Source organism: Streptomyces sp. CC53 (assembly GCF_001865245.1).
Classification (GTDB): domain Bacteria; phylum Actinomycetota; class Actinomycetes; order Streptomycetales; family Streptomycetaceae; genus Streptomyces.
The window spans coordinates 1-47,681 of sequence record NZ_MKXB01000142.1 but is presented as its reverse complement, the minus strand read 5'-3'; the positions used below and the strand labels follow the sequence as shown (position 1 = coordinate 47,681).

The following is a 47,681-nucleotide window of genomic DNA, read 5'->3' as shown; positions in this document are numbered from 1 at the left end:
CGCGATCTCCACGCCGTGGCGGCGCAGCAGCGTGACGATGCCGGCGGGCGTGCAGGGCCGCGGCGCGGGGACGCCGAGCACCAGGCGGCCGAGGTTCGTGGGGTGCAGTCCGTCCCCGTCCTTGGGGGGGTCCATCAGTTCCAGCACGCGGTTCGTGTCGATGCCCTTGGGCAGCGGGAGCTGCACGATGTAGCCGGTGCACGCCGGGTCCTCGTTGAGCTCGCGGACGACGGCCTCGATCTCTTCCTGCGTCGCCGTCGCGGGCAGCTCGCGCTGGATCGACGCGATGCCGACCTGCGCGCAGTCGCGGTGCTTGCCCGCCACGTACTTCTGGCTGCCGACGTCCTCGCCGACGAGCAGGGTCCCCAGCCCCGGTGTGATGCCCCTGGCCTTCAGATCGGCCACGCGGGCGGTGAGATCGGACTTGATCGCGGCTGCGGTGGCCTTGCCGTCGAGAATCTGGGCGCTCATGCGCCCCATCTTCCCGGATGGACGCCGTGCTCCACCAATTCCCCGGTGCGGCCGCGGAGATCCGTACGGATGTGTACAGGTCCGTGTACGTGGCGTGTGCGGGCGGCGGCGGAATGACGCGTGTCCGGTGCGTCCGGCAGAAGACCGCGGGACGGCCGCCGTGCCGCAACATTCCATGTGCACAACAATCCAGCGTCCGATCATCTATACGACTGGACAAAGGGACGTTCGAAATAACACGATGATCCGCGCAATGCCGCGGGCAGTGCCGGGGGGACTGGCGGCCGCGATACGCAGATTTCCGTTTGCGTATACGCCGAAGTGCCGTTCCTCCGCGCGGGCCGCGCGTCCCCGCACGACCCACGGAGGAAGTCCGCCATGAGCTTCGGCGACCCCAACAACCCCTACGGCAACCAGCAGCCGCAGCCCGGCTACGGCTACCCCCAGGCCCCGGGCCAGTTCGGCGGCCCCGGCGGCTACCCGGCCGCCCCCCTGCAGATGCCCGGTGGCGTCAAGGCCGCCCAGGTCATGATGTGGGTCATCGCCGGCCTGCAGCTCCTCGGCGTCGCGCTCCTCGGCTTCGGCGTGGCCGCGATCAACTCCGTCAAGGACGACCCCGAGGCCCAGCAGATCGAGGGCTTCAACGAGCTCATGGACATGGGCACCGGCGTGGTCTACGCCCTGATCGTCGTCGCCGTCCTCTACATGGCGGCGTCCGTCGCGATGGCCCTGCAGTGCGGCAAGGGCGGCAACGGCGCCCGCATCGGCATCATCGTGTACGCGTCGATCGGCCTGGTGCTCAGCATCTACCCGTTCTTCCCGCTGAGCCTGGTGCACCTGGTGCTGCTGATCCTGGTCATCGTCTTCGTGGCGAAGCGGGACGGCGCCGCCTGGTTCCAGCGCCCGCGCCACTGAGGCCGCCGAGCCGACGAGCGGCTCACCGGGGCCCGGTCCGCGACCCTCACCGAACCGATCGGTGACCTCGCGGCCCGGGCCCTGCCCATGAGGCCGGCGGGGTCCGCAACCGCCCGCCCAGCGGCGGATGCCGCAGCCGTGGGCACGCCCGCGCTCGCACCTGTACGGGGACGCCCCCGCCCTGGCCTTCAGACCCGTCCCGCCGTCCTTCGGCAGCCCCCGCACCAGGGGCGGGCACGGCGACGGCGACCGGCCCCGAGAGCACCGCTGCGCCACCCCCGCGGTGAACGGGTACGCACAGCCTGCCGACCGGCCGCTCCAGGGATCAACGGCTGCGAGGGGTCCGTCAGGGTGGAGGGCGTCGCGGCCTCCCCGGTGACAGCCCGTGCGTCACGCCGGGGAAGGGCGCCGATCCCCACCGCTGCCGGACCAAGGCACCGGGCCACCACGAGAAGACGGTCACGTGCCGCCCCTCCGCCGAGGTGAGACGCGACGGCGCCGGACGCCTCACGGGGAGGCGTCCGGCGCCGCACGGTCACATCGACCGGGAAGGCGTCAGTGGAAGAAGTGGCGGGTGCCGGTGAAGTACATCGTCACGCCCGCCTTCCTGGCTGCCTCGACGACCTGCTCGTCGCGGACCGAACCACCCGGCTGCACGACGGCCTTCACGCCCGCCGCCGTCAGGATCTCCAGGCCGTCGGGGAAGGGGAAGAACGCGTCCGACGCGGCGTACGCCCCGCGGGCCCGCTCCTCGCCGGCGCGCTCGACGGCCAGCTTGGCGGAGTCGACGCGGTTGACCTGCCCCATGCCGACGCCGACGCTGGCACCGTCCTTGGCGAGCAGGATGGCGTTGGACTTGACGGCCCGGCAGGCCCGCCACGCGAACGCCAGCTCGGCCAGCCCGGCCCCGGACAGGGCCTCGCCCGCGGCGAGGGTCCAGGTGGCCGGGTCGTCGCCGTCGGCCTGCAGACGGTCGGTGACCTGGAGCAGCGCACCGCCGTCGATGGGCTTGAACTCGACGGGCGCGGACGGGGCGTCGGGGCAGCGCAGCACGCGGATGTTCTTCTTCCGGGCCAGGACCTCGACGGCGCCGTCCTCGTAGTCGGGCGCGACGATGACCTCGGTGAAGATGTCGGCGACCTGCTCGGCCATGGCGACGGACACCGGGCGGTTGACGGCGATCACGCCGCCGAACGCGGAGAGCGGGTCGCAGGCGTGCGCCTTGCGGTGGGCCTCGGCGACGTCGGCGCCGACGGCGATACCGCAGGGGTTGGCGTGCTTGATGATCGCCACGCACGGCTCGGTGTGGTCGTACGCGGCGCGGCGCGCGGCCTCCGTGTCCGTGTAGTTGTTGAAGGACATCTCCTTGCCGTGCAGCTGCTCCGCCTCGGCGAGGCCGCCCTTGCCGTCGACGTACAGCGCGGCGTCCTGGTGCGGGTTCTCGCCGTAGCGCAGGACGTTCTTGCGGGTGTACGTGCCGCCCACGAAGTCCGGGAAGCGCCTGGCGGCGGAACCGCTGTCGGCCGCCGTGTCGGCGGGGGCGTACGAGGAGGCGAACCAGGACGCCACGGCCACGTCGTAGGCGGCGGTGTGCTGGAACGCCTCCGCGGCCAGCCGCTTGCGGGCCGCCAGGTCGAAGCCGCCGCCCGCGACGGCGGCGAGGACGTCGCCGTACCGGGCCGGGGACGTCACCACGGCGACGGACGGGTGGTTCTTGGCGGCGGCGCGGACCATGGACGGGCCGCCGATGTCGATCTGCTCCACGCACTCGTCGGGGCCCGCGCCGGACGCGACGGTCGCCTCGAAGGGGTAGAGGTTCACGACGACCAGATCGAAGGGCTCCACACCGAGTTCGGCGAGCTGCTCGCGGTGCGCGTCCAGGCGCAGGTCCGCGAGGATGCCGGCGTGGACGCGCGGGTGCAGGGTCTTGACGCGGCCGTCCAGGCACTCCGGGAAGCCCGTCAGCTCCTCGACCTTGGTGACCGGCACGCCGGCCGCGGCGATCCGCGCGGCCGTGGAGCCCGTGGAGACCAGCTCGACGCCCGCCTCGTGCAGCCCGCGGGCCAGCTCCTCCAGACCCGTCTTGTCGTAGACGCTGATCAACGCGCGACGGATGGGCTTATTCACCGACATGAACCTTTCGTCCCTCAATACGGTAGCCGTGCCGGGCCAGACGCCCCACGACCTCGACGAGCAGCCTGCGCTCGACTTCCTTGATGCGCTCATGGAGAGCGGCTTCGTCGTCCGTGTCCCGCACCTCGACCACGCCCTGGGCGATGATCGGGCCGGTGTCGACGCCGTCGTCGACGAAGTGGACGGTGCATCCGGTGACCTTCGCGCCGTACGCGAGTGCGTCCCGCACCCCGTGGGCACCGGGAAAACCGGGCAGGAGGGCGGGGTGCGTGTTGATCGTCCGCCCGCCGAAGCGCGCCAGGAACTCCTTCCCGACGATCTTCATGAAGCCGGCGGAGACGACGAGGTCGGGCGCGTACGCGGCGGTCGCCTCGGCGAGGGCCCTGTCCCACGCGTCACGGCTGTCGTGGTCCTTCACCCGGCACACGAACGTCGGCAGCCCGGCGCGCTCGGCCCGCTCCAGACCGGCGATGCCGGTGCGGTCCGCGCCCACGGCGACGATCTCGACGGCGGAACCGAATCCTGCGGGGTCGGCGGCGACGGCGTCGAGCAGAGCCTGCAGGTTCGTCCCCGATCCGGAGACCAGGACGACGACACGGGCGGGGGCGGCGGCAGCCACGGGGGGACTCTTTTCGCTGTTCCGTTCGGCTTTGTGTGGTCGTACAAACGCGTCGCACCCTCGGATACGGGGAACTCTACGAAGGAGCCGACCGTCAGCAACGATACCGGCACGGCGTCCCTCCCCCACGGGACGGGGGCGGACCAGGGCGGTAGCGTCTGGGGCGGGAGCCGTCCGGACGTACGGACGGACACGACAACACAAGATCCGCGGGCGCCCGTTGCCCCGGGTCTGAGGGGAAGACGTTCACCACATGCCGGACCGACGCCGCCGCACGGCCACCCACCTCCTGCCGCGGGAACGCCAGTCCACCGACGACAGCAACCCGTTCGCGCCGCCGCCGGAGGGCAGGCCCGACCAGCCCTGGCAGCCGCGGCACCGGTCCGGTGAGGGCGACGGGGACGACGGCGGCCAGGACGAGGGCGGCTCCAAGGAGCCCGGGGGCCGGTGGAGCGCGCACCAGCCGGGGCGGTCGTCCGGCGGCTTCGGCGGGAACGGCGGTCAGGGCGGTCAGGGCGGCGACGGACCGGGGGGCAACGGCCCCTGGGGCGGCGGCCAGGGCCCCGGACGCCCGGAGGGCCCGCAACTGCGCTGGGACCCGACGGACCCGGCCCAGCGGCGCGCCCGCTACGCCCTGCTCAGCGGCATGTGGGGGTTCTTCTTCGCCGTTTTCCGCTTCCAGGAGCTCGCGCTGCTGCTGGCGGCGCTGGCCCTGTACTGGGGGCTGAGCTCGCTGCGCGCCCGCAGCAAGGCGCCGTCGCCGGGCGGCCCGGCCGGCCGGGACACGGCGGGCGCGGGGGCCACGGCGGCGTCCGGCGCCGCGGGGCCCGCGGCGGCGGCCCGCTCGCAGACCACCGCGGCGGTGAGCGGCATCATCACGGCGTCACTGGCCCTGGTGATCATCGCGTCGACGCTCACGCTGCAACTGGTCTACCGGGACTACTACGCGTGCGTGGACGACGCGCTGACGAAGGACGGCCGCGTCGCCTGCAACGAACTCCTGCCGGAGCCGCTGCGCGACTACATGGGCGTCCCTGAGGAGTAGCCCGCCGCCACGCCCACGGCGTGCGCGGGGCGGCCGCCCGGTCACCCTGGCGGCGCACCCTCCCCAGGCACGTCGTGGGCCCGCCCGGGCGAGGTGTTGCGGGGCGATGTGCGGGGCAGGTGCCGCTTGCTGCGGGGCGTTGCGGGGCGATGTACCGGACGGTGCGGGGCAGGCGCGGCTTGCGGCGCGGGCCCGGCGGCCGACCGGGGCCGTGGGCGACCAGTGACCCGGCCGTCGCGGCAGGGGCCCCGACCGCCCCCGAGTCGTCTACCGCTGGTCGCGGGCCGGGGCCCAGTCGAGGCCCAGCGGGTCGTCCCACGCGTGGTCCCGGGCCGGTTCCGGCTGCGGGGCCTCCTCCGGCGGTGCGGGGTCCAGCAGGCCCCCGCCGGCTTCCTTGAGCGCCGCCCACCTGGCCCGCCGGGCGTCGGGGTCCTCCCATGCGGCGGGCAGCGCCCCGTACGCGTCCGACTCCTCCTCCGGCAGGGCCTCGCGGGCGGCCGGCCGTACCGCCGGTTCCCCGCGTTCGTCGCGCCCGTGCGGCACCTCCTCCTCCCGGACCTCAGCGCCGCCCTGCGCGTGCCGGCCCTGCTGGGGGCCGGGCGGGGTGACGGGCGCGTGCGCCGCAGCCGCGGCCGGTTCCGGAGCCGCACCCGGGAAGCCGCCGCCCCCGGACCGGTCCCGTACCCGCCAAGCGCGCAGCGCCAGCGCCACCGGGACGCCGATCACCGCCGTCCATGCCAGGGCCGCCGCGCCCGCCTGCCACCACACCGGGCCGAACGCGGCCAGCCGCCCCCGGCCGAGGGGACCGCCCGCGGCCGCCGCCAGCGCCGCGGTGACACCACCGCACAGGACCGCGGCCAGCAGGACGGTGGCTGCCGTTCCGCGAAGGCCCCAGGCCTCGTCGCCGCGGGCCCGCGGGGGCGCCGCAGCACCTGCCGTGCGCCACGCCGCGACCAGGCCCGCGGCCACCGGCACCACCGCGACCGACCACGTCAGCCAGCCGCCGCGGGCCGCTCCCTCCGGCACCGCGGCGAGCAGCGGGAAGTCCGGTACGGCCACGTCACCGCTCACCGCCAGCGGGGTCACCGCCGCGCCCGTGCCCAGCAGGAAGCCGGGGCCCAGGCCGTACGCCGCTCCCCACACCGCCGCGTTCGGCAGCAGCGCCACGACCAGCGCCAGGACGGCCGCCCGTCCGCCCCACTCGCCGGACAGGCCCGTCAGCGACGCCCGCGCCGCCCCCGCGTGCCAGCCCACCGCGACGGCGGCCACGAGCGCCCCGCCCACCAGCAGGACCGCGAGGGCGCCGCCCGCAGCCCGTACCGCCACCAGGGAACGCGACCGTGCGGGGGCGCACCGCACCCACTGCGGCAGCCACGGGGGCAGCGGCCCCAGGGGGCGCCCCCGGGCGGTCCACGCGCCGGCGGCCGCCGCGAGCAGCACCACCCACGGCACGTGCAGCGCCGCGCTCGCCGCGGCGGCGGTCGGCGCCCCGTCCCGGGTGTACGCCACCGCCCCGACGGCGACCAGCAGGTAGCCCGCGGTGACGGCGGCCACGACGCCGGGCGAGGAGGGACGGGCCCGCGCGTCCCCCGGGTCCAGCGCGTCCCTCGACGTCCGGTAGACCAGCCACACGGGCAGCGCCGCGAGCAGCAGCGGCACCACACCGACCGGCGCCGGGGCCCCGGCCAGGGTGTCGGGCCGCACCAGTTCCGTCCCGTGCGCCAGCAGCCACAGCGCCGCCGCCACGCGCAGGGCGCCTCCGGGGCCGCTGTCCGGGTACGGGGAGCTGATCCACGCCACGATCACCAGCACGGCCAGCCCGCCCAGCCCGAGGCCCGCGGCGATCACCCCGCGCACCAGGCACACGGCTGCCGCGGCGGAAGCACTCCCCCCGTACACCACGGACGACGCCGGGGACGCAGACGGAGCCGGTGCAGCCTGCGGGGTCGGGGACGGGCGGAACGCGGGCGGGGCCGGCTGCGGAGGCGTGCCGGACGAAGCGGCCGGCCGGGACACGGGCGCCGGAGCGGACGGCCGGGGAGGCGGCGAGGACGGCGCGGGCTGCGGCGGTGACGCCGACGCGGAAGGCGGCGACGCGGCGGCAGCGGGCTCGGGGGCGGCCGGCGCCGCGGGACTCGGCGGCGGGGTCGGGGCGGACGGGTCGCGCGTCAACTCGGTCACGGAAGCATGCTGCCAACGACACGCGCTGTAGCCATGTAACGGGCGTACGCCCGTTGTGTCGCTCAAGATACGGTTATGTACTTTTCCGCCCAGCTTGTACGGTCCGCGCCTTCCGCGGTGTCCGGGGCGTCCGCGACCCCCGCAGCGCGCCCCTCGCCCGTCGAGGCCTTCGACGCGCTGTACGCGCATGTCGCCCCCTCCCTCGCCCGGCAGGCGTACCTGCTGACCGGCCGGCGGCAGCTGGCGCGCGAGGCCGTGGAACGGGCCTTCCACCAGGCATGGGAGCGGTGGCCCGAGGTCGCGGTGGACCGTGATCCCGCGGGCTGGGTACGGGCGGCGGCACACGACCACGCCCTGTCGCCCTGGCACAGGCTGCGCCTCGGCCACACCCGGGCCGCGGAACCGCAGGACCAGGGGGACGACCGGCAGCTCCGCACGGCCCTGCTCGCCCTGCCCGCCCCGTACCGCCGCTCCCTGCTGCTCTTCGACGGGCTGCGCCTCGGCCTCCCGGAGACCGCGGCCGAGACGGAGGCCAGCACCCCCGCCGCGGCCCACCGGCTGCTGCACGCCCGCGAGGCCGTCGCGGGGCTGCTGCCCGAGCTCGCCTCGGCCGGGCGACTGCGGGAGCGGCTCGCCGCCCTGCTGGCCGACGGTCCGGCGCCGCCCCTGGCCCCGCCCGCCGCCGTCCGCTCGGGCGGCGAGCGGCGGGTGCGGCTGTGGGTGCGCGGCACGGCGGCGATGACCGCCCTGATCGCGGCGGCGACCGCCTTCACCCTGGCGACCGCGCCGACCCGGTACGAACCGGTGATCGCACCCGGCGAGGCGGTGGCGGGGGTGCCACCGGCCCTGGGCGGCCCGCCGCAGCTGACCACCGCGGACCGGAAGCTGCGCGAGCGGCTCGACAAGGAGTCCGTGACCGGGCCGCCCCGTCTCGTACCCGACGCCCGGTGACCGGACGGCCGCCCGTTCCGCACGCGGACGGACCCGGCGGTCTATCCGGCCCCGCGACCGGCGTGACGCGGCCACGGCGGGAGGGGCGGACAGGGCGCGGCCGGTCCCTCCGCGGCGTCGGTGGGGCGGCCTCGGCGCAGCCGGGACGCCGGCGGCCCCCGACGAGCGGTCGGCTGGACGGCATCCGGGGCCGTTCCGGTGGACAGCCCCGCAGGCGGTCCGTTGGCCGGCCCGGCGGGCAGCCGGCTGGACGGCGCCCGGGCCGATCACGCACGGCGTGCGGCGCGGGCCGCACGCTCGTGGCCGGTGCGTCCGCGATCCGGGCGTCCGCCGGGTGGGAGATCCTGCGGGCGCCGTCGGGGACGGGGGACCGCCCGCCGTGCCGCGGACGACCACTGCCCGGCACACCTCGCTCGACGGACCGCTGCCAGCCCCCGGCCTCACCGTGTACGCACGCCCCCGGACGCGTACCGCCCCCGCATGCGAGCGGGCCCGCCCCCGGTCGTCACCGGGAACGGGCCCACGCGTCGTACGGTCCCTGCGGTCCGCACGGAAAGCGGCTCAGGCGGAGCCTCAGGCGCGACCCTCAAGGATCTCGCGCGCCAGCTTGGCCGTCTCGGTCGGCGTCTTGCCGACCTTGACGCCCGCGGCCTCCAGGGCCTCCTTCTTCGCCTGCGCGGTGCCGGAGGAGCCGGAGACGATGGCGCCGGCGTGGCCCATGGTCTTGCCCTCGGGCGCGGTGAAGCCCGCGACGTAGCCGACGACCGGCTTGGTGACGTGGGCCTTGATGAAGTCGGCCGCACGCTCCTCGGCGTCGCCGCCGATCTCACCGATCATGACGATCAGCTCGGTCTCCGGGTCGGCCTCGAAGGCCTCCAGGGCGTCGATGTGGGTGGTGCCGATGACCGGGTCGCCACCGATGCCGACGCAGGACGAGAAGCCGATGTCACGCAGCTCGTACATCATCTGGTAGGTCAGCGTGCCGGACTTCGAGACCAGGCCGATCTTGCCCGGCTTGGTGATGTCGCCCGGGATGATGCCGGCGTTCGACGCGCCCGGCGTGATGAGGCCGGGGCAGTTCGGGCCGATGATGCGGGTCTTGTTGCCCTTCGACTTCGCGTACGCCCAGAAGGCCGCGGAGTCGTGGACGGCGATGCCCTCGGTGATGACGACCGCGAGCGGGATCTCGGCGTCAATGGCCTCGACGACGGCCGCCTTGGCGAAGGCCGGGGGCACGAAGAGGACGGAGACGTTGGCGCCGGTCTTCTCCATCGCCTCGGCGACGGAGCCGAAGACGGGAACCTCGGTGCCGTCGAAGTCGACGGACGTGCCGGCCTTGCGCGGGTTGACGCCACCAACGATGTTGGTGCCGTCACCCAGCATGAGCTTGGTGTGCTTCATGCCCGTGGCGCCGGTCATGCCCTGGACGATGACCTTGCTGTCCTTGTTGAGGAAGATAGCCATGGTGTGTCTGTGACCTCGTCCCTATTACTTCGCAGCCGCGAGCTCGGCGGCCTTGTCGGCCGCGCCGTCCATGGTGTCCACGCGCTGCACGAGCGGGTGGTTCGCGTCCGACAGGATCTTGCGACCCAGCTCCGCGTTGTTGCCGTCGAGGCGCACGACCAGGGGCTTCGTGACGTCCTCGCCCTTGGACTTGAGCAGCTCCAGGGCCTGGACGATGCCGTTGGCGACCTCGTCGCAGGCGGTGATGCCGCCGAAGACGTTGACGAAGACGGACTTGACGTCCGGGTCGCCGAGGATGATCTCCAGGCCGTTGGCCATGACCTCGGCCGAGGCGCCGCCGCCGATGTCCAGGAAGTTGGCGGGCTTCACGCCGCCGTGCGCCTCACCGGCGTAGGCGACGACGTCCAGGGTCGACATGACCAGGCCGGCGCCGTTGCCGATGATGCCGACCTCGCCGTCCAGCTTGACGTAGTTGAGGTTCTTGGCCTTGGCCGCGGCCTCCAGCGGGTTGGCCGCCGCCTTGTCGACGAGCGCCTCGTGCTCGGGCTGGCGGAAGTCCGCGTTCTCGTCCAGGGACACCTTGCCGTCGAGGGCGATGACGTCCCCGGAGGCGACCTTGGCGAGCGGGTTGACCTCGACGAGGAGGGCGTCCTCGGCGACGAAGGTCTTCCACAGGGTGACCATGACCTCGGCCACCTTCTCGGCGACCTCGGCCGGGAACTGCGCCTGCGCGACGATCTCGCGGGCCTTCTCGATGCTGACGCCCTCGTTGGCGTCGACCGGGACCTTGGCGAGCTTCTCGGGGGTCGTGGCGGCGACCTCCTCGATGTCCATGCCGCCCGCGACCGAGGCCATGGCCAGGAAGGTGCGGTTCGTCCGGTCGAGGAGGTACGAGACGTAGTACTCCTCAAGGATCTCCGGAGCGGTCTCGGCGATCATCACCTTGTGGACCGTGTGGCCCTTGATGTCCATGCCGAGAATGTCCGTCGCCCGCGCGACGGCCTCGTCCGGAGTGGCCGCCAGCTTCACGCCGCCGGCCTTGCCGCGGCCGCCGACCTTCACCTGCGCCTTGACGACCGACTTGCCGCCCAGACGCTCGGTGGCCTCGCGCGCCGCCTCAGGCGTGTCGATGACTTCACCGGCCAGCACCGGTACACCGTGCTTGGCGAAGAGGTCCCTCGCCTGGTACTCGAACAGGTCCACGCGCGTCCGTCCCTTTTCTGGTGATCGCGGTTCGTTTTCATGCGTGGGCGTGCCGCGCGCCCGGGGTGCGGGCGGAGGGCAACGTGACTGCTCTGTCACTGAGGGAGGGCGTACACGGTGTCCGTGTGACGCGGCATGTCCGTCCCGCAGGTTATCCCCGGACGCCGTGGGTCCCTAAATCACAGATCACACCGGTGTGGTGATACCTGTCACAGCAGGGAATCGCACAGTCACCTCAAACGGGCGGTCCCACCTGGTGTGAGGCCGCCCGCCGCTGCGGATTTCGTACCAGATCCGGCGGTCGGCCGAGGCGCTCCGGCGTGACGGCTCTCACGACGCACCGACCTCCGGCGACGCCCGGGACCGCTGGCCCGGCGAGGGCGCCGACGGGTGACGCGGCAGGCACGGACGGGTGATCGGGCATGCCCCGAAGGCGGCGGGCGGTCCGGCCACCGCGACACCGCGGAGCGGGCGGGTCCGGCCACAGCAGACGGCACCGGCCGCCCCGGCAGCCACCGGGCGAGTCCGGGTACCGGCACCAGCACCGCCGGCAGCGGCGGGGGCCGTACGCGGGCGAGGGCGGCCGAGCGCGGCCCGGCCTGCGGGCGGTGCCCGGCACGGCTCCGCACGCCGGGGTGTCACGCGCCTTCGGGAACCGGTATCGGGCGCCGCTCCAACGCCGCGGCCATCACCTCCGGGAACCGGTCGGGGGTGCAGGCGAAGGCCGGCACGCCCAGCGCGGCCAGCGCGGCGGCGTGCTCGCGGTCGTACGAGGGGGCACCGTCGTCGGAGAGGGCGAGCAGCGCCACCACCTGGACCCCGGAGGCCGTCATCTCCGCCGCCCGTTTCAGCATCCCGTCCCGGATGCCGCCCTCGTACAGGTCGCTGATGAGCACCACGACCGTGTCGGTGGGGCGGGTGATGCGCGACTGGCAGTAGGCGAGCGCCCGGTCGATGTCGGTGCCACCGCCCAGCCGGGTGCCGAAGAGCACGTCGACCGGGTCGTGCAGCCGGTCCGTCAGGTCGGCGACGGAGGTGTCGAAGACGACCAGCCGGGTCGACAACGACCGCACGGACGCGAGCACGGCCCCGAACACGGCGGCGTACACGAGGGACGCCGCCATCGAGCCCGACTGGTCGACGCACAGCACCACCTCCTTCCTCACGGTCCGCGAGGCCCGCCCGTGGCCGACCAGCCGCTCGGGGACGACGGTGCGGTGCTCCGGCAGGTAGTGCGCGAGGTTGGCACGGATCGTCCGGTGCCAGTCGATGTCCTGGTGGCGCGGTCGGGCGGTGCGGGCGCTGCGGTCGAGGGCGCCCGTGAGGGTGACGCGCGTACGCGCCGAAAGCCGCTTCTCCAGGTCCTCCACGACGGTGCGGACGACGGCCCGCGCGGTCTCCCGCGTCGTCTCGGGCATGACGTGGGCGAGGGAGAGCAGGGTGCCCACCAGGTGGATGTCCGGCTCCACGGCCTCCAGCACGTCCGGCTCGGTCAGCAGCGCCGCCAGGCCGAGCCGGTCGATCGCGTCGCGCTGCATCACCTGGACGACGGAGCGCGGGAAGTAGGTGCGGATGTCCCCGAGCCAGCGGGCGGCGGACGGCGCCGAGCCACCGAGCCCCGCCGAGCGCGGCCCGCGCCCCGGCCGCTCGCCGCCCCTGCCCGCGTCCTCGCCGTACAGGGCGGTCAACGCGCCGTCCACGGCGGCGTCCGTGCCGGCAAGTGCACGTTCCGTTCCGTCGGCTGCGCCGCCGCCGAGGACCAGGCGCCAGCGGCGCAGCCGCTCCTCGTCCTCGCTCCGCTCGTTCGTCGTGGTCACCGGCCCACCCCGATCGCTTCCCCCCGGCCGGGCGCGCCGCCGAGCAGCAGCCGCAGCACGGGCAGCACCCCGTCGGCACGGGCCTCGTCCAGCCCCGCCCCGAACCCCGGGGCGCCGTCCTCGGTGAGTGCGGGACGCGCGCCCCCGGCTGCCGGCCCGCGCCGCACCCGCTCGCCCAGGCTGCGCCGTACGCCGGTGTCGTACGTCGAGAACGTGCGGCGCAGCAACGGCAGCACGTCGGTGAACGCGTCCGCGGGCACGCCCGTCAGCCACCCGTCGACGAGCCCGAGCAGCCGCTCGTCGTGGAGCAGGAGGAGACCTCCGGACCGGTCCTGCCGCGCTGTCTGGCCGTTGGCCGCGCCGAGGAAGCCTTCGATCCACGCGGCCGCGTCGGCGGGTCGCGTTCCCGGTGACAGCGCGAGGGCCATGAGTCGGGCGGCGTCGTCCTCGGGGAGCCGTCCGGCGTCGAGACGGAGGCGGGCGGCACGCCCCCGCAGGGACCCGGGGACGCGGTCCAGCCCGGTGAGTCCGCGCAGGGCGGCGTCCCAGCGGGCACGGACGCCGCGGGCGTCCGGGAGGAGCCTGATCGCGGTGTGTACGGCGTCGAGGTGGCCGCGCATCTCCGCGGCCCCGTCCGCGTCGAGGCCCGTGCAGGCGTGCGGCAGGCCGACGCAGACGCGCAGGGCGAGTCCGGTGGCGACCTCGGCGAGTGCCGCGGTGTCCGTCGAGCGGACGTCCCCGTACCGCAGCGCGCGGGCGAGTGCGGGCAGGGCCCTGGCGAGGCGGCCGACGTCGGCGTCGAGCGCGGCCAGGTCGGCGAGCGACCGCATCACGCGGGGCAGGGCCTCGGGCAGGTCGGCCAGCAGGCAGTGTTCGGCGAGCGCGGTGCCGTCGGTGAGGGACCGTGCGGAGGCGGCCTGCGCCCGGGCCTTCGCGGTGGCGGCGGCGAGCACGGTCGTGCCCCAGAGGCCCGCTTCCGCGACCCGCACGTGCAGTTCCGGTTCCCAGCGCAGCCGCCAGCCCTCCCGGAAGGTGCCGGTGCCGCCGCGGTCGGCGGCGGGGACGCCCCAGTCGACACCGAGGAGGCGCAGCCGGTGCAGCAGGCGGCTGCGTGCGGCGTCGGTGTCCTTGCGCAGGTCCAGGTCGAGTTCGCGTTCCTGGGCGGCGGGCTTGAGCCGCAGGCTGCGCTGGAGCCGGGCCAGGTCGCGTTGCAGCGGTACGGCGGGGGCGGTGCCCGGCACCTCGCCCAGTGCGTCCCCGACGACGAGCCGGTCGCGGACGAGGGCGAGGGGGGCGTCGGAGCCGTCGCACATCACGGCCCGTACGGCGTCGGTCGTCTCGGCCGGTCCGGCGGCGGGGCGCCCCCGCACGGCCGCGAGGGTGCGGGCGAGCCGTACGGCCTCGATGACGTGGGCGGAGGACACGGGGCGGTCCTCCGCGCGGAGCAGGTGGGCGACCTTCGTCATCCAGCGTTCGAGGGGCCGGTCGGGGGCGTGGTAGAGGTGCGCGTACCAGCCGGGCGAGGTGATCCCGGCGCCGTAGCCGGAACGGCGGGCGAGCCTGCGGTGGCTCCAGGGGACCCACGTGGTCTCGGTCCTCACCTTCGGGAGTCCCTTGAGGAGGGCCCGGTCGGCGGTCGCGGTGGTGGCGCGGGTGTCCAGCGCAGGCACGTGCCAGGCCCCGCAGACCACGGCGACGCCGTTCCCGTACTCCTTGCGGGCGGCCCGGATCCGCAGCCGCATGTGGGCCTCGCGGAGCGCGTCGCGGCCCGAGGCCCCGGCGGGCCCGTCGGACGTCTCGCGGAGTGCGCCCAGGGCCTCGGCGACGGCCGCGAACGGCGCGAGGGGGTCGGCGGCCTCGTGGCCCGCGGCGGGTCCGGTGGCAGGGCAGCCGTCCGGCAGGGGTGGGGACGGCGTCCTCCCGTACGGGCCGCGGTGTTCGACGACGTCCTCCCACCACTGCTCGGGGTCGTCGTGCCCGGCGGCCCGGGCGAGGGTGGCCAGGGGGTCGCCGCGCGGGTCGGACCGGCGGGCGGCGGCGTCGCCACCGTCGCCCGCTTCCGCGTCCTCGTCGTCCTCCTCGTCCCAGGTCGGGTCGCCCATCAGGGCGAGGGTGTGGGCGGCGGGCAGGTCGACGAAGCGGACGGCGGCCCCGTGGTCGAGGGCCCAGCGGAGGGCGACCCACTCGGGGGAGAAGGAGGCGAAGGGCCAGAAGGCGGCCTTGCCCGGGTCGTCCGCGGCGTGGGCCAGCAGGGCGACGGGCGGGCGCATGGCCTCGTCGGAGGCGAGCGCCACGAGGGCGTCTCCCTCGGGCGGCCCCTCGATGAGCACGGCCCGCGGCCTCGCCGCGTCCAGTGCCGCCCGCACGGCGCGGGCGGATCCGGGTCCGTGGTGCCGCACCCCGAGCAGCAGCGGCCGGCCCCCCACGGCGTCGTGTGTCGTCGCCGGGGTCATGCGGACACCTCCCGGCAGGCGCGGTAGAAGTCCTTCCAGCCGTCCCTCTCCCGCACGATCGTCTCCAGGTACTCCTGCCAGACGACACGGTCGGCGGCCGGATCGCGGACGACGGCTCCGAGGACGCCGGCGGCCATGTCCCCCGGGCGCAGGACGCCGTCCCCGAAGTGGCTCGCCAGGGCGAGCCCGCCGGTGATCACGGAAATGGCCTCGGCGGTGGACAGCGTGCCCGACGGCGACTTGAGTCGGGTGCGGCCGTCGGCGGTGACGCCGTCGCGGAGTTCGCGGAACACGGTGACGACGCGCCGGATCTCGTCGCTCGCGTCGGGGGTGGCGGGCAGGTCGAGGGAGTGCCCCAGCTGCTCGACGCGCCGCGTGACGATCTCCACCTCGGCCTCAGCCGTCTCGGGCAGCGGGAGCACGACGGTGTTGAAGCGGCGGCGCAGCGCGCTCGACAGGTCGTTGACGCCCCGGTCGCGGTCGTTGGCGGTGGCGATGAGGTTGAAACCGCGCACCGCCTGCACCTCCTCGCCGAGCTCCGGGATGGGCAGCGTCTTCTCGGACAGGACGGTGATCAGGGAGTCCTGGACGTCGGTGGGGATGCGGGTGAGTTCCTCGACACGGGCGGTCATGCCGTGGGCCATGGCGCGCAGGACGGGGCTGGGCACGAGGGCGTCGCGGCTCGGGCCGTGGGCGAGGAGGCGGGCGTAGTCCCACCCGTAGCGGATGGCTTCCTCCGGTGTTCCTGCGGTCCCCTGGACGAGGAGGGTGGAGTCGCCGCTCACGGCGGCCGCCAGGTGCTCGGAGACCCAGGTCTTGGCGGTGCCGGGCACGCCGAGGAGGAGCAGTGCCCGGTCGGTGGCGAGGGTGGCGACCGCGACTTCGACGATGCGGCGCGGGCCGACGTACTTGGGTGTGATCACGGTGCCGTCCGGCAGGGTGCCGCCGAGCAGGTACGTGGCGACGGCCCAGGGCGACAGGCGCCAGCGCTCCGGCCGGGGCCGGTCGTCCGCGGCGGCCAGTGCGGCGAGCTCATGGGCGAACGCGTCCTCGGCGTGCGGCCTCAGCGCCGTGCCGCCGGGCGGGACCTCGCCCTCGGTCCGCGGGGCGGGCCTCTCGGCGTTTCCGGGCATGGTCATGGATTCCCCCTCCAGATCGTTCGCGTGCGTCGACCGGTCTGCGATCCACCGTGCACCACTCCACTGACAATCGGCTGTTGTCGCACGTCACCCGCCATGTGACCCGCGTGCGGCACCGGCTCGGCGGCCTGATTGTCAGTGGCGGGTCCTACGGTCGGAGACATGAATCAGCAGGGGGTGCGCTGGACGGCGGATCAGGCGCTGGCACTGGCTCCTGACGCCGCGACAGGCAGGGCGGGCAGCAGACTGGACGTGGCGGGTGCGTGGTCGGGGGCGGGGTGCAGTGACGCGGGGGTCGTCTGGGGCTTGTGCGAGGACGGCGGCGGCGTGCCGCACCGGACGGTGGTCGACACGGCCGGCCCCGTGTACCGGTGCAGTTGCCCGCACCGCGGGTCGGCGTGCCGGCACGTGCTGGGGCTGTTGCTGCGGTGGGCGGCAGGACCGTCGGCGGTGCCGTCCGGCGCGGCGTCCCCGGAGTGGGCGGAGCGGTGGCGCGAGGAGCTGTGCGCGGGGCCGGGTGCGGCGGGGGGTGCCGTAGCGGCCGGTGCGGTGGGGCCGGCCGGTGCCGGCGTGCGCGGGCCGTCGGACGTACGGGCGGCGCAGCGGCGGGCGGCGGCCCGGGCGGCCCGTGTCACGGCGGGGGCGGAGGAGTTGGAGCGGCGGTTGTCCGATCTGCTGCGGGAGGGCCTGGCATCGGCGGGGCATGCGGAGTCGGGGGTGTGGGAGGAGACGGCACGCCGGATGGTCGACGCGCAGGCCCCCGGTCTGGCGGGCCGCGCGCGGGACTTGGCCGCGATACCGGATTCAGGGCCGGGGTGGCCGGTCCGGATGCTGGAGGAAAGCGCGTTGACGCACCTCCTGGGCCGGGCGTGGCTGTCCGTGGACCGGTTGCCCGACCCGCTGGCCGCGACGGTACGCACCCGCGTGGGCCTCCCGGCGACGGCCGAGGGCCCGGCTGTCCGTGACCGGTGGCTGGTTCTCTGCCAGTACGACACCCCGGACGGTCGGCTGACGACCCGCCGCATATGGCTGTACGGGGAGGGGTCGGGGCGCACGGCTCTGCTGCTGTCCTTCGGGGCGGCGGGCAGAGCACCGGAGCTGGCACTTCCGGTCGGTGCGGTCCTGGACGCGGAAGTCACGTCGTATCCGGGGGCGGGCCGGCTGCGGGCGGAACTGGGACGGCAGTTCGCGGCCCCCGCCCCGGGGGAAGCGCCCCCGCCGGGGGGAACAGCCGGAGACGCGTTGCACGCGTACGGCCTGGCCCTGCGTCAGGACCCGTGGCTCGACTCCTGGCCGGTGACCCTGCGGGACTCCGTACCCGCCCCGACGGGTGGTGGCGGCTGGCAGTTGGCGGACGCGGACGGCACCGCGGCCCTGCCCCTGAGCCGCGCCGCGGTCTCCGGGCAGGGGCTGTGGCGACTGGCGGCCCTGTCGGGAGGAGCACCGGTCACGGTGTTCGGCGAGTGCGGCCACCGCGGGTTCACGCCCCTGGCCGCCTGGGGCCCGGATGCTTCCGGTCCGGTCTCCCTCACCTGACGCCGCCGGTCCGGTCCCTTCGGGAGCGGCCCGGCACGAGTCGGCGCGCCACCGGGGCGGACACACCCGCCACCTTCGTTCCGGCAGGGCGCGTCGGGAGGTGGCGCCCCGACCGCCACGTGCAACCACGGAGACGACAAGAGAGAAGAAAAGGGGATACGGCAACCCGGCAGACACCCCGCAACCGCCCCCGGAAACACCACTGCCGCACGGACACCACACACGACCACGCAAACACCACCGGCTCACGGACACCCCACATGGTCACGGAACGCCACGCCTCACGGACACCCCACACAACCCGGGAACACGACCGTCTCACCGATGCGCCTCCACGGACCTCCTGTGGCCGGCCGGGCCCGCCCCTGCCGTCTCCCTCGTGCGCCGCACGCCCCCCGGACGCCCCGGGCTCACCCCCTTCGCACTCGGCGCAGGCACGACGACCCCGCCGCCACCGCGGGCGCCACAAGCCCGCCTTCACCGCTTCCCCGCCCCCTGACCCCCGGGAGTAGAGATGACCGCGACCGCGTGGGAAGACCTCGTGACGTCGGCGCTGCTCGGCACCGAGCGCCGCCCGCCGGGGCCCGGCGTCGCCGCCGACGGGCAGGAGGCGCCGGAGGCCCTGCTCGACGCGGCCGCGCTGGCGACGGTGCGGCGGCGGGCCGGGCTGCGTCCCGCGGCAGCGGTACCGCTGCCGGAGCCCGCACCGGGCGACGGCCGGCCGTCGCTGCCCGACGCGGCGCGCCGGCGGCTCGCGCAGTTGCTCGCCGACCGGACCGGCGGGGGCCACGGTGGTGGCCGGCGGGGTGCGGCCCCGGATCTCACGGAGTTGTTGCCGCAGTGGCTGGCCGCCGCCAACCGGCACGGCTACCGGGCGCCCGCCGCCCTGCTGCCCGCCCTGCTGGACGCGGCCCGGGCCCGCACGGACCTGCGGCCGCAGGTGTTGGCGTTCGCCGGGCCGCGGGGCCTGTGGCTGGCCCGGCTCAACGAGGAGTGGCGGTTCGCGCTGCGGGGCTCGCACGGCGGGTTCCCGCTGCCGGACGCGGCCGATGCCGGACAGGTCCGGCGGCTGTGGCAGGAGGGGCTCTTCGCGGAGCGGGTGGCGCTGCTGGAGACCGTCCGGGCCCGCGACGCGGCGGCGGCCCGCGACCTCCTGGACTCCACGTGGGGCGAGGACGGGGCCGACGACCGGCTGATGTTCCTGGACGTGCTGAGGAAGGGGCTGTCACCCCGGGACGAGCCGTTCCTGGAGCGCGCCCTGGCCGACCGCAGCCGCACCGTACGGGCCACGGCAGCGGAACTGCTCTCGGCGCTCCCCGGGTCGGCGCTGGCCGGCCGCATGGCCCGGCGTGCCGCGACCTGCGTCGGCCTGGACCACACCGGTGACGGGGCGGCGATCGCCGTGGAGGCGCCGCACGAATGCGACGCGGCCATGCGGCGCGACGGTGTCGAGGCGAACCCGCCCGCGGGGCGGGGCCGCCGCTCGTGGTGGCTGGGTCAACTGGTACAGGCGGCCCCGCTGGCGGTGTGGACGGACCGTTTCGGGGGGCGCACCGCCGAGGAGATCGTCGCCCTTCCCGTCGCCGACGACTGGCGCGAGGAACTGCACGCCGCGTGGTGCCGGGCGGCGGTCCGGCAGCGGAACGCCGAGTGGTCCCGCGCCCTGCTGGGGCCCGCGCCGGCACCGCTCGCCCCGACCGGGGCGCGGCCGTCGCTGCTGTCGACGCTGCCGGACGCGGAACGGGCCCTGTGGGTGTCGCGCTTCATCGCCGTGCACGGCCTGTCGGAGGCGTTCCAGACGCTCGGTGCGTGCTCGGTGCCGTGGTCGGGCCCCCTGGCGCGTGCGGTCGTCGACGCGCTCGACAGCGCACGGGACGCGGGCAGCTACCCGTGGAGCTTCAGCGGGGTGATGGGCCTCGCGGAACGATGCCTGGACCCTGCGGAGGCGGACCGGCTCGCACCACTCACGGTGGTGCCCGACGAACCGGAGGGTGCCTCGCCGGGCGCCGGCGGCTACTGGTCGGAGGCGTTCCGCCGCCTCGTCGCGACGCTGCGCCTCAGAGGGGCCATGCACGCGGAGCTGGCGCAGCCGTCGGAGCCGCCTTCTCGGCCGCCGGGCTCCGAGCCGCACCACGAGGGCCGCGACCACGCGGAGCCGTGAATCCGGGGAGTCTCCGCTGCCGGAACCGAGCGCCCCGAGGGGGTCCCTGCACGGAGGTGCCCGCTACGGACACCCCCTCGCAGGAGCCCGTCACTGGGCGGCGGGGGGCGCCGCGGGACCGTGTCCGCTGCGGACGGTCGGCTCGGCGCCGTACAGGGGGCGCCGCCCGCGCGGCAGGGCCGGCACCGCACGGCGGGCCCACGACCGCTGTGCGAGGGGCATACCGCCGTGTGCGGGACATGCGCGCGGAACGGTCGCACGCGGTGCAGTGCCCCGGGACCGCGACGGACCGCCGTACCGGGCCGGCCGGGGAAACCGATGGTGCCTGGCGCCTGTCGGGTACCGCTCTCGCATCTCGTACGGCGGCGCCACGAGGACCCCGAGGCCGCGCCGTACCGCGGCGGCGAGCCGCCCGGGCTCCACGGGGTGGCTTCCGGGTCGTCCCCCCGGTGTTGTCCGCAGAGCCTCGGGGGGGCGCTGTGGACCCGGCGGTGCCCGTACGGGTCAGGCGGCGTCGGCGGGGTGCCGGACGTGCGCGTTCACCCAGTCGACGATCGACGCGGTCGTCGCCCCGGGGGTGAAGATCTCCGCCACGCCCTTCTCCTTCAGCGGCGGGATGTCCGCCTCGGGGATGATGCCCCCGCCGAAGACCAGGATGTCCTCCGCATCCCGCTCCTTCAGCAGCTCGATGACCTTCGCGAACAGCGTGTTGTGCGCACCCGACAGGATCGACAGACCGATCGCGTCCGCGTCCTCCTGGATAGCGGTGTCGACGATCTGCTCCGGCGTCTGGTGCAGCCCGGTGTAGATGACCTCCATACCGGCGTCCCGCAGCGCACGCGCGATCACCTTCGCGCCGCGATCGTGGCCGTCGAGACCCGGCTTGGCAACCACCACGCGGATCGGACCGGTCACACCCATCACTGCCTCCAGATGCGTCCCCCGTACCTGTATGCCGGGGAGGTGAACGAACGTTATCTACAGCATCCCGCACCCGACAGTTTCACGGCGGGCAGCGAGGGGGAAATCACACGTGGGACACGTTCACTCTGCGTCGTACCCGCGTCAGGCGGACCCTCGGTCACGGCTGGGACGGACGCAACAGGAGCCTCGACGAGGTGTCGTATCCCCGTGCCGACAGCCGCGCGGCACGGCGGTACGACCCATCCCCACCACCTCGCCGACGGCCCCGCCCTGAGGGCATACGGGGGGTCGGAGCCGCCCTCCGTATGCCCCTCCGCTCCGGAGGTCGAGCCCGTGAAAGCCCTGCCCTCATGCGTACCCGTGGCCAAGGCGACCGCCCTGGAGGTGGCCGTCCTGGCGCTGCACCTTCTGCTGTACCCGACCGGAGTAACCCAGGAGCGCCGTGTGCCGTGCCGGGACGGCGGAGCCGGCGGCCTCGTCGCCCATGACGACGGGGCCCAAGGCGACGGGCCGGGGGACGACGGGTCGCGAAGCCCCGAGCCTCCGGACCACCGGCCGCCGGGTCACCAGGCCCCGGGTCACCAGACGGCGGACCACCGGCTGCGGGACGACCGGCCGCCCCGCGGAAGGGTGCGGCACGGGACGGCGCAGCCCGGAGGCTCACCCCACGAAGCCCGGCAGCAGGGGGCGCCGAGCCACGCGCACCCGCCGGCCGACCGCGGAGAACCGCGCCACGAGCACCGGGCGGAGGGCCCCGCCCCGCGAGGGCTCCAGGCGCAGAACCTCGCACCACAGGGGCGCGAAGCACGGGACCGCGCAACGCGAGAACGCACGGCGCAGGACTTCGCGGTGCGAGGGCTCGGAGTGCACGGCCGTGCGGATCGGGACCGCACGGCGCAGGCGGGCCGGGGCCGTGCCGCGCAGCAGGGCGGGGACCGGGAGGCGGACGATCGGCCGCCTGCTCCGGGCACCGGGGGGCCGGGCGGTCGGCCGCCGCAGTGGGCGCCGCCGCCGGTCGTGCTGCTGCACGGCCTCGTCGACAACCGTTCCGTGTTCGTGCTACTGCGCCGGGCGCTCGGCCGCGGGCGGCACGTCGAGGCGCTCAACTACTCGCCCCTGACCTGCGACCTGCGGACCGCCGCCCGGCAGCTGGCCCGGCACGTGGAGGACGTCTGCGCGCGCACCGGCCACCGGCGGGTGGACCTGGTGGGGCACAGCCTCGGGGGGCTGGTGGCCCGCTACTACGTCCAGCGGCTGGGCGGCGACGAGCGCATCCGCACGGTGGTCACGCTCGGCACACCGCACTCCGGGACGGTCGCCGTGCCGCTCGCCGGGCTCCATCCGCTGGTGCGGCAGATGCGGCCGGACTCCCCCGTCCTGCGCGAGCTCGCCGGGCCCGCCCCCGGTTGCCGCACCCGCTTCGTCAGCTTCTGGAGCGGGCTCGACCACTGGATGGCCCCGGCCGAGTCCGCCCGGCTGCACCATCCGGACCTCACGGCGACCAACGTGGAGGTGATCGGAATAGGCCATCTCGCGCTACCGGTTCACCCCGCGGTCTCCGCGCGGGTACGGGAGGAGCTGGACGCCTGGCCGAGCACGGCAGCGAGCGGAGGTTCCGCTTCCGTGTCTGTGGCGTGAAGACGCCACCTTTTCTCGAACACTTCTCGAACGTACCGCCAAGGCTCGGTGTGCGCTCCGCCGAAAGGCGGCCGAATGCCCGTTTCCGCCGGGCGTAAAACCGGTGGAAGATTGTCGCTCGCGCATACCGCCGGGTACAGTCGCGCCCACTGCTTCCCCTCTGGGCGTCCTCCGGGGGCCGTACCCAGACCTTGTCCTGCTGCCGAGGCGAGAGAGAAGTTGGTGAACGACCAGCACCCCCACGCCGACTGTCCCAGCCGCGGCGCTTACCCCACGGGCAGCCACGAGACGGGCGGGTACGACGCCGGAACGTACGGCACCGGCACCTACGACACCGGGGCGTACGCCACCGGCACCTATGACAGCGGGACTTACGGCACCACGGCGTACGACACCGGCGCCTACGCCACCTCCTACGACTCCGCTTCCCAGGGCGGCTACGACGCCGGGCACAGCGGCTCGTACGACACCGGCCAGTACGGCACCGGCACATGGGTCGGGGCCGCCTCGGCGACCACCCAGCACTGGGACGCCGGCGGCTACACCGGGCAGTGGGACGCGGGCGCGTGGAACCAGGCGCACGAGGCCCAACAGGCGGATGCCGCGCAGCAGTTCGCCCCCACCTCGGCCTACGACACCACCGGGCAGTGGTACGCCGGCGGACTGGACACGGGCTCCTACGACGCCACGGCCTGGGCCGACGCGCCGGCTGGCGCCGGGGCCGCGGACACCCCGGGCCTGGCCGACGGCCGGGCCGAGCACACCCCCGAAACGTTCGTGCCGGAGCAGTACGACTACGCGACGGCCGACCAGGCCGGACGGGCGGACACCACTTCGTCCGGGCGCGCCGCCGACGCCCCCGCCGGATCCGCGGGCGAGCACCCCGCTGACGGAAACGAGCAGGAAGCGCACTCCGACACGGCGCGTACGTCCGACTTCGGTGCGGAATACGCCGGTTACGGCGACGGCCACCCCTACGACTCCTCCGGCTACGGCTCCTCAGAGAGCTACGACGGCTACGAGGGTTACGGCGAGGGCACCGACCACGCGGACGCGGGCGCCGAAGAGACCGATCCCGAGCCCGTCGTGACCGCAGGATCCGCCGCGGCTGCCGCCGCCCGTCCCGTGCGCCGCGCCGGCGGCAGCCGCGGCCGGCGACGGCCCACCGCCAAGCGGTCGGCCCTGCTCACCGTGGCCGTCCCGTCGGCGTGCGTGATGGGTGTCGCCGGTATCGCCGCCGCGTCCGTGAGCGGCCTGACCACCGCGGACGGCAAGGAGGAGGCGGCATCGGTGGCCTCGGACGTGCCCCCGGTGAAGCCGGCCGTCGCCAACCAGGCCCTGGACACGCAGCTCGCCGCCCTCGACACCGGGGCCCGCGACTTCGGCGACCGCGCCAGCCGCACGCAGGAGCGGATCGACCTCAAGGAACGCCAGGAGGCCGAGCGCAAGAGGAAGGCGGAGGAGGCCGCGCGGCGCGAGGCCATGCGCCCCAAGTTCGCCCTCCCCGTGGAACTGCACCAGCTCAGCGCCCGCTACGGCCAGGCAGGCGTCAACTGGATGTCCCTGCACACCGGCATCGACTTCCCCGTCCAGTACGGCACGCCGGTGATGGCGGCCACGGACGGCACCGTGCGCACGCAGTGGAACAGCGCGTACGGGAACATGGTGATCGTCACCGCCAAGGACGGCACCGAGACGTGGTACTGCCACCTCAGCACCGCCAAGATCCGCTCCGGCCCGGTCAAGGCCGGTGACGTCATCGCGTACTCGGGCAACTCCGGCAACTCCACGGGCCCGCACCTCCACTTCGAGGTGCGCCCCGGCGGTGGCACCGCCGTCGACCCGGAGGCGTGGCTGAGGAGCCACGGCCTGAGCCCCACGGGCTGACCTGCCGCAGGCCGGCCCGCCACACCGGCGGGCCCGGTGGCGAACGGGGCGCCCCCGCCCAGGAGGCGCCCCTTCCCTCGTGAGCGGTGACCGCTCGGCCGCAGCTACAGCTTCTCGACCGGGGCGTACCGCAGCAACAGCCGCTTGGGCTTGCTGTCCCCGAAGTCGATCGTGGCCTGGGCGTCGCCGCCCGTGCCCGTCACCGCCGTCACGGTGCCGAGCCCGAACTGGTCGTGCGTGACCCGGTCGCCGACCGCCAGGGCGATCACCGGCCGGTCCGTCGTCCGCCGCGTCGCGAAGCCCGCCGGGCCGGAGCGGGCGCGCTGGGCCGACAGGGAGGCGGCCACGCCGGACGCGGGGGTGGCCGGGCCGCCCGCCGGGGCGCCGACCCTGCGGCCGGTGCGGCGCCAGTCCATGTGCTGCTCCGGGATCTCCTCCAGGAAGCGGGACGGCGGGTTGTACGCGGGCTGCCCCCAGGCGCTGCGCAGGGTGGAGCGGGTCAGGTAGAGGCGCTCGCGGGCACGGGTGATGCCGACGTAGGCGAGACGGCGCTCCTCCTCCAGTTCCTTGGCCTGGCCGAGGGCCCGCATGTGCGGGAACACCCCGTCCTCCATGCCGGTCAGGAACACCACGGGGAACTCCAGGCCCTTGGCGGTGTGGAGGGTCATCAGCGTGATCACGCCGTCACCCTCCTCGTCGCCGTCCGGGATCTGGTCCGAGTCGGCGACCAGCGCCACCTGCTCCAGGAACTCCGCGAGCGTGCCGGCGCCCTCCTCCTCACCCCGCTCCTGCTCGAACTCCAGGGCGACCGCCGCGAGCTCCTGGAGGTTCTCGATACGGGTCTCGTCCTGCGGGTCCGTGGACGCCTGGAGCTCCGCGAGGTAGCCGGTGCGCTCCAGGACCGCCTCCAGGATGACGGCGGGCCCCGCGCCGGACTCGACGATGGTGCGCAGGTCGTCCATGAGCTGGTTGAAGCGCTTCACCGCGTTCGTGGAGCGCGCGGCCATGCCGTACGCCTCGTCGACCCGCTTCAGCGCCTGCGGGAAGGTGATCCGCTCGCGCAGGGCGAGGGCTTCGACCATCGCTTCCGCGCGCTCGCCGATGCCGCGCTTCGGGACGTTCAGGATGCGGCGCAGCGGGACGGCGTCCTCCGGGTTGGCGAGGACCCGCAGGTAGGCGAGGACGTCCCGGACCTCCTTGCGCTCGTAGAAGCGCACGCCGCCGACGACCTTGTAGGGCAGGCCGACGCGGATGAAGATCTCCTCGAAGACGCGCGACTGGGCGTTGGTCCGGTAGAAGACGGCCACGTCGCCGGCCTTCGCCTCGCCCGCGTCCGTGAGCCGGTCGATCTCGTCGGCGACGAACTGCGCCTCGTCGTGCTCGGTGTCGGCGACGTACCCGGTGATGCGGGAGCCGGCGCCGGCGTTGGTCCACAGGTTCTTGGGGCGGCGGCTCTCGTTGCGCTCGATGACGGCGTTGGCCGCGGAGAGGATGGTCTGCGTGGAGCGGTAGTTCTGCTCCAGCAGGATCGTCGTCGCGTCGGGGTAGTCCTCCTCGAACTGGAGGATGTTGCGGATGGTCGCGCCCCGGAACGCGTAGATCGACTGGTCGGCGTCGCCGACGACGCACAGCTCGGCCGGCTCGGGGTCGCCCTCGCCGCCCGCCGTGCCCACGAGCTCCCGTACGAGCGTGTACTGCGCGTGGTTGGTGTCCTGGTACTCGTCGACGAGGATGTGGCGGAAGCGGCGGCGGTAGTGCTCGGCGACGTCCGGGAACGCCTGGAGCAGGTGGACCGTCGTCATGATGATGTCGTCGAAGTCCAGGGCGTTGGCCTCGCGCAGCCGCGCCTGGTACATCCGGTACGCCTCGGCGAGGGTCTTCTCGAATCCGTCGGCCGCCTGGTCGGCGAAGGTCTCCTCGTCGACGAGCTCGTTCTTGAGGTTGGAGACCTTGGCGCTGAAGGACTTCGGCGGGTACCGCTTCGGGTCGAGGTCCAGGTCGCGGCAGACCAGCGCCATGAGCCGCTTGGAGTCGGCGGCGTCGTAGATCGAGAACGAGGACGTGAAGCCCAGCCTCTTGGACTCGCGGCGCAGGATGCGGACGCACGCGCTGTGGAAGGTCATCACCCACATCGCGTGGGCGCGCGGGCCGACGAGCTGCTCGACGCGTTCCTTCATCTCGCCGGCGGCCTTGTTGGTGAACGTGATGGCGAGTATCTGCCCGGGGTGCACGTCCCGGGTCGCCAGCAGGTGCGCGATGCGGTGGGTGAGCACGCGCGTCTTGCCGGAGCCCGCACCGGCCACGATGAGCAGTGGCGAGCCGGTGTGGACGACGGCGGCGCGCTGCTGCTCGTTCATGCCCTCCAGCAGGGCCGCCGGGTCCACGACGGGGCGCGGGGCGCCGTCCCGGTAGTAGGCGTCCGGATCCGGGGGCAGGTCGAAGCGGCCCCCGAAGAGGTCGTCCGGGACCTCCTCCGCGGGCGGCGCACCGCCGTCGAGGTCCTCGGGCGGCGGGGGCTCCTCCGCGGAGTGGTCGGCGAAGCCCGCCAGGAAGCTGTCGTCAAAGAGGCTGCTGCTCATCGCCTATCGAGTCTAGGCCGCCCCACCGACACTGCGGTCCGGATCCGGACCACAGGACGGGAGAGGTGCCCGGACTCACAGGGCCCGGCCGCCGTCGCCCGTCTCCGTGCCCGCCTCCACGCCCGTCTCCGTGCCCGCAGCGCGCCTGCCCGTCCGCGCCGGGCCCGCACCCCGGCCGGCCGCCGGATCCGCCCCGCACCTGCCGGTCTCACTTCCGCCCGCAGGCCGAGCCTGCCGTGTCCGCGTTCGCCTCTGCACACACCTCCGCGCCCGACTCGTCACGGTGCGCAACGCTCTGGCGTGGCCTTAGTGAAGGAGCGAACGAACATCGAAAAGGTCACGGAAACGTATCGGGCATATCGTGCATCATCCTTCACAGCGCCACCACAGGTTGGCTAGCGTGCTCGCCCAAGCGGCCCGTCCCCCTTTCGGCGATCCCCGCCGACCGCGCCGCTCCGCCGATTCCGGCCTGTCCTGCCTGCCCTTCCACCGGCCGGCGCGGCGGCCCACGGAAGGAGATGCCGACCCTTGGCGTCGCATCGCAAGCAGCGCAGCCCCAGCACCACCCGTGCGATCCGCTCGCACGCCCCCGCCGTCGGCTTCACCACGGCCGCCCTCGCCTCCATGACGCTGCTGTCCTCCCAGAACGCGTCGGCCGCCCCCGGCGACGACAGGCCGACGGTGGAGGAGGTCCAACGCAAGGTCGACGACCTGTACCGCCAGGCCGGCACCGCGACCCAGCGCCCCGGCAGGGCCAGGGAGACCGCCGACCGGCAGCGGGACACCGTCGGCGGCCTGCCCGGCGGGGCGGCCCGCGGCAGCGGGACCCCCGGCGCGACGCAGCCCGGTTCCGGGGCCCGCACGCCGGAGCCGTACGGGACGGCCCCTCTCGGCCGTACGGCGGCGCTGCTGTCCGTGCCGGACGTGCCGGACGCGCCGGCGGACCACGACCGGCGCCCGCTCGGGGGCACTCCCCCGCAGCGGCTCGGGGAACGGGGGCGGACGACTGCCCCGGAGCGCCGGGCGCAGCAGGCGGACGGGGACCGGCAGCAGGCGGACGCGCCACGCGTACGGGAGACGCCCGCGGTCTCGCAGGACGAGCTGCGGTCCGCGAAGCGGACCGTGCAGGCGAAGCTCACACGGGGCCGTGCGCTGCTGGACCGGCTGGCGGCCGAGGAGCGGCAGCGGCCGGCGGCGCAGGAGCGGCGGCGGGAGGCGGAGGGCCGCCACCGTGCGGAGGGGCGCGGGACGGCGGAGCACGCCGCACGGGCGGCGGAGGCGGCCCGCCAGTCCCTGAAGGCCGAGGCGTCCGATCCGGCGCAGTCGGCCCGGGCGCTTCCCCGGGCCCAGGAGGCGCGCCCGCCCTTCACGGCACCGGAGCCGGCGCCGATCATGGCCCACGACGCCCCGGCACTTCCCCACGTGCCCGAATGCCTGGAGCTCCCCCACACCACCGGGGCGCAGGCTCGCCCCCGGGCGGAGGAACCGGCGGCGCACCGCGCACAGGCTCCTGCCCTTGCCCAGGCGACGCAGCCACACCTCCGGGCCCAGCAGGCCCAGGCGTTCCCCTACACCCGGGAAACCCCGGCGCTCTCCCTGATGCACGACATCCGCACGCCCCTCCAGACCGGAGAGCAGACGACGCCCCAGGGCGCACCCGCGCCGCTCCAGGCCCAGGAGCCGTCTCCAGCCCACCAGGCGCAGGCACCGCTCACGGCCCAGGAGCCGCCCCCGGCCCAGGAGCCGCCCCCGGCTCAGGAGGCGGTCGCATTCCACACGGGCCCGGAGCCGGACCAGGTCCAGGAAGGGCACGCGCCCTGCTGGTCACCGGAACGCCTCCCGGTCTGCGAGCAGGTCTGGGGACCGCAGACGGCGACCGCGTGGGCCCCCCTTCCCCGGGAGGCGTCGCCGGTCACCGGGACGGGCGCCGCACCGGAGTCCGGCGGGGACGGCGGCGGCCGGGCGGCCGACGCCGACGCGGGCCACGCCGCCAAGGCGGACAAGGTCCTCGCCTTCGCCCGCGCCCAGATCGGCAAGCCCTGTGTGCGGGGTGCGACGGGTCCGAGCTCCTACGACTGTGCGGGACTGACGCAGGCCGCGTGGAGGGCCGCGGGAGTCGACCTGCCCCGCGGTGCGGGCGCACAGGCGGAGTCGGGCCGGCGGGTCTCCGCCGCCGAGCTGCTCCCCGGTGACCTGGTCTTCTTCTCCGAGGACGGCGGCCGCGTCGGCGTGTACGCGGGCGGCGGAATGGTGATCCACGCGCTGGCGCCCGGTGCCGCGGTCCGCGAGGAGCCCCTGTCCGCCCTGCCCCTCCACGGGGCGGTCCGCCCGGCGTGACCGGCCGCGGGCCTCACCGCCGTCCCGCCCTGCGCGTCACGTCCAGAGCGTGGCGAGGAAGATGTTGACGACGGTGAGGCCGCCGACCGCGGCGAAGACGCCCTTCTCCACGTGCTCGTCGTCGCGCTTCACGTACACGAGGCCGAGGATCACGACCAGGACGGCCAGCTTGACGCCGATCTTGATGTGGTTGAGGTCGGCGCCCTGGGCCTCCCTGAGCCCCACCAGGGCGACGCCGGTCACCAGCATGGTCAGCGCGCCGTGCAGCATGGCCGGGACCATGCGGGCCGTTCCCGCGCCCAGGGCCTTCATCTGGGTCAGGAAGCCACCCAGGAGGGCGCCGATCCCGATGATGTGCAGGGCGACGAAGACATTGATGAGGACGTCCATGGTGGGAGCCTAGTCCCGGCCATATCACCTGCGACCACCGAGGTCGGCCTCTTTCGCGGCAACGGTCGCGGGTGGCACGGAAGATGCGATTCAGCACTGTCCCGTCCGGTCGTGGACGGTGAACGAGCACTCAACTGCGGCCAATAGCGGTCACTTCCCTGCCCTCCCCGAAACCCCGGCCTAGCGTCCTTCCCCAGGTGGCCGGACCTCCCCACCAGCCGGCCACCGCACACCTCCCCCTCCGCACGCCCCATGCCCCTGCACCACAAGCGCCGCACCACAAGCGCCGCACCCGGCCACGCCGTGGCCGGTCCACCAGCGCCGCAACGATTCCCCCACCGCCCCCACCGCCACCGCTCCCCCACCCGTCCGGGCCCGCCCCGCGACGCCGACCCCACGCCCCGTCCCGCACCCCACCCGTACGCAGCGAAGGAAGTGACCGCCCTCGTGGCAGCGCACCGGAAGCCCAAGCAGCCCCCGCTGAGCGGACAGGCCGGTCGCACGGCCGCCACGCTCGCGCTCGCCGGGGCGGCCACCGCCACCGTCTTCGAGGGCTCGGGCCACGCCGAACCGCAGCTCACCGCCGCGCAGGTCAAGGCAAAGGTCGACCGCCTCCACCACGAGGCGGAGATCGCCACCGAGAAGTACAACGGCGCCAAGGAGAAGGCCGACCAGGCCCGCGTCCGGCTGGACGCGCTGCGCGACGAGGCCGCGCGGCGCACCGAGCGCCTCAACTCCGCCCGTGACTCCCTAGGCGCGGCGGCCGCCGCCCAGTACCGGTCCGGGGGCCTGAGTCCCGCGCTGCGGATGGCCCTGTCCGCCGACCCCGAGCGCTATCTGCGCGGCGCCGCCCTCGCCGAGGCCGCCGGGGCGCGGCAGGCCGCCGCCGTCGCGTCACTGCGCGGCCAGCTCGTCGACCTGGACCGGCTGCGGCAGGAGGCCGCCAACCGGACCCGGGACCTGAAGGCCCGGCAGGACGAGCTGAACCGCCACAAGGCGACCGTGCGGCAGCGGCTGGACGCCGCCGAGAAGTTGCTCGCCCGGCTCACCACCGCCGAACGGGCCGCGTACGAAGCCGGTCCGCACGCGCACGGCGGGGACCCGGGCCGCCCGGGTGCGGAGCCCCGTACGGACCGCTCCGGCCGGGCCGCCCTCTCCCCCGCGGCCGGGCCGTCCCCGACGGCAGGCACCGGGCCCGTCCGGGCACCCCGGACACCGGCCCCCACGGCACGCTCCGCCAAGGCCGTCGCCTTCGCCTACGGGGCCATCGGCAAGCCGTACCAGTGGGGCGCCACGGGCCCGTCCTCGTACGACTGCTCGGGGCTCACCCAGGCCGCGTGGCGGGCCGCCGGGGTGGCGCTGCCGCGCACCACGTACAGCCAGATCAACGCCGGGCAGCGGGTGGCCCGCTCCCAGCTCTCCCCCGGCGACCTGGTCTTCTTCTACTCGGGGCTGAGCCACGTCGGGATCTACATCGGTGACGGCAAGATGATCCACGCACCCCGCACCGGCTCCACGGTCCGGATCGCGTCGATCGACGAGATGCCGTGGGCGGGCGCGGCCCGCGTCGGCTGAGCGCGCCTCCCCCGGCACGGCCACCCATGCGCGCAGGAGGCGCCGTGAACGCGATCGCCGAGGCGGCGGACGGCGGCACGGCCACCCGCGCGCGGAGGAGGCAGCAGCCGTAGAAGCGGGCGTTGCCGTCGGTGTTCGCCGGACACCCGCGCGCGGAGGAGGCAGCGGGCTCAGACGAGCCGGCGGGCCGTCGCCCAGCGCGTCAGCTCGTGCCGGTTCGACAGCTGGAGCTTGCGCAGCACCGCCGACACGTGCGACTCGACCGTCTTCACCGAGATGAAGAGCTGCTTCGCGATCTCCTTGTACGCGTAGCCGCGCGCGATCAGTCGCAGCACCTCGCGCTCCCGCTGCGTGAGCCGGTCCAGGTCCTCGTCGACCGGCGGCGCGTCCGTCGACGCGAACGCGTCGAGCACGAAGCCGGCCAGCCGCGGCGAGAACACCGCGTCGCCCTCCTGCACGCGGAAGACGGAGTCCACCAGGTCCGCGCCGGTGATCGTCTTGGTGACGTAGCCGCGGGCGCCGCCGCGGATCACCCCGATGACGTCCTCGGCCGCGTCCGACACGGACAGCGCGAGGAACCGCACCGGCCGCTCCGGCGCCGCCATCAGCGAGGCGCACCGCCGCAGCACCTCCACGCCGCCGCCGCCCGGCAGGTGCACGTCGAGCAGCACCACCTCGGGGCGGGTCGCGGTGATCACGGTGACGGCCTGGTCGACGTCGGCGGCCTCCCCGACGACCTCGACCCCGGTCTCCTCCGTGCGCCCGATCTCGGCCTGCACGCCGGTGCGGAACATCCTGTGGTCGTCGACGAGCACCACGCGCACGTGCCGCTCCGCCCCCTGCTGCTGCCCGCTCGTGCCCTCGGTGTTCATGCGCCCGTCTCCTCCGACTCCGACTCCCGCGCCGGTCCCGGCGCGGTCCGCGGCGCCGTGCCGGGCTCGGCCTCCGACACCGCCCGCTGCATCTCCAGCTCCACTTCCGTGCCCTCCCCCGGCACCGACCTCACCCGCGCCGTGCCGCCGTTGCGCTGCATCCGGCCGATGATCGATTCTCGTACACCCATGCGGTCGGCGGGGACGGCGCCGAGGTCGAAGCCCGGGCCCCGGTCCCGTACGGACACGAAGACGGTGAGGCCCTCCACCTCGGCGTACACCTGCACGGCCCCGCCGCCGAGGCCCCCGCCGCCGGACGCCTCCCCGCCACCGTACTTGGCGGCGTTCACCATCGCCTCACGCGCGGCCTGCATCTGCGCGGCCAGCTTCTCGTCGAGGGGGCAGTCACCGACGACCACGACCTCCAGCGGCACCCCGTGCTTGTCCTCCACCTCCGCGGCCGCCTTGCGCACCGCGTCGGCGAGGGTGGCGGGCTCGTCGTCCTCGTCCTTGCCGGTGCCCTCCGGCCGGTACAGCCAGGTGCGCAGTTCCCGCTCCTGCGCGCGGGCGAGGCGGCGGACCTCCGCGGGGTCGTCGGCGCGGCGCTGGATGAGGGTGAGGGTGTGCAGCACCGAGTCGTGGACGTGCGCGGCGACTTCGGCGCGCTCCTGGGCGCGGATGCGCATGGTCCGCTCCTCGGTCAGGTCCTGCGACATGCGGACCAGCCAGGGCCCGGCGAGCAGGGCGATCCCGGCGAGCACGGCGAGGGCGGCGGTGAGCGCGGTGCCGAGCTGGGCGGCGGAGCCGCGCACCACGAGGAACACGGTCAGCCCGAGACCCACGAGGGCGACCCCGGCGAGACCGCGGGCGAGCTGGAACAGCTGCTTGCGGCGGCCCGCGTCGGTCCAGCGGGCCCGGCGGGCGTTGTCGGCCTGCCGCCAGACGAGGACGACGCCGACCCCGATGAGCAGTGCCGGCCACACGTACCGGTTGGCGTCGCCCCCGAGGTCGAGGCTGCGGATGAAGACGGACATGCCGACCAGCAACGCGACGAGCGCGACGACCTGCCCGGTGTCGGGCTTGCGGAGCCTGCGGCGCCCGTCCGGGGTGGTCTCGAACAGGCTGCGCGGCTCCGCGGAGCGCCCGCCGACGCCGAGGGGCACAGCGATCCAGAGGGCTGCGTACAGCAGGACGGCCAGCGGGCCGTCGGCGAGGAACAGTCCGAGGAACGTCAGCCGCACCCACACGACGGGCAGCCCGAGGTGCCCGGCGAGGCCACGGGCGACACCGCCGAGCATCCGCCCGTCGGCGCTGCGGTACAGCTTGCGCGGCGGCGGGGCGTCGGCGGCGGGGGCGGACGGGCGCGGGACGGCGGCTGGCATGCCTCGATGGTCACATGCCCCCGGCTGCGGAACATCAGGGTCGGCCCTGACCCCCACCCTGACCCGGCGGCCGCGCGCGGGGAGCGGAATATCAGGGACCGGCCAGGGTCCGGGCGGCTGCCGTCCCGGCGCGGCGGCCGTCACCATGGTCGTATGACATCCGCGACGCCGCCGCCCGCCGCCCAGCCGGGGGCGCCAGGGCCCGACGGGGCACCCGACCGGCCGGCGCCGCACCCCCCGCTGCGCCGCACGCGGCAGAAGGTGATGGCGGGGGTGTGCGGCGGCCTCGGCCGCCACTTCGACCTGGACCCGGTGGTCTTCCGGGTCGCGACCGGTGTGCTCGCGGTCGCGGGCGGCCTCGGCCTGATCTTCTACGGCTTCGCGTGGCTGCTGCTGCCCGCCGAGTGCGAGGAGGAGACCGAGGCGCGGCGGCTGCTGTCCGGCCGGGTCGGCGGTTCGTCGCTGACGGCCGTCCTGATGGCGCTGGTCGGCTGCGGCCTGTTCCTCACCATGCTGGGCGCCAACCGCGACGCGGTCGGCTTCGCGATCCTGCTGGTCTTCGCGGTGAGCGGCGCGGCGGTCTGGTCGCAGCGCCGGTCGACCGCGGCGGCGGGGCCCGGTCACGAGCCGGCGCCCGCCGCGCCCGGGCACACCGCGGTCGTGGAGGCGCCGCCGGAGGCGAAGGCGCCGCCCCCGCCGGGCGCGCCCTCCTGGTGGCGGGACCCGATCGTGAAGGACGGGTCCACGGGCCCGGTGCCCGTGGGCTACCTGTGGGGCCCGCCGGACGCGCCGGCGGCGGAGCGGGAGCAGCCGGCGTGGGGCGCGGGGGTGGCGGCCCCCGCGCCGCAGCCCGCGAAGGAGCGTGCGCCCCGGTCGATCGGCGGTCTGGTGTTCCTGCTGGCGCTGCTGGCCGGCGGCGTCGGCACGGCCGCGTCGTGGGCCGACCGGCCGTTCGGGGAGGCCCTGCAGATCGGTCTGGCCGCGGCCCTCGCGGTGTTCGGGCTGGGCCTGGTGCTCAGTTCGTTCCTGGGCCGTACGGGCTTCGGCACGGTCTTCATGACGGTGGTGACGGCGCTGCTGCTCGCGGGCGCGGCGGTCGTCCCGCGGGAGATCGACACCCGCTGGGGGCACACGGACATCGCGCCGGCGTCGGCGCCGGAGCTGCGGTCGCACTACGACCTGGGCAACGGCGAGGCGACCCTGGACCTGCGGGACCTGCCCGTGGCGGCGGGCACCACCACCGGTGTCTCCGCCGAGCTGGGCATGGGCCGCCTGCACGTGGTGGTCCCCCGGGACGTGACGGTGACGCTGCACGCCGAGGTGGGGATGGGCGCGGTGCTGCTGCCGGGGGGTCAGGAGTACGCCGGCCCCGACCAGAACGTGACCCGTACGCTGCCGCCGCCGGAGGGTGTCACTCCGGGCGGCATCCTGGATCTGACGGCGGAGACGGTCGTCGGTGTGGTGGAGGTGACCCGTGCTGCTTCATGAGTTCCGGCCGGGCCGGCTGCTGGCGGGCGCCACGGCGCTCGCGGTGGCGGCCCTGTACGCGGCCGACGCCGACGGCGCCCTGGACCTGCCCTGGTACGCGGTGTTCCCGCTGCTGTCCGGCGGCCTGACCCTGGCGGCGGTCGCTGCGGGGATCGCCTACCGGCTGCGCCTGCGGACCCTCCGCCGCTCCGCCAGCAGCGCGTCGGCGGACAGCACGGGCGCCCCGGCGAGCACGAGCGGCAGCCAGGCCATCAGGTAGGCGAGGTCGTTGCCGTAGTAGTACGGGTCGGTCTGCCAGCTGACGGTGAGCCACAGGCTCAGCGAGAGGAACGCGCCGCCGGCCGCGGCGACCCGTGCGAGGAGCCCGGCGAGGGTGCCGAGCCCCACGGCGACCTCCCCGAAGGCGATGGCGTAGCCGAACCCCTCCGGGTTTTTCAGCGCCAGGTCGACCAGCCACGGCACGGCGGAGGTGTCCCGCACGGCCGCCATCAGCTCCCCCACGGAGCCGGGACCCGAGGCGGCCAGGAACCGCGGGTCCGTGAGCTTGTCGATCCCGGCGTAGACGAAGGTCACGCCGAGGAACACCCGCAGCGGCAGCAGCGCGTACCGCGTCGCGGTCTCCCGCCAGCCGCCGTGCGGCCCCTCCCCCCGTGCGGCGGTGGTCCCGCCGGACCCGTCCCCCGGTACGGCCGCGGTCCCGTCACGCTTGTCCGTCATCGTCGCCCCTCGCTTCGCCCTCGCTGAACCTCACAGGACATACGTAAGCGGACGCTCCCGCGTTCAACAACGGCGGAGCCGCCGCCCGCTGCTGCGGACGGCGGCTCCGAGGATGCCCGGTGGAGGCGGGCTCACTCCCACTCGATGGTGCCCGGCGGCTTGCTGGTCACGTCGAGGACGACGCGGTTGACGTCCTTCACCTCGTTGGTGATCCGCGTCGAGATCCGCGCGAGGACGTCGTACGGCATCCGCGTCCAGTCGGCGGTCATGGCGTCCTCGGAGGACACGGGCCGCAGGACGATGGGGTGGCCATAGGTCCGGCCGTCACCCTGCACGCCCACGGAGCGCACGTCGGCGAGCAGGACGACGGGGCACTGCCAGATGTCCCGGTCCAGTCCGGCCGCGGTCAGCTCCTCCCGGGCGATGGCGTCGGCCTCCCGCAGCAGGTCGAGGCGGTCCCGGGTGACCTCGCCGACGATGCGGATGCCGAGGCCGGGGCCGGGGAAGGGCTGGCGCTGGACGATCTCCTCGGGCAGGCCGAGCTCCTGCCCGACCATCCGCACCTCGTCCTTGAACAGCTTGCGCAGCGGCTCGACGAGCTGGAACTCCAGGTCCTCGGGGAGACCGCCCACGTTGTGGTGGGACTTGATGTTGGCGGTGCCGGTGCCGCCGCCGGACTCGACGACGTCCGGGTACAGGGTGCCCTGCACCAGGAACTCCACGGGCTCGTCGCCCGGGGCCTCGGCGATGATCTCGGCCTGGGCCTGCTCGAAGACGCGGATGAACTCACGGCCGATGATCTTCCGCTTCTCCTCGGGGTCGGTGACCCCGGCGAGCGCGTTCAAGAAGCGCTCCTGCGCGTCGACGACCTTCAGCTGCACGCCGGTCGCGGCGACGAAGTCCTTCTCGACCTGCTCCGTCTCGCCCTTGCGCATCAGGCCGTGGTCGACGTACACGCAGGTCAGCCGGTCGCCGATGGCGCGCTGAACGAGCGCGGCGGCGACGGCGGAGTCCACGCCGCCGGACAGCCCGCAGATGGCGCGGCTGGTGCCGACCTGCTCGCGGATCAGGGAGACCTGCTCCTCGATCACGTTGCCGGTGGTCCAGGAGGGCTCGATGCCGGCGCCGCGGTAGAGGAAGTGCTCCAGGATCTGCTGGCCGTGCGTGGAGTGCATCACCTCGGGGTGGTACTGCACGCCGTACAGCTTCTTCTCGTCGTTCTCGAACGCGGCGACGGGCACGACGTCGGTGGAGGCGGTGACGGTGAAGCCCTCGGGCGCGGCCGAGCAGGCGTCGCCGTGCGACATCCACACCGACTGCTCGTCGGGCGTCCCCTCGAACAGCGTGGAGCCGCTCCTCGTCACGTGCAGGGGGGTCCGGCCGTACTCGCGGGCGCCGGTGTTGTCGACGGTGCCGCCGAGGACGGTGGCCATGAGCTGGAAGCCGTAGCACATGCCGAAGACCGGCACGCCGGCCTCGAACAGCGCGCGGTCGAGCTGCGGCGCCCCCTCCTCGTACACGGAGGAGGGACCACCGGACAGGATGATCGCCTTCGGGTTCCTGGCGAGCATCTCGGCGACCGGCGTGGTGGACGGGACGATCTCGCTGTAGACCCGGGCCTCACGGACGCGTCGGGCGATGAGCTGGGCGTACTGTGCGCCGAAGTCGACAACGAGGACGACGTCCGGGGTGCTGTCGGGGGCGGCGGCGGGGGACGCTGGTGACACTTCGGCGGCCTTCCGGCGGTGGGAGAGGGTCGGTATTGGCCAATTCTACCGGCGCACGGAGGAACGAATTCGTCTCACCATCCGAACGTACGGGGCGGCCGACTGGCGGTACCGGGAGAAGGCAGCCCATACTGTCGGCCATGCACACGCACTCGACCTTCGTCTTTACCTATGGCACCGGCTGGTCCGGCTGCCACGGTCGTGCTGCGTAGCAACTAGCTGACAGCGACTTCGACAGGCGCCCCGGGCCGGACAGGCCCGGGGCGCTCGTCGTTTCCGCACCGGGCTCACCGTCCTCGACCGGGGCTCACACGGACAGGAGCCCACCCGCCATGACGACCGCCACCAGGACCCCCGCGACCTCACCTGCTCCCGGGGCCGCGCCCGCGCCCGCTTCCGACGGCGTGGCCGCCCCTGCGGCTGAGGCCGCGCCCGCGAAGACGCCCGCCGAGCGGACCGGCGCGCACACGACCGAGGCGGTGGAGGCGATCACCGACGCCCGCGACCGCATCGACGCCCTCGACGCCCACATCATCGGCCTGATCCAGGAGCGGATGGCGGTGTCGGCGGTCATCCAGGACGCCCGCATCGCGTCGGGGGGCCGCCGCGTGAACCTGGCGCGCGAGATGGAGGTCCTGGCCCACTACCGGCGGGCCCTGGGCAAGCCGGGCACGTCCCTCGCGATGACGGTGCTGGAGCTGTGCCGGGGGCGCGTCTGACGCGTCACCGCGCACGGGGTGCCCGGGGCGCGCACCCGACGGAGGGGAGCGGGGGCGGTCGATGGCCCTGGGGCCGGGCGATGCGGGGCGGACCTGGCGGGCGGCCCGGCAAGGGACCATGCCCGGTGCCACGGCCGCGCGCCTCCCCTCACGGAGACCCCGGCGCGCCCGCCTCCGCCCCGAGACCGGCGGCACCCACCCGTACGCCGGCCCGACCGCGCCCACCTCCGCCGGGCGGCGGGCCACACTCACCCGTACGGAGCGTGACCCGCTTCACACTCGTTTCGTTGGACGGGGTGTCCGCGCCAGCCAGGGGCGGGCCGGAGAAACCACGCGTGGCTCCGCCGGATCGTGTGGCGCATCGGCAGATGCGCCGTGGGACCGCGTTCCGGCGTGCGTGACCGGACGGCAGGGGACAGCAGCCCGGTCACCCGAAGAGCGGCCGGTTCCGGGGACGCCCGGAACCGGCCGCATCAAGGCCTTCCGTCCCAGCGGCGCCGTCTTCCCCCTCCCACCGGTGCGCCGCGCCCGGCCCGGCGCATCCCCGATGCCGGCGCCGACAGCGGGGCCCTGCGTCCGCCTCCGACCGCGGCGAGCGCGGGTCCCCCGGCGTCCGGCCCTCCGGGGGACCCGGCACCCGGCGTCGGGCCCCAGACCCGGCACCCGGCACTTGACCCGGAACAGCGACTTCCGTAGGCGACTTCCCGCCATATCCGCAGCCCTCAGCACCGGGCAGCTCCTCCCTCGCCACCGCCCCGGACTCCCTACAGGAACGGGCCGCGCCCCGCAGACAGGGCAGCACGGGCCGATGCTTCCGCCCGTCCCGCGATGGCGCTATCGCGTCCCTGCAGCCGCAAAGGACTTGGGCTCGCGATCGTCGGCCAGCAGAGTGGCACTCCGGTGAGCGCCGCCGACCACGGCACTCGCCTTCTCACCACACCGACGACCACATGGGGGAACTTGTGGCCACTTCTGTGCGCCCCGGGCTGCGGATCATCAGGTCCGTGTCCGCGGTGACGCTCGCCGCCGGAATAGCCTTCACCACGGGCGGCACCGCTCTCGCCGCGGACCCGCTTCCGGCCGCCGCCGAGGGTACGGACACGACGGAGGTCATCGACATCGCCGAGGCGGACCTGCCTCTGCCGACCGGGGACGCCGCACTCGCCGAGCAGGACCTGACCGAGGAAGCCACCGCCTCCGCGGCGGCGGGCCTCGTCAGCGCGGCGGCCAAGCGCCTGCCGTACCTCTGCAAGGCCTCGGTGGACTACCCGCACAACTCGCACACCACCCGCAGCACCATCAACGTGCACTTCGACACCAAGTGCGGCCAGGTCGCCCCCAACCTTTCCACGGAGGGCACGCTGTCGCGCTCCCGCTGGTACGGCTGGGAGCACCTGAGCACCGGCAAGGGCGGCAAGAAGAACACCCGCAACCTGCGCGTGGTCGCCCCGAAGGGCTGCAAGAAGGGCACGTGGTACCGCTACAAGGGCCAGGCCCGCTTCTACGTGTCCGGTCCCCAGGGCAGGGGTTCGGCGCACGTGTACAACCAGAACGACAAAGAGATCAAGTGCACCGGCTGACAGTCCGGGCGACACGGGGGGCGGCGGCACTGGGGGCCGCCGCCCTGCTCGCGTCCTGCACGGGCGGTGCCCCGTCGACACCGGCGCCTTCCGAAGGCCGGCGGACGACGCCGGCCTCGCCGGCACCTGAGAAGCCCGCGAGGCCCGCGTCCCCGGCGCCGTCCGCGGATCCCGCAACGCCGTCCGCGCACCTGACCGGCGACACCGCGGCCCTCCCCCTGGTCGCCGGCGCGTGGGGCGACGGGGAGGGGAAGACGCCACCGGAGCGCCTCACCTGGCCGCCCACCGCACGGGCGGCAGACGGAAGCGCCCCGGTGAGGGTCACGGTGAAGGCGCCCTCCCCTCCTTCGTACGCCTCCTTCATGCTGCACAGCAGGATCGACGCGTCCGGCATCCCGGACGAGGACACGCGGCGCCAGAGAGTCCTGGCCTGCGGCACCGGGATCGCTGATCCTGGCTGCCGGATCACCGACAACAACGACGGTTCGTACACGGTCGAGGTCCCGGGCAGTCCCCCGGAGGGCCATCCGTACCGCGTCCTGTACGTGCAGTGGGCACCGGACCGTCCCGGCGCTGAGGAGACCTGGGCCTCATGGCAGCTCCCCACTGGCTAGGCGAACCGCCCCACGACCCCGCGGACCTGGCGGCCTGGGCGCTGTCCCGGATCGCGGCGACGGCGGCGGAGGACGCCCGCGTGCAGGCGTCGGTCGAGCTCACGTACGCGCCGCGCGACGCGGAGCCCGACCTGGGCGGCCGCTACGGCCCGCGCCCGGTGTCGGAACGCCCCGAACCACGTCCGGCTGAGGCGCGGACCATCCGCCTCACCGGCGTCTCCACCCGCACGCTGCGGGAGGAGGACAGCGACGAGCCGTGGGCGGCACTGCTCGACCCGGCACGCCTGGTGCGGGGCATCGGCGAGGTGCTGTCCGCACGGCGCACGGAGGACGGCACGGTCGAACTGACGCTGGCCCCGCACCCCCTGTTCGCCTCCCCCGAGGACCCGTGGCTTCCCCCGGGCGCCGGCACCCTCACCGTACGGGTCGACCCGGCGACCGGCTTCCTCACGGCGGCCGAGCTCACGGACGCGCACGGCACGCTGGCGACGGCCCGCCTCACCGGCCTGCACGCCGAGGCCGCACCCTCCTCACCCGACGCCGCACGGGCCCTGGCCCGCATGGCGAGGACCCTGCTGGAACCGGCACGGCTCAGGGCCGAGGTCCGCGTGGACGCGGAGACGCACGAGGACCTGACGTTCACGCCGGTACCGTCGGAGCGTTCATGGACCGTCACGTGCGCGGCGGGGACCCTCACACTGTCGGGCGACTACGAGCCGGACCAGACCAGCCCGGCGGCGGCCCGCCTCGCCGAACTCCTCACCCCGGCCCGCATCGTCTCCCACCTGGCACACGTCACGCCCTCGTCCCCGTACTCCTTCACGGCCACGGTCCGCCCGCTGCGCACCTTCCCGTTCAGCGCGTGGGCCCCGGACGACGCCCTGACGTGCCACTTCACGGTGGACGAGGCGACCGGGGTCCTCCTCGCCGCAAAGGCCACCGAGGGCGACCGCGCCCTGTTCCACCACGTGGTCACCCTGCTGCCCACGTAGTTCCGGGCAGCGGCGACTCGCCCCGGCGCCTGGGGCGCGCCCCGTCCTACAGGCAGGAACCCCGGCCACCACGCCGGCACGTTCCCGGGACAGCGCGGATCCGGATACGAATCGAGCACACCCAGCCACGAGACGAGGAACCACACGAACAGCAGGTTGGCCACCGCCCCGAGCACCACGGCCACCCCTCGACTTACCCGGCCCCACCCTGCGAGCGGCAGGGCCCAGAGCACCGCCGACAGGACCCACACGAAGGGTGACAGGACGAGCAGCACCGCCGAGTTGGCAGAGGAACTCACACCGATGTCACAGCTCTCCCAGATTCTCCCGATCGCCACCACGGCGGCGAGCGCAGTCACCACACCCAGACTGGCCCCGACCCAGGCCCCCGTTCTCCAGGTTCGACGCCTCCCGCCCACATCCATCTGACCCGTACTCAAGTCTGCACACACGCGAACGGCCATACCTCTCAACTTGACCTGTCTGCATGTAAGTTACCCGGCCATCTGCTCTACGGTCTGGTCCCGGGACAGTGGGACAGGCCGTTCTCCGCGCTGCGAGATGCAGGGGTCGCGAAAGCACAAACGGCTGCCGCCTATGAGGCTCCAGGCCGATGCGCCCGCCGTCGAGGCATCGGGTACCACCGGACTCGCCGGACCTTGGGCCAACCTCCCGGCCACCTTGAGCCGTGACTCTTCGCGGGCCTGTCGTGGTTCGGCGGCCACTCCGCCCCCTTGCGCATGTCGCACGCGACCCGAAGCCGAAGGCGCCCCGACATCCGGGGGCGCCCAAGGGACTACGAGAGGCAGCCCTATGCCTCCTCGCCCCTCAGGGCACGAAGAGCCACAGAAGCTGCTACGACAACCTGCCGCCACGCTTCGGACCGCAGCAGGTCCACGTCGCTGGAGAACGGTGGGGCAGGGATTGAACCGCACATGATCACCGGCCGTTAACGCGCATGTACGCCACGCATGCAGACGAGTGACACAGGTCACATAAGGAAGTTGTCAGGGATCGTGCAACCAATCCCTCACGTCGCAGGTCACCTATGCGAAACCCACGGCCACGCCCGGACCAGAGCCGAGCGCGGCCCCATAGGACTTTCGTGCCACACCCGGTGGCACGCCCGGACCACGAGGTCTTGACTTGAAGCTCCGTCGTGCCATGGCCGTCGCCGCGGCGACCGCCGTCATCACGCCTGCCGCGTTCCTGATGTCCCCGGCCGCTTACGCGACCGAAGGCCCGTCCGCCAGCCCCGAGGCCAGCGTCGAGGCGACCCCGGGCGCCGAGTCCGGCGACGCGGAGAACGACACCCCGGAGAACGACAGCCAGAGCGGCTCCCCGGAGGCCACGGCCTCCGAGGGGACCGAGGAGGAGCAGAAGTCCTCCGAGGAGGAGAAGGCCGAGGAAGAGCAGCCCGCAACCACGCCGGAGGAAGAGAAGGACGGCGAGGAGAAGAAGGACGAGGGTGAGCCGTCGGAGGACGAGCAGAAGGAGGAGGAGGGCGCCGAGGGCGAGGAGGACGTCTGCATAGACGCCGTCGACAACGAGGATGTCGACGCTGAGCTCCAGGGCCTGCCGTCCAAGGTCGTCGCCGGCTCCGGCTGGAAGGAGTTCACCTTCCGCGTCGTCAACAACTCCGACAAGGTCCTCAACGAGGTCGAGGCGTACCTCTACACCGAGGCCGTCGATGGCGAGAAGTTCGACGACATGTCGAAGTTCATCACCGTCCAGGCGAACGTGGGTGACGGCTGGAAGACCATCACCGACGAGTGGGGCTACTTCGGTACCGCCCTGGACCTGAAGGCCGGTGAGTACGCCGAGGCCCCGATGCGTCTGATGGTGAGCGACAAGGCTCCGGCCGGCTACGGCGTCGCCTTTGCCTCCGGCGTCAACATCACCGACAACGGGATCTGCGAGTTCGGCGAGGAGACTGCCTACGAGTTCGAGATCCTCGCCGCCGACGCCAAGCCGGGCAAGGTCGACGACGCCACGGGCAAGCCGGGCAAGAGCGACAACAAGCCGGCCCCGCAGGGCAACCTGTCCGAGCTGCCCGTCACCGGCAGCCTCGCCGAGACCGGTTCCTCCTCGATGCTGCCGACCATCGGTATCGCCGGTGGTGTCGCCATCGTCGCCGGTGCCGGTGTCGTGTTCGCGCTGAAGCGCCGCAACAGCGGTGCCACTGCGTGACGGTCGCCGCTATAGCGGTACCACCGCGTAACGGTCGCGGCTGAGAAGCCAGGGAGGCGCTGCACTCGGAGGGGGGTGCAGCGCCTCTCTCATGCCCGCGGCCTGACCGGGGGCGGGTCCGCGGACAGCTCCGCGGTCAGGCCCGCGTCAGGCCCGTGATCGGTTCCGTGAGCGGGTCCGCGGTCAGGTCCTCGGCGGGACCTTCGGGACCGGGAGCAACGGCAGCTTCAGGGCCGCGAAGGCGTCCTGCGGGACCGTGGGGTTCTTCGGCTGGACGGGGGCGACCCGGGCGTACGCCTCGCCCTGGGCGGGGCGGGGGTCGGGCTCGCCCTTGTTGGGCCACAGGGACATCGCGCGTTCGGCCTGGGCGGTGATCGTCAGGGACGGGTTGACGCCCAGGTTCGCGGAGACCGCCGCGCCGTCGACGACCGAGATGCCCGGGTGGCCGTACAGGCGGTGGTACGGGTCGATGACGCCGTCGTCCGGTGTCGCGCCGATGACGCAGCCCCCCAGGAAGTGGGCGGGCAGCGGGGGGCCCATCAGTTCGCCGACGTTCGAGCCCGCGAAGCCGTTGATCTCCTGTGCGATCGCGGTGGCCGCCTCCGTCGCCGCCTTGATCTGCTTCGGGTTGGGGGCGCCGTGGCCCTGGCGGGCCGTGAGGAGGCCCTTGCCGAGGCCCTTCTCCTTGCGGTACGTGGTGAGGGAGTTGTCCAGCGACTGCATGACGAGGCCGATGATCGTGCGCTCCGACCAGCGGTGGTTGGACAGCGAGCGCAGGGCCTGGACGGGGTGGCGGGCCGCGTTCGCCAGCCAGGCGCCCACCCGGTTCCGGGCGTACGGGACCTGGAGGACGGAGAGGGCGCCCATCGCGTTGGAGCCCTTGCCGTAGCGGACCGGCTCGATGTGGGTGTTGCCGTCGGGGTGGATCGACGAGGTGATGGCCACGCCCCGGGTGAAGTCGGGTTTCCCGCCGTGGCGTTTCGCGTAGCGGCGGTCCGTGGTCTGGGAGCCGACGAGGGCCTCGCTGTTGGTGCGGGTGAGTTCGCCCAGGCGCCGGGAGATGCGGGGCAGGTGGCCTTCGTCCTTCATGCGGTGCAGGAGGGTCTGGGTGCCGTACGTGCCGGCCGCGACGACGACGTGGCGGCAGCGGAGGGTGCGGGTCCTGCCGTTCCTGCGGCGCTGCGTGGGCACCACGGTGACGGCGTACGCGTCGTCGTCCTGCTGGGTGATCCGGGTGACGGTCGTCATGGGGTGGATCACGGCCCCGGCCTTCTCCGCCAGGTACAGGTAGTTCTCCGTCAGGGTGTTCTTCGCGCCGTGGCGGCAGCCCGTCATGCACTCGCCGCACTCGGTGCAGGCGCGCCGCACCGGCCCGGCGCCGCCGAAGTACGGGTCGGGGGACCCGCCGCCGGGCGCGGTCTTCGGCGCCGTACCGTCCGCGTCCCTGCCGTCGCCGAAGAAGACGCCGACCGGGGCGTGGTGGAAGGTGTCCTCCACGCCCAGGGTGCGCGCCGCGGCCTTCAGGTGGACGTCGGAGGGGGTCGTGGTGGGGTTGAGGCGGACGCCGAGCATGCGCCTGGCCTGGTCGTAGTACGGGGCCAGCTCCTCCTGCCAGTCGGTGATGTGCGCCCACTGGCGGTCCTGGAAGAAGGCGGCGGGCGGCACGTAGAGGGTGTTGGCGTAGTTGAGGGAGCCGCCGCCCACGCCCGCGCCGGCCAGCACCATCACGTTGCCGAGGAGGTGGACGCGCTGCAGGCCGTAGAGGCCGAGGGCGGGCGCCCACAGGTAGTTCCTGATGTCCCAGGAGTTCTTGGGGAGGGTGTCCCGGGTGAAGCGGCGGCCCGCTTCGAGGACGCCCACCCGGTAGCCCTTCTCGGTGAGGCGGAGGGCCGACACGGAGCCGCCGAAGCCCGAGCCGATCACCAGGACGTCGTAGTCGTGCGGGGCTTCGCGCATGGTTCTCCCTCAGGCGGTCGGCGGCGGTGGTGGTGGTCGGTGGGGCGTCAGCGCAGGCGGAGGGCCTTCATGACCTTCAGGCTGCGGCTCATGAACGCCGCGTACGCCTCGTCGTCCATGCCGAAGGACGGGGCGAGCGGCATCAGGCGCTGCTGGGCGACGGTCTGGGCCTCGGTGTACTTGAGGATGCCCTCGGAGCCGTGGCGGCGGCCGAGGCCGGAGTCCTTCATGCCGCCCATGGGCGCCTGGACGCTGCCGTACGCCGACGCGTACCCCTCGTTGATGTTGACGGTGCCCGCGCGCAGCCGGGCGGCGACGGCGTGGCCGCGGCGGCTGTCCTTCGTCCACACGCTGGCGTTCAACCCGTACGGGGTGGCGTTGGCCTGGGCGATCACCGCGTCCTCGTCGGTGAAGCGGTAGACGGAGACGACGGGGCCGAAGGTCTCCTCGGCGCAGACGGCCATCGGCTCCTGCACGTTCTCCAGGATGGTCGGCTCGTAGAAGAGGGGGCCGACGTCGGGGCGGGCGACGCCGCCCGCCAGCACCGTGGCGCCCTTGGCCACGGCCTCCTCGACGTGCCGGGTGACGGTCTCCAGCTGGCGTTCGCCGACGAGGGACCCCATGTCGGCGCCGTACGCGAGGGCGGTGCCCAGGTGCATGGCCTTCGTGCGGGCCGTGAAGCGGGCGAGGAAGTCGTCGGCCACCGACGCGTGCACGTAGAGGCGCTCGATGGAGATGCACAGCTGGCCGGCGGAGGAGAAGCAGGCGCGGACGGCGCCCGCCGCGGCCTTCTCGACGTCGGCGTCGCGCAGCACCAGCATGGCGTTCTTGCCGCCGAGTTCGAGGGAGACGCCGACGAGCCGGGCCGCCGCCCCCTGCGCGACCTGGCGGCCGGTGCGGGTGGAACCGGTGAAGGAGACGTAGTCCGCGTGCTTCACCACCTCGGGGCCCACCACGGGACCCTCGCCGAGCACCACCTGGAAGGCGTCCTGCGGCAGGCCGGCCTCGACGAGGAGGTCGCGGGCCCACAGGGCGGTGAGGGCGGTCTCGGTGTCCGGCTTCATGACGAGGGCGTTGCCGGCGACGAGCGCGGGCAGCGCGTCGCCGACGGACAGCTCCAGCGGGTAGTTCCAGGGGGCGATCTGGCCCACCACGCCGCGGGGCTGGCGCAGTTCGGTCACCTTGGTGAGGGTCGGCACCGCGCCGGTGTGCCGCTTCGGCTTCAGGTAGGCGGAGGCGCGGACGCCGTAGTGGCGGGCCGCGATGGCGACGGCCTGCACCTCCTCGTGTGCGTGGAGGCGGGCCTTGCCGGTCTCCAGCTGGATGAGGTCGAGGACCTCGGCCTGCCGCTCAAGGAGCAGGTCGTGGAAGCGGAGGAAGACGGCGGCGCGGCGGCGGACCGGCGTCGCGGCCCAGGCCGGCTGGGCGGCTCGGGCCCGCCGGTACGCCTCGGTGACATCGTCCGGCGTCGACTCGGGCAGTTCGGCCAGCTGTTCGCCGGTGAAGGGGGTGTGGTTGGCGGTGCGGCCGGATCCGACGACCCCCCGGGTGAGCCGGGCGACCACGTCGGGCGTGACGACGTCCTGGGCGGTACGGACACCGGCGGGGACGGGGGCGACGGGGTTCGTACCGGTGGGCGCCGCGGCTGCGGGCGCCGCGCCTTCGGGGGCGGTTGCGGTGGCGGTGGCCTGCGTGTCCGTCATGGGGTGAGGGTATGCGGGCCCGGCCCCTTTGTGTACCCGTCGGTAACGTGTTTTCGCCGACCACACCCACCACGCCAGTGATCACTGGCAGATAAGCCCTGATCAGCGCGTTGTCAGGAGGAGCACGCCGATCGCGACGAGTGCGGCGGCGAGCAGTGCCGCCAGGAGTGAGGTGAGCAGCGGGGGGCGCGGGACGGGGCGGCGTGACGGGTCCGCCGGGGTGCGCGGACGCCGTGGCGGGCGTGCGCCGTACGGGCGGCGGCTGCGGGCGCCCGCGGCCTGGTGCGGGGACGCGGGGCTGGGGGCGGCGGGCCGGGGCGCCC

32 protein-coding genes and 3 pseudogenes are annotated in these 47,681 nt (G+C 74.3%); 16 read left to right on the top strand and 19 right to left on the bottom strand.

Annotation, left to right across the window (positions count from 1 at the left end; translation table 11 throughout):
* A partial coding sequence (locus tag BJP40_RS14130) for a tetrahydrofolate dehydrogenase/cyclohydrolase catalytic domain-containing protein (protein ID WP_305727966.1) occupies positions 1-471 on the bottom strand: 471 nt, incomplete at its 3' end.
* Between the two features lie 378 nt (positions 472-849).
* Between BJP40_RS14130 and BJP40_RS14125 the strand changes: the two genes are divergently transcribed.
* Positions 850-1,386, top strand: a complete 537-nt coding sequence (locus tag BJP40_RS14125) for a hypothetical protein (RefSeq protein WP_071280667.1) — start codon at positions 850-852, stop codon at positions 1,384-1,386.
* Positions 1,387-1,941: 555 nt separating this feature from the next.
* Here the strand turns inward: BJP40_RS14125 and purH are convergent.
* Both purH and purN read right to left on the bottom strand, forming a co-directional pair.
* Complete coding sequence (gene purH / locus BJP40_RS14120; protein ID WP_071280666.1) at positions 1,942-3,519, bottom strand: bifunctional phosphoribosylaminoimidazolecarboxamide formyltransferase/IMP cyclohydrolase; 1,578 nt, start codon at positions 3,517-3,519, stop codon at positions 1,942-1,944.
* The gene (purN, locus tag BJP40_RS14115; protein WP_071280665.1) at positions 3,506-4,138 is read right to left on the bottom strand and encodes a phosphoribosylglycinamide formyltransferase; all 633 of its coding nucleotides are present in this window, start codon (positions 4,136-4,138) and stop codon (positions 3,506-3,508) included. The genes purH and purN overlap by 14 nt, the downstream gene beginning before the upstream one ends.
* Positions 4,139-4,391: 253 nt before the next feature.
* Between purN and BJP40_RS14110 the strand changes: the two genes are divergently transcribed.
* Entirely contained in the window at positions 4,392-5,183 is a 792-nt protein-coding gene (locus BJP40_RS14110; protein ID WP_071280664.1) for a hypothetical protein, read from the top strand.
* A gap of 267 nt (positions 5,184-5,450) precedes the next feature.
* Here the strand turns inward: BJP40_RS14110 and BJP40_RS14105 are convergent, their stop codons facing one another.
* Positions 5,451-7,031: a DUF6350 family protein gene (locus tag BJP40_RS14105; RefSeq protein ID WP_143065948.1), complete on the bottom strand. Its 1,581-nt coding sequence runs from the start codon at positions 7,029-7,031 to the stop codon at positions 5,451-5,453.
* Positions 7,032-7,439: 408 nt separating this feature from the next.
* Here BJP40_RS14105 and BJP40_RS14095 point away from each other — a divergent pair, with 408 nt between their 5' ends.
* Positions 7,440-8,315, top strand: coding sequence for a sigma-70 family RNA polymerase sigma factor (locus tag BJP40_RS14095; RefSeq protein ID WP_226962498.1), 876 nt, complete (start codon positions 7,440-7,442; stop codon positions 8,313-8,315).
* Positions 8,316-8,888: 573 nt separating this feature from the next.
* On the opposite strand, the gene sucD is transcribed toward BJP40_RS14095, so the two are convergent.
* The 5 genes from sucD to BJP40_RS14070 form a co-directional block, all read right to left on the bottom strand.
* On the bottom strand, positions 8,889-9,779 hold the full coding sequence (gene sucD, locus BJP40_RS14090) for a succinate--CoA ligase subunit alpha (protein WP_071267102.1): 891 nt from the start codon (positions 9,777-9,779) through the stop codon (positions 8,889-8,891).
* A gap of 24 nt (positions 9,780-9,803) precedes the next feature.
* Entirely contained in the window at positions 9,804-10,982 is a 1,179-nt protein-coding gene (gene sucC / locus BJP40_RS14085; protein ID WP_071267100.1) for an ADP-forming succinate--CoA ligase subunit beta, read from the bottom strand.
* A 638-nt stretch (positions 10,983-11,620) separates the two neighbouring features.
* On the bottom strand, positions 11,621-12,799 hold the full coding sequence (locus tag BJP40_RS14080; protein WP_071280660.1) for a VWA domain-containing protein: 1,179 nt from the start codon (positions 12,797-12,799) through the stop codon (positions 11,621-11,623).
* Positions 12,796-15,252: a DUF5682 family protein gene (locus BJP40_RS14075; protein ID WP_071280659.1), complete on the bottom strand. Its 2,457-nt coding sequence runs from the start codon at positions 15,250-15,252 to the stop codon at positions 12,796-12,798. The genes BJP40_RS14080 and BJP40_RS14075 overlap by 4 nt, the downstream gene beginning before the upstream one ends.
* Positions 15,249-16,385 (bottom strand): AAA family ATPase, encoded by a 1,137-nt coding sequence (locus BJP40_RS14070; protein WP_226962885.1) that lies wholly within the window; start codon positions 16,383-16,385, stop codon positions 15,249-15,251. The genes BJP40_RS14075 and BJP40_RS14070 overlap by 4 nt, the downstream gene beginning before the upstream one ends.
* 168 nt (positions 16,386-16,553) lie before the next feature.
* Here BJP40_RS14070 and BJP40_RS14065 point away from each other — a divergent pair, with 168 nt between their 5' ends.
* Both BJP40_RS14065 and BJP40_RS14060 read left to right on the top strand, forming a co-directional pair.
* Positions 16,554-17,927, top strand: a complete 1,374-nt coding sequence (locus BJP40_RS14065; protein WP_226962499.1) for an SWIM zinc finger family protein — start codon at positions 16,554-16,556, stop codon at positions 17,925-17,927.
* A gap of 514 nt (positions 17,928-18,441) precedes the next feature.
* Positions 18,442-20,088, top strand: a complete 1,647-nt coding sequence (locus BJP40_RS14060) for a DUF5691 domain-containing protein (RefSeq protein WP_071280658.1) — start codon at positions 18,442-18,444, stop codon at positions 20,086-20,088.
* A 504-nt stretch (positions 20,089-20,592) separates the two neighbouring features.
* Here the strand turns inward: BJP40_RS14060 and BJP40_RS14055 are convergent.
* Entirely contained in the window at positions 20,593-21,009 is a 417-nt protein-coding gene (locus BJP40_RS14055; protein WP_071264759.1) for a cobalamin B12-binding domain-containing protein, read from the bottom strand.
* A gap of 957 nt (positions 21,010-21,966) precedes the next feature.
* Between BJP40_RS14055 and BJP40_RS14050 the strand changes: the two are divergent.
* Positions 21,967-22,650: pseudogene (locus BJP40_RS14050) on the top strand (esterase/lipase family protein); the annotation flags it as partial.
* Positions 22,651-22,872: 222 nt separating this feature from the next.
* On the top strand, positions 22,873-24,537 hold the full coding sequence (locus BJP40_RS14045) for a M23 family metallopeptidase (RefSeq protein ID WP_371258639.1): 1,665 nt from the start codon (positions 22,873-22,875) through the stop codon (positions 24,535-24,537).
* Between the two features lie 104 nt (positions 24,538-24,641).
* Here BJP40_RS14045 and pcrA read toward each other — a convergent pair whose 3' ends face one another.
* Complete coding sequence (gene pcrA / locus BJP40_RS14040; RefSeq protein ID WP_071280656.1) at positions 24,642-27,116, bottom strand: DNA helicase PcrA; 2,475 nt, start codon at positions 27,114-27,116, stop codon at positions 24,642-24,644.
* A 528-nt stretch (positions 27,117-27,644) separates the two neighbouring features.
* On the opposite strand from pcrA, the gene BJP40_RS36305 reads away from it, so the two are divergent.
* Entirely contained in the window at positions 27,645-29,453 is a 1,809-nt protein-coding gene (locus BJP40_RS36305; RefSeq protein WP_071280655.1) for a C40 family peptidase, read from the top strand.
* A gap of 36 nt (positions 29,454-29,489) precedes the next feature.
* On the opposite strand, the gene BJP40_RS14030 is transcribed toward BJP40_RS36305, so the two are convergent.
* The gene (locus BJP40_RS14030) at positions 29,490-29,843 is read right to left on the bottom strand and encodes a hypothetical protein (RefSeq protein ID WP_071280654.1); all 354 of its coding nucleotides are present in this window, start codon (positions 29,841-29,843) and stop codon (positions 29,490-29,492) included.
* A gap of 447 nt (positions 29,844-30,290) precedes the next feature.
* Here BJP40_RS14030 and BJP40_RS14025 point away from each other — a divergent pair, with 447 nt between their 5' ends.
* Entirely contained in the window at positions 30,291-31,418 is a 1,128-nt protein-coding gene (locus BJP40_RS14025; protein WP_071280668.1) for an NlpC/P60 family protein, read from the top strand.
* Positions 31,419-31,588: 170 nt separating this feature from the next.
* Here BJP40_RS14025 and BJP40_RS14020 read toward each other — a convergent pair whose 3' ends face one another.
* Both BJP40_RS14020 and BJP40_RS14015 read right to left on the bottom strand, forming a co-directional pair.
* Positions 31,589-32,290, bottom strand: a complete 702-nt coding sequence (locus BJP40_RS14020) for a response regulator transcription factor (RefSeq protein WP_071280653.1) — start codon at positions 32,288-32,290, stop codon at positions 31,589-31,591.
* Positions 32,291-32,370: 80 nt separating this feature from the next.
* Positions 32,371-33,672: pseudogene (locus BJP40_RS14015) on the bottom strand (PspC domain-containing protein); the annotation flags it as partial.
* Positions 33,673-33,825: 153 nt separating this feature from the next.
* Here BJP40_RS14015 and BJP40_RS14010 point away from each other — a divergent pair.
* The gene (locus tag BJP40_RS14010) at positions 33,826-35,160 is read left to right on the top strand and encodes a PspC domain-containing protein (protein WP_071280652.1); all 1,335 of its coding nucleotides are present in this window, start codon (positions 33,826-33,828) and stop codon (positions 35,158-35,160) included.
* Positions 35,147-35,419 (top strand): hypothetical protein, encoded by a 273-nt coding sequence (locus tag BJP40_RS14005; RefSeq protein WP_071280651.1) that lies wholly within the window; start codon positions 35,147-35,149, stop codon positions 35,417-35,419. Before BJP40_RS14010 ends, BJP40_RS14005 begins: the two co-directional genes overlap by 14 nt.
* On the opposite strand, the gene BJP40_RS14000 is transcribed toward BJP40_RS14005, so the two are convergent.
* Complete coding sequence (locus tag BJP40_RS14000) at positions 35,317-35,877, bottom strand: DoxX family protein (RefSeq protein ID WP_071280650.1); 561 nt, start codon at positions 35,875-35,877, stop codon at positions 35,317-35,319. The two genes, BJP40_RS14005 and BJP40_RS14000, sit on opposite strands and share 103 nt — an antisense overlap.
* A 131-nt stretch (positions 35,878-36,008) precedes the next feature.
* Positions 36,009-37,604, bottom strand: a complete 1,596-nt coding sequence (gene guaA / locus BJP40_RS13995) for a glutamine-hydrolyzing GMP synthase (protein ID WP_071268154.1) — start codon at positions 37,602-37,604, stop codon at positions 36,009-36,011.
* A gap of 332 nt (positions 37,605-37,936) precedes the next feature.
* Here guaA and BJP40_RS13990 point away from each other — a divergent pair, with 332 nt between their 5' ends.
* From BJP40_RS13990 to BJP40_RS13965, 5 genes are all read left to right on the top strand, one after another.
* On the top strand, positions 37,937-38,323 hold the full coding sequence (locus BJP40_RS13990; RefSeq protein WP_079169183.1) for a chorismate mutase: 387 nt from the start codon (positions 37,937-37,939) through the stop codon (positions 38,321-38,323).
* A 950-nt stretch (positions 38,324-39,273) separates the two neighbouring features.
* On the top strand, positions 39,274-39,903 hold the full coding sequence (locus BJP40_RS13985) for a hypothetical protein (RefSeq protein WP_143065947.1): 630 nt from the start codon (positions 39,274-39,276) through the stop codon (positions 39,901-39,903).
* A gap of 362 nt (positions 39,904-40,265) precedes the next feature.
* Positions 40,266-40,517, top strand: coding sequence for a hypothetical protein (locus tag BJP40_RS33635; RefSeq protein ID WP_143065946.1), 252 nt, complete (start codon positions 40,266-40,268; stop codon positions 40,515-40,517).
* Positions 40,496-41,509 carry a hypothetical protein gene (locus tag BJP40_RS34285; protein WP_071280647.1) on the top strand — a complete coding sequence of 338 codons (1,014 nt, stop codon included), beginning with the start codon at positions 40,496-40,498 and terminating at the stop codon, positions 41,507-41,509. The genes BJP40_RS33635 and BJP40_RS34285 overlap by 22 nt, the downstream gene beginning before the upstream one ends.
* Before the next feature lie 1,146 nt (positions 41,510-42,655).
* Entirely contained in the window at positions 42,656-43,699 is a 1,044-nt protein-coding gene (locus BJP40_RS13965; protein ID WP_226962500.1) for an LPXTG cell wall anchor domain-containing protein, read from the top strand.
* A 183-nt stretch (positions 43,700-43,882) separates the two neighbouring features.
* On the opposite strand, the gene BJP40_RS13960 is transcribed toward BJP40_RS13965, so the two are convergent.
* The 3 genes and pseudogenes from BJP40_RS13960 to BJP40_RS34900 all read right to left on the bottom strand — a co-directional run.
* A complete protein-coding gene (locus BJP40_RS13960; RefSeq protein ID WP_071280644.1) occupies positions 43,883-45,655 on the bottom strand; it encodes a GMC family oxidoreductase N-terminal domain-containing protein in 1,773 nt (590 codons plus the stop codon).
* Positions 45,656-45,702: 47 nt separating this feature from the next.
* Positions 45,703-47,358, bottom strand: coding sequence for a succinic semialdehyde dehydrogenase (locus BJP40_RS13955; RefSeq protein WP_071280643.1), 1,656 nt, complete (start codon positions 47,356-47,358; stop codon positions 45,703-45,705).
* 102 nt (positions 47,359-47,460) lie between these two features.
* Positions 47,461-47,681: pseudogene (locus BJP40_RS34900) on the bottom strand (hypothetical protein); the annotation flags it as partial.

What these genes read in the sequence shown, in the direction of transcription:
- BJP40_RS14125 (WP_071280667.1), top strand. Translation starts at nt 850, where the DNA reads ATGAGCTTCGGCGACCCCAACAACCCCTACGGCAACCAGCAGCCGCAG.
- purH (WP_071280666.1), bottom strand. Translation starts at nt 3,519, where the DNA reads ATGTCGGTGAATAAGCCCATCCGTCGCGCGTTGATCAGCGTCTACGAC.
- BJP40_RS14110 (WP_071280664.1), top strand. Translation starts at nt 4,392, where the DNA reads ATGCCGGACCGACGCCGCCGCACGGCCACCCACCTCCTGCCGCGGGAA.
- BJP40_RS14095 (WP_226962498.1), top strand. Translation starts at nt 7,440, where the DNA reads ATGTACTTTTCCGCCCAGCTTGTACGGTCCGCGCCTTCCGCGGTGTCC.
- sucD (WP_071267102.1), bottom strand. Translation starts at nt 9,779, where the DNA reads ATGGCTATCTTCCTCAACAAGGACAGCAAGGTCATCGTCCAGGGCATG.
- BJP40_RS14075 (WP_071280659.1), bottom strand. Translation starts at nt 15,252, where the DNA reads ATGACCCCGGCGACGACACACGACGCCGTGGGGGGCCGGCCGCTGCTG.
- BJP40_RS14070 (WP_226962885.1), bottom strand. Translation starts at nt 16,385, where the DNA reads ATGCCCGGAAACGCCGAGAGGCCCGCCCCGCGGACCGAGGGCGAGGTC.
- BJP40_RS14065 (WP_226962499.1), top strand. Translation starts at nt 16,554, where the DNA reads ATGAATCAGCAGGGGGTGCGCTGGACGGCGGATCAGGCGCTGGCACTG.
- BJP40_RS14060 (WP_071280658.1), top strand. Translation starts at nt 18,442, where the DNA reads ATGACCGCGACCGCGTGGGAAGACCTCGTGACGTCGGCGCTGCTCGGC.
- BJP40_RS14055 (WP_071264759.1), bottom strand. Translation starts at nt 21,009, where the DNA reads ATGGGTGTGACCGGTCCGATCCGCGTGGTGGTTGCCAAGCCGGGTCTC.
- pcrA (WP_071280656.1), bottom strand. Translation starts at nt 27,116, where the DNA reads ATGAGCAGCAGCCTCTTTGACGACAGCTTCCTGGCGGGCTTCGCCGAC.
- BJP40_RS14030 (WP_071280654.1), bottom strand. Translation starts at nt 29,843, where the DNA reads ATGGACGTCCTCATCAATGTCTTCGTCGCCCTGCACATCATCGGGATC.
- BJP40_RS14020 (WP_071280653.1), bottom strand. Translation starts at nt 32,290, where the DNA reads ATGAACACCGAGGGCACGAGCGGGCAGCAGCAGGGGGCGGAGCGGCAC.
- BJP40_RS14010 (WP_071280652.1), top strand. Translation starts at nt 33,826, where the DNA reads ATGACATCCGCGACGCCGCCGCCCGCCGCCCAGCCGGGGGCGCCAGGG.
- BJP40_RS14000 (WP_071280650.1), bottom strand. Translation starts at nt 35,877, where the DNA reads ATGACGGACAAGCGTGACGGGACCGCGGCCGTACCGGGGGACGGGTCC.
- BJP40_RS13990 (WP_079169183.1), top strand. Translation starts at nt 37,937, where the DNA reads ATGACGACCGCCACCAGGACCCCCGCGACCTCACCTGCTCCCGGGGCC.
- BJP40_RS13985 (WP_143065947.1), top strand. Translation starts at nt 39,274, where the DNA reads ATGGGGGAACTTGTGGCCACTTCTGTGCGCCCCGGGCTGCGGATCATC.
- BJP40_RS33635 (WP_143065946.1), top strand. Translation starts at nt 40,266, where the DNA reads ATGCTGCACAGCAGGATCGACGCGTCCGGCATCCCGGACGAGGACACG.
- BJP40_RS34285 (WP_071280647.1), top strand. Translation starts at nt 40,496, where the DNA reads ATGGCAGCTCCCCACTGGCTAGGCGAACCGCCCCACGACCCCGCGGAC.
- BJP40_RS13960 (WP_071280644.1), bottom strand. Translation starts at nt 45,655, where the DNA reads ATGCGCGAAGCCCCGCACGACTACGACGTCCTGGTGATCGGCTCGGGC.
- BJP40_RS13955 (WP_071280643.1), bottom strand. Translation starts at nt 47,358, where the DNA reads ATGACGGACACGCAGGCCACCGCCACCGCAACCGCCCCCGAAGGCGCG.